The organism is Aggregatibacter kilianii (assembly GCF_003129965.1).
Classification (GTDB): domain Bacteria; phylum Pseudomonadota; class Gammaproteobacteria; order Enterobacterales; family Pasteurellaceae; genus Aggregatibacter; species Aggregatibacter kilianii_A.
Genome location: NZ_NRCJ01000016.1, coordinates 1 through 50,897 on the forward strand (window position 1 = coordinate 1; position 50,897 = coordinate 50,897).

45 protein-coding genes, 1 pseudogene and 1 CRISPR repeat array are annotated in these 50,897 nt (G+C 46.1%); of the genes and pseudogenes, 9 read left to right on the top strand and 37 right to left on the bottom strand.

Annotation, left to right across the window (positions count from 1 at the left end):
• Nucleotides 1-189: 189 nt before the first annotated feature.
• Complete coding sequence (locus DK430_RS13230) at nucleotides 190-438, top strand: pirin family protein (protein WP_162616843.1); 249 nt, start codon at nucleotides 190-192, stop codon at nucleotides 436-438.
• 37 nt (nucleotides 439-475) lie between these two features.
• Here the strand turns inward: DK430_RS13230 and DK430_RS11190 are convergent, their stop codons facing one another.
• The gene (locus DK430_RS11190; protein WP_109079143.1) at nucleotides 476-1,198 is read right to left on the bottom strand and encodes a tetratricopeptide repeat protein; all 723 of its coding nucleotides are present in this window, start codon (nucleotides 1,196-1,198) and stop codon (nucleotides 476-478) included.
• Entirely contained in the window at nucleotides 1,195-1,911 is a 717-nt protein-coding gene (locus DK430_RS11195; RefSeq protein ID WP_109079144.1) for a YwiC-like family protein, read from the bottom strand. The genes DK430_RS11190 and DK430_RS11195 overlap by 4 nt, the downstream gene beginning before the upstream one ends.
• Before the next feature lie 100 nt (nucleotides 1,912-2,011).
• Here DK430_RS11195 and DK430_RS11200 point away from each other — a divergent pair, with 100 nt between their 5' ends.
• Entirely contained in the window at nucleotides 2,012-2,365 is a 354-nt protein-coding gene (locus DK430_RS11200) for a RidA family protein (RefSeq protein WP_109079145.1), read from the top strand.
• On the opposite strand, the gene DK430_RS11205 is transcribed toward DK430_RS11200, so the two are convergent.
• From DK430_RS11205 to seqA, 10 genes and pseudogenes are all read right to left on the bottom strand, one after another.
• Complete coding sequence (locus DK430_RS11205) at nucleotides 2,362-3,246, bottom strand: endonuclease/exonuclease/phosphatase family protein (RefSeq protein WP_109079146.1); 885 nt, start codon at nucleotides 3,244-3,246, stop codon at nucleotides 2,362-2,364. The two genes, DK430_RS11200 and DK430_RS11205, sit on opposite strands and share 4 nt — an antisense overlap.
• Before the next feature lie 2 nt (nucleotides 3,247-3,248).
• Nucleotides 3,249-5,299: pseudogene (gene dnaX, locus DK430_RS11215) on the bottom strand (DNA polymerase III subunit gamma/tau).
• 29 nt (nucleotides 5,300-5,328) lie between these two features.
• Complete coding sequence (gene apt, locus DK430_RS11220) at nucleotides 5,329-5,871, bottom strand: adenine phosphoribosyltransferase (RefSeq protein WP_109079148.1); 543 nt, start codon at nucleotides 5,869-5,871, stop codon at nucleotides 5,329-5,331.
• A gap of 89 nt (nucleotides 5,872-5,960) precedes the next feature.
• On the bottom strand, nucleotides 5,961-6,917 hold the full coding sequence (gene lpxM / locus DK430_RS11225) for a lauroyl-Kdo(2)-lipid IV(A) myristoyltransferase (RefSeq protein ID WP_109079149.1): 957 nt from the start codon (nucleotides 6,915-6,917) through the stop codon (nucleotides 5,961-5,963).
• A 123-nt stretch (nucleotides 6,918-7,040) separates the two neighbouring features.
• Nucleotides 7,041-7,808 carry a TSUP family transporter gene (locus DK430_RS11230; RefSeq protein WP_109079150.1) on the bottom strand — a complete coding sequence of 256 codons (768 nt, stop codon included), beginning with the start codon at nucleotides 7,806-7,808 and terminating at the stop codon, nucleotides 7,041-7,043.
• A 3-nt stretch (nucleotides 7,809-7,811) separates the two neighbouring features.
• The gene (gene mepA, locus DK430_RS11235) at nucleotides 7,812-8,684 is read right to left on the bottom strand and encodes a penicillin-insensitive murein endopeptidase (protein ID WP_109079151.1); all 873 of its coding nucleotides are present in this window, start codon (nucleotides 8,682-8,684) and stop codon (nucleotides 7,812-7,814) included.
• 134 nt (nucleotides 8,685-8,818) lie between these two features.
• Complete coding sequence (gene aroC / locus DK430_RS11240) at nucleotides 8,819-9,892, bottom strand: chorismate synthase (protein ID WP_109079152.1); 1,074 nt, start codon at nucleotides 9,890-9,892, stop codon at nucleotides 8,819-8,821.
• A gap of 11 nt (nucleotides 9,893-9,903) precedes the next feature.
• Nucleotides 9,904-13,281, bottom strand: coding sequence for a mechanosensitive channel MscK (gene mscK / locus DK430_RS11245; RefSeq protein ID WP_109079153.1), 3,378 nt, complete (start codon nucleotides 13,279-13,281; stop codon nucleotides 9,904-9,906).
• Nucleotides 13,282-13,283: 2 nt separating this feature from the next.
• On the bottom strand, nucleotides 13,284-14,717 hold the full coding sequence (gene menE / locus DK430_RS11250) for an o-succinylbenzoate--CoA ligase (protein ID WP_109079154.1): 1,434 nt from the start codon (nucleotides 14,715-14,717) through the stop codon (nucleotides 13,284-13,286).
• Between the two features lie 5 nt (nucleotides 14,718-14,722).
• Nucleotides 14,723-15,340, bottom strand: coding sequence for a replication initiation negative regulator SeqA (seqA, locus tag DK430_RS11255; RefSeq protein WP_109079155.1), 618 nt, complete (start codon nucleotides 15,338-15,340; stop codon nucleotides 14,723-14,725).
• Between the two features lie 86 nt (nucleotides 15,341-15,426).
• On the opposite strand from seqA, the gene DK430_RS11260 reads away from it, so the two are divergent.
• From DK430_RS11260 to fur, 4 genes are all read left to right on the top strand, one after another.
• Nucleotides 15,427-16,212, top strand: a complete 786-nt coding sequence (locus tag DK430_RS11260) for an alpha/beta fold hydrolase (protein ID WP_109079156.1) — start codon at nucleotides 15,427-15,429, stop codon at nucleotides 16,210-16,212.
• A gap of 137 nt (nucleotides 16,213-16,349) precedes the next feature.
• Nucleotides 16,350-16,628, top strand: coding sequence for a LexA regulated protein (gene ybfE / locus DK430_RS11265; RefSeq protein WP_109079157.1), 279 nt, complete (start codon nucleotides 16,350-16,352; stop codon nucleotides 16,626-16,628).
• A gap of 8 nt (nucleotides 16,629-16,636) precedes the next feature.
• A complete protein-coding gene (gene fldA, locus DK430_RS11270) occupies nucleotides 16,637-17,161 on the top strand; it encodes a flavodoxin FldA (protein WP_109079158.1) in 525 nt (174 codons plus the stop codon).
• 18 nt (nucleotides 17,162-17,179) lie between these two features.
• Nucleotides 17,180-17,620, top strand: coding sequence for a ferric iron uptake transcriptional regulator (gene fur / locus DK430_RS11275; RefSeq protein WP_109079159.1), 441 nt, complete (start codon nucleotides 17,180-17,182; stop codon nucleotides 17,618-17,620).
• A 69-nt stretch (nucleotides 17,621-17,689) separates the two neighbouring features.
• Here fur and ubiG read toward each other — a convergent pair whose 3' ends face one another.
• Nucleotides 17,690-18,421, bottom strand: coding sequence for a bifunctional 2-polyprenyl-6-hydroxyphenol methylase/3-demethylubiquinol 3-O-methyltransferase UbiG (gene ubiG, locus DK430_RS11280; RefSeq protein WP_109079160.1), 732 nt, complete (start codon nucleotides 18,419-18,421; stop codon nucleotides 17,690-17,692).
• 174 nt (nucleotides 18,422-18,595) lie between these two features.
• On the opposite strand from ubiG, the gene gyrA reads away from it, so the two are divergent.
• Entirely contained in the window at nucleotides 18,596-21,265 is a 2,670-nt protein-coding gene (gyrA, locus tag DK430_RS11285) for a DNA topoisomerase (ATP-hydrolyzing) subunit A (RefSeq protein WP_109079161.1), read from the top strand.
• 68 nt (nucleotides 21,266-21,333) lie between these two features.
• Nucleotides 21,334-21,684, top strand: a complete 351-nt coding sequence (locus DK430_RS11290) for a SirB2 family protein (protein ID WP_109079162.1) — start codon at nucleotides 21,334-21,336, stop codon at nucleotides 21,682-21,684.
• Between the two features lie 37 nt (nucleotides 21,685-21,721).
• Here the strand turns inward: DK430_RS11290 and yciH are convergent, their stop codons facing one another.
• The 11 genes from yciH to DK430_RS11345 all read right to left on the bottom strand — a co-directional run bounded on the left by yciH (nucleotide 21,722) and on the right by DK430_RS11345 (nucleotide 30,152).
• On the bottom strand, nucleotides 21,722-22,039 hold the full coding sequence (gene yciH / locus DK430_RS11295; protein ID WP_109079163.1) for a stress response translation initiation inhibitor YciH: 318 nt from the start codon (nucleotides 22,037-22,039) through the stop codon (nucleotides 21,722-21,724).
• 6 nt (nucleotides 22,040-22,045) lie between these two features.
• On the bottom strand, nucleotides 22,046-22,738 hold the full coding sequence (pyrF, locus tag DK430_RS11300; RefSeq protein WP_109079164.1) for an orotidine-5'-phosphate decarboxylase: 693 nt from the start codon (nucleotides 22,736-22,738) through the stop codon (nucleotides 22,046-22,048).
• A gap of 30 nt (nucleotides 22,739-22,768) precedes the next feature.
• A complete protein-coding gene (lapB, locus tag DK430_RS11305; RefSeq protein ID WP_109079165.1) occupies nucleotides 22,769-23,959 on the bottom strand; it encodes a lipopolysaccharide assembly protein LapB in 1,191 nt (396 codons plus the stop codon).
• Complete coding sequence (locus DK430_RS11310) at nucleotides 23,959-24,255, bottom strand: LapA family protein (protein WP_109079166.1); 297 nt, start codon at nucleotides 24,253-24,255, stop codon at nucleotides 23,959-23,961. Before DK430_RS11310 ends, lapB begins: the two co-directional genes overlap by 1 nt.
• Before the next feature lie 96 nt (nucleotides 24,256-24,351).
• On the bottom strand, nucleotides 24,352-24,639 hold the full coding sequence (locus DK430_RS11315) for an integration host factor subunit beta (protein ID WP_005556517.1): 288 nt from the start codon (nucleotides 24,637-24,639) through the stop codon (nucleotides 24,352-24,354).
• Nucleotides 24,640-24,699: 60 nt separating this feature from the next.
• Nucleotides 24,700-26,346 carry a 30S ribosomal protein S1 gene (gene rpsA / locus DK430_RS11320; RefSeq protein ID WP_109079167.1) on the bottom strand — a complete coding sequence of 549 codons (1,647 nt, stop codon included), beginning with the start codon at nucleotides 26,344-26,346 and terminating at the stop codon, nucleotides 24,700-24,702.
• Nucleotides 26,347-26,445: 99 nt separating this feature from the next.
• On the bottom strand, nucleotides 26,446-27,123 hold the full coding sequence (cmk, locus tag DK430_RS11325; RefSeq protein WP_109079168.1) for a (d)CMP kinase: 678 nt from the start codon (nucleotides 27,121-27,123) through the stop codon (nucleotides 26,446-26,448).
• On the bottom strand, nucleotides 27,116-28,000 hold the full coding sequence (locus DK430_RS11330; protein WP_204352543.1) for a VirK/YbjX family protein: 885 nt from the start codon (nucleotides 27,998-28,000) through the stop codon (nucleotides 27,116-27,118). Before DK430_RS11330 ends, cmk begins: the two co-directional genes overlap by 8 nt.
• Nucleotides 28,001-28,153: 153 nt before the next feature.
• A complete protein-coding gene (locus DK430_RS11335; RefSeq protein WP_109079169.1) occupies nucleotides 28,154-28,486 on the bottom strand; it encodes a branched-chain amino acid transporter permease in 333 nt (110 codons plus the stop codon).
• Entirely contained in the window at nucleotides 28,487-29,215 is a 729-nt protein-coding gene (locus DK430_RS11340; protein ID WP_109079170.1) for an AzlC family ABC transporter permease, read from the bottom strand. It abuts the gene before it with no gap.
• A gap of 4 nt (nucleotides 29,216-29,219) precedes the next feature.
• Complete coding sequence (locus DK430_RS11345; RefSeq protein WP_109079171.1) at nucleotides 29,220-30,152, bottom strand: LysR family transcriptional regulator; 933 nt, start codon at nucleotides 30,150-30,152, stop codon at nucleotides 29,220-29,222.
• A gap of 269 nt (nucleotides 30,153-30,421) precedes the next feature.
• On the opposite strand from DK430_RS11345, the gene metE reads away from it, so the two are divergent.
• Nucleotides 30,422-32,695 (top strand): 5-methyltetrahydropteroyltriglutamate--homocysteine S-methyltransferase, encoded by a 2,274-nt coding sequence (gene metE / locus DK430_RS11350; protein ID WP_109079172.1) that lies wholly within the window; start codon nucleotides 30,422-30,424, stop codon nucleotides 32,693-32,695.
• A gap of 75 nt (nucleotides 32,696-32,770) precedes the next feature.
• Here metE and DK430_RS11355 read toward each other — a convergent pair whose 3' ends face one another.
• The 13 genes from DK430_RS11355 to DK430_RS11415 all read right to left on the bottom strand — a co-directional run bounded on the left by DK430_RS11355 (nucleotide 32,771) and on the right by DK430_RS11415 (nucleotide 50,801).
• Nucleotides 32,771-32,983 (bottom strand): hypothetical protein, encoded by a 213-nt coding sequence (locus DK430_RS11355; protein ID WP_109079173.1) that lies wholly within the window; start codon nucleotides 32,981-32,983, stop codon nucleotides 32,771-32,773.
• A gap of 553 nt (nucleotides 32,984-33,536) precedes the next feature.
• Nucleotides 33,537-33,902: direct repeats of the CRISPR family, unit length 32 nt; unit sequence GTTTCAACACACAGCCGCCCGAAGGCGGCTGC.
• 189 nt (nucleotides 33,903-34,091) lie between these two features.
• Complete coding sequence (cas2, locus tag DK430_RS11360) at nucleotides 34,092-34,385, bottom strand: CRISPR-associated endonuclease Cas2 (protein WP_109079174.1); 294 nt, start codon at nucleotides 34,383-34,385, stop codon at nucleotides 34,092-34,094.
• 3 nt (nucleotides 34,386-34,388) lie between these two features.
• The gene (gene cas1c, locus DK430_RS11365; RefSeq protein WP_109079175.1) at nucleotides 34,389-35,402 is read right to left on the bottom strand and encodes a type I-C CRISPR-associated endonuclease Cas1c; all 1,014 of its coding nucleotides are present in this window, start codon (nucleotides 35,400-35,402) and stop codon (nucleotides 34,389-34,391) included.
• A 166-nt stretch (nucleotides 35,403-35,568) separates the two neighbouring features.
• A complete protein-coding gene (locus DK430_RS11370; RefSeq protein ID WP_109079176.1) occupies nucleotides 35,569-36,303 on the bottom strand; it encodes a class I SAM-dependent methyltransferase in 735 nt (244 codons plus the stop codon).
• A 30-nt stretch (nucleotides 36,304-36,333) separates the two neighbouring features.
• Nucleotides 36,334-36,996 (bottom strand): CRISPR-associated protein Cas4, encoded by a 663-nt coding sequence (gene cas4, locus DK430_RS11375; protein WP_109079177.1) that lies wholly within the window; start codon nucleotides 36,994-36,996, stop codon nucleotides 36,334-36,336.
• Nucleotides 36,997-37,112: 116 nt separating this feature from the next.
• Nucleotides 37,113-37,979 carry a type I-C CRISPR-associated protein Cas7/Csd2 gene (cas7c, locus tag DK430_RS11380; protein ID WP_109079178.1) on the bottom strand — a complete coding sequence of 289 codons (867 nt, stop codon included), beginning with the start codon at nucleotides 37,977-37,979 and terminating at the stop codon, nucleotides 37,113-37,115.
• Between the two features lie 11 nt (nucleotides 37,980-37,990).
• Complete coding sequence (cas8c, locus tag DK430_RS11385) at nucleotides 37,991-39,781, bottom strand: type I-C CRISPR-associated protein Cas8c/Csd1 (RefSeq protein ID WP_109079179.1); 1,791 nt, start codon at nucleotides 39,779-39,781, stop codon at nucleotides 37,991-37,993.
• Complete coding sequence (cas5c, locus tag DK430_RS11390) at nucleotides 39,778-40,452, bottom strand: type I-C CRISPR-associated protein Cas5c (protein WP_109079180.1); 675 nt, start codon at nucleotides 40,450-40,452, stop codon at nucleotides 39,778-39,780. Before cas5c ends, cas8c begins: the two co-directional genes overlap by 4 nt.
• Nucleotides 40,453-40,589: 137 nt before the next feature.
• The gene (locus DK430_RS11395; protein WP_109079181.1) at nucleotides 40,590-43,301 is read right to left on the bottom strand and encodes a DEAD/DEAH box helicase; all 2,712 of its coding nucleotides are present in this window, start codon (nucleotides 43,299-43,301) and stop codon (nucleotides 40,590-40,592) included.
• Nucleotides 43,302-43,331: 30 nt separating this feature from the next.
• Nucleotides 43,332-44,369, bottom strand: coding sequence for a PDDEXK nuclease domain-containing protein (locus tag DK430_RS11400; protein WP_109079182.1), 1,038 nt, complete (start codon nucleotides 44,367-44,369; stop codon nucleotides 43,332-43,334).
• On the bottom strand, nucleotides 44,369-46,099 hold the full coding sequence (locus tag DK430_RS11405) for a site-specific DNA-methyltransferase (RefSeq protein WP_109079183.1): 1,731 nt from the start codon (nucleotides 46,097-46,099) through the stop codon (nucleotides 44,369-44,371). The genes DK430_RS11400 and DK430_RS11405 overlap by 1 nt, the downstream gene beginning before the upstream one ends.
• Nucleotides 46,096-47,925: an AIPR family protein gene (locus DK430_RS11410; protein WP_109079184.1), complete on the bottom strand. Its 1,830-nt coding sequence runs from the start codon at nucleotides 47,923-47,925 to the stop codon at nucleotides 46,096-46,098. Before DK430_RS11410 ends, DK430_RS11405 begins: the two co-directional genes overlap by 4 nt.
• Nucleotides 47,925-50,801 carry an SNF2-related protein gene (locus DK430_RS11415; protein ID WP_109079185.1) on the bottom strand — a complete coding sequence of 959 codons (2,877 nt, stop codon included), beginning with the start codon at nucleotides 50,799-50,801 and terminating at the stop codon, nucleotides 47,925-47,927. The genes DK430_RS11410 and DK430_RS11415 overlap by 1 nt, the downstream gene beginning before the upstream one ends.
• Nucleotides 50,802-50,897: the final 96 nt, after the last annotated feature.

Consider the following 50,897-nt stretch of genomic DNA (forward strand, 5'->3'; position numbering starts at 1 on the left):
ACCATCCGCTGCTTTCACCAACGAATCCGGATTAAGAGTCTTCGCCATTTAAACGCCCTCACTATCTAAGATTAAATATTTCTAAAAGGAGCATAAGTTTATCAATATTAATAAAAAAATGCGAGGATTCATCAGTGTTTTCATTTTATAAATATAAGATAAGTTTTTTCTAAAAGTACGGTACCTTTGATGGCGTTTGGACTCATCAGGACGCGTGGTTCTCCCTCGGCAAATTCACGGAGAAAACCGACCGCACTTTATGCCTTGCATAGCACCGATAATGGCGTGTATGTCTTCATGATCAAAGGTTCGACAAAAATCGCTGGAATAGAACTGAACAAACACGACGGGCTGGGCGTTTGGGATATTGATAAAATTGAAATTGAAGTCAATGCGGAAAGTGAAATTTTATTAATGGAAGCGCCGATGTTTAGTTGAAAATAAAAATCCACCTGAAAAGATGGATTTTTTACGTTTAGCGATAATAATTTAAGATTTCCAGCCGCTCCCGTGCCGCATCGGAAAAATAGCTTTGTTGTGCGATAAGATCTTTATAAATGGAAATCGCAAGCGGGCGATTGCGTCGGGTACCTTCGCCGTGTTCGTACATCAACGCCAGACGGAAAATGGCTTCTTCATTACCTTGTCGGGCGCTTTTCTCCAACCACTGAAACGCTTTGTGAAAATTTTTAATTTTATTTTCGTTGTAATACAGCATGCCTAAAATCAACATGGCTTGCGAATCGCTGACGTCGGCGGCTTGTTCCAATAAATTGATGCCGTATTCCAGATTTTTCTTCACGCCGTAGCCGCCGGCATAAAGAATGCCTAGATTCGTCAGCGCTTTCACACTGCCCTTCTCCGCCGCTTCGCTAAACCACCAATAGGCTTTCTCGTAATTTTTCTCAACCCCGTTACCGCCAAAATAAAAACGCCCTAAATCCAACTGTGCATTGCGGTCATCCCGTAATGCCAGAATCCGCATCACGTTAAATGCGGAGCGGGCATCGTCATAATGGTAAAAACGTCTTGCCAGGTTTCTTAATTCATCGTTATTCAGTTTATTCTGCACAAACGCCGACATTTCCTGTGCGTTTTCTGCCACCGAAAAGGCAATATTTTCTGTCGCCTGTACGGAAAAACTAAATAATCCTAATAATATCGCGAAATGTTTTAACGGTTTTTTCATGATCTTCATAAAGTTGCATAGAGCAAATTGGCAAAAAATAACAGGGAAACTGCCATTTCGGTGAGTCCAACCTGTTTTACCGACATTTTTTTACGCGGTAACCAAATTGCACGAATTAACGGCGGGATGAACGCCAACGCCATAAAATATTGTTGTAACAGGATAAATCCAAGCGCACAAAGCACGTGAAAACCGATAGACAATTTCAGGTATAACGGATTTTTGCGCTCGCGCATCACAGATTTCACATATAAGGTGGTACCGATAAAAAATAAGCTCGGATACAACGCCACCAGCCAGATGTTGCTATCGAAAGTGCGGTCGGGAAAATAATAAGATCCCATGCCCGCGATGGCAAAAATAATGATGCCCACCAAATCATTCAAAAAGGCGCGCTCGTCTTTTTTCTTTACATAATAAATACTGACCAGCACTAACGGCGTCATAGCCGCCACAAAAAATACCGTTCGCCAATTATGTAATAGCACCGGAATGGCGAAAATCAGCGTGGCAAAAAAGTAGATCCACGACCATTTAATGTACAACGCCAGATTTCTGCCTTTAAATAAATTCAGAAACGGGTAAGTCATTAAATATAATGAAAACCAAGCCAGTAAAAAGAAAAAATGTTGCCAAATAGGATGGTTAAGCAACATACCATACAGAAACGGCATGAGCGCCATGACGATTGCGCCGTGTTGATTAGAAATCAATAGCTTCATAATTGAGACTAGTTATCAGTTGAAAAGTTTAAGAATTTTAGAGCTTTTTCGTGAAGATTGGTATAATCCTTGCGAATTATTTTTATTTCGGAGAAGAAAGATGACACAGATTCAACGTATTGACACCAACTCCCGCCTTGCCGAAATGGTGATTTACAACGGCGTCGCCTATTTGGCAGGGCAAGTGCCGGAAACCACTTTAGAGCAAGACGCTTACGCCCAAACTCAAGAAGTGTTAAAGCTCATCAATAAATTACTAGAAAAAGCCGGCTCCCATAAAAGCCGTATTTTGAACACACAAATCTTTCTTGCGGATATGCAAGATTACGCATTAATGAATGCGGCATGGGATGAATGGGTTGACCCACAAAGCCCACCGGCACGCGCCACCGTAGAAGCCAAACTGGCGGATCTGCGCTGGAAGGTAGAAATTGTGGTGACGGCGGCGGTTTAATCCGCTAACGCCACCTCCAACAACAACGGCGCATGATCGGAGCTTGCCGTCGGCTCCGTTGTTGCACTTAATACGTTCAATCCGCGCACGAAAACATGATCCAGCGGATTGCCTAAAAAGCGCAGACGATGATCTTGCTGAAAACGCACTTCCTGTAAACCATATTCGGCAATTAATGCCTGAATACGCGACATACGATAACCGCTCCAAGAATTAAAATCGCCGGCAAAAATAATCGGCCCTTGATGTTGAGAAATGAGCTGCATAAGCGTGCGTAATTGCTCGCCGTAATTCGTCGGGTTCATTTCAAAATTGATTAAATGTACGTTGATCAATAACAGACTTTTTCCATCCGCCAAAGGCAAACTCATGGCGGCGCCCACTTTCGGAATGCGAATCCAAGGTTCGGATTTCGCGCCTGCACAATAAAAGTGCGGTGTAAATTTAGAGAGAATTTCAATCCCTGATTGTTGCTGTAAATAAGCGAAGGCGGTGGCGTAAAGTGCGGTAGGAAATTGTGCCGAATATTGCTCTGCCAACTGCTGCGTGTTTAACACTTCCTGCAATAACAAAAAGTCTTTTCCATCAGCCAAACGGGCGAGCGCCTGTTGCCAACCGGCATCCTGCCCTTTATGCAGGTTCCAAATTAATAAACTGAATTTATGCTGTGTAACCTTCTGTGGATTTTGCGTGGTTTGATAACAAGTTAAATCATCATGTTTTTTGAGCGGCTGATACGCCGGATTTGAGGTATCGGTAAATTGAATTTTAACAGGCGAAAAAATATCTATGCTGTAGAAAAGATAGGCGCTAACGACTGCCACGACGAAAACAAGAAAAGCGCCGAACTTACGGATAAATTTTGTTTTTTGACTTGCCATCATTACACCGGACGAATACTTTTCACATCCACGCTGCAATCAAATTCGCGTTCCAATAATTGCAGTTTTTGATCTTGCAATAAATCCTGTTTTGCCTGTTCGCGCAACTGCGCATAAATTTTGCGGCGATAATCCGTCGGCGTGAAATATTGCTCATCATCATTCGCTTCAACGGTCAAGTTTATTTCTTTCTCCAACACTCGGGAAAGCGCCTGCTGTAACAGCGTGCGATGCTTATCCTGATTCAAATGCCCATGGCTGGAACGCACGCCGAGTTTAAAGGAATCCTCGGTTTCCGCCCAAATAAAGGTATTCAAAGCGAATTCTTTGGTGAGATTTTCTACACCGCTTTGTTCAATCAGCTTCGCCCAACGATCTTGTTCTTGGGTCAAATGCACGATTTTTTGCTGTAACTCGGGGGTGATGTCCTGCAAAATGGCGGCTTTGATCTCGGAAGGTTTCGGGCCTTGCTCCACATTCGCCAGTTCCGGATTGCTCCACTCCCAACGATAATCTTCGCCCGGCAGCACGTCCGAATCATTTTCTTCAGTATCGGATTCATTCTGATTTTCCACCGCACTTTTGTCTCCCAAAGGCTCGACGGCGTGTGAAAGTGCGGTCAGTTTTTCCGATGAATGTTGCGCTAGGCGCTCAGACTTTTTTTTTTTTATTGAGACGGGCTGCTCGGCATGGCATCCAGCTGCTCCAACCCGTTTAACGCATCCAATACGGGAGAATGGGCTAACGCCTCCGTGGATTGCGTCATTTGAGGTTGCGCGGTTTTTACCGGCGTTTCATCCGTAGCCGATTTTTTATGACGTTGATAATGGGCTTTGATGGCTTGAGACACCACCGGCATTTCAATCGCCGGTGAAGCGGTTTGCGTCATCCCTTGAGCGGAAGATTTAACGGTATTTTGCACCGCACTTTGTGCGCTTAAGGACGTGTTCGTCTCGACATCGGCAAGGTTACCAATCCATTTCGGGTGGAACGCCAATGCACGCAATAACACCATTTCCGCGCCCATACGCGCTGTCGGTGCTGCGCTCAATTCTTTTCGACCGCTCACCATGACTTGATAGAAAAATTGCACGTCCTGCGGCGCGATATGTTTCGCCAAAAAGCCGATGTGATCCGCTTCCGTTAAAGAGGCTTGCGGCAATAATTGCTGCATGGCGATCTTATGCAGATTCTCCGCAACATCACGCAACAATTCATCCCAATCGCCCGCTTTATCCGCCACGCCGTTGACGACCTGCATAAGTTTCTCACCATTGCCTTGTTGCAAAGCATAAATGATTTCAATGGCTTGGCTTTCGTCCAATAAACCAAGCATATCATTGACGATATTGAGCGTGACATTGCCGTTACTCATGGCAATCGCCTGATCGGTCAAACTTAGACTGTCACGAATACTGCCCTGCGCTGCGTCGGCAAGTTTATCTAACGCCAAAGGTTCAAAAGGAATCTGTTCCTGATTCAGAATGTATGTCAAATGCCCGGCAATTTGTGACGGCTCCAAGGCTTTCAAATGAAACTGCATGCAACGGGATAAAATCGTCACCGGCAGTTTATGAGGATCCGTAGTGGCAAGTAGGAATTTTACGTATTCCGGCGGTTCTTCCAAGGTTTTCAGCAACGCATTGAAAGAGTGACGGGAAAGCATGTGCACTTCGTCGATAAGATACACTTTATAGCGCCCTAACACCGGTTTATATTGCACGTTATCCAGCAACTCGCGGGTGTCTTCCACTTTGGTGCGGGACGCCGCGTCGATTTCGATTAAATCGATAAAATTGCCTTCTTCAATGGCTTTGCAATGTTCGCATACGCCACAAGGTTCGGCGGTCACGCCGTTGACGCAATTCAACCCTTTGGCGAATAAACGGGCGATGGAGGTTTTCCCCACGCCGCGCGTACCGGAAAATAAATAGGCGTGGTGCAGGCGATTTTCGCGCAAGCCGTTCGCAAGTGCGGTCAAAATATGTTGCTGACCGACAACGTCAGCAAAGGTTTTTGGTCGCCATTTTCTTGCTAATACCTGATAACTCATGCTTTATCCCTGCCCGTTCAATCGAAAAATTAGTGGCCGGCGAAATTAACTAAGGTGTAAGGCTCAACGCCCAAACCGCGTAGGCGTTGTTCGCCGCCCAATTCCGGTAAATTAATCACGAAAGCGGCGTGTTTTACTTCACCGCCAAGACGTTGCACCAATTTAACGGTGGCTTCAACAGTCCCGCCGGTTGCCAATAAATCGTCAATAATCAATACGTTATCATTTTTTTGAATAGCGTCCGTATGAATTTCCAAGGTGTCTTGCCCATATTCCAATTCGTAAGATTGCGCGATGGTTTCACGGGGTAATTTGCCCGGTTTACGTACCAGCACGAAAGGCACGTTTAACGCCAACGCCACCGGCGCACCGAAAATAAAACCACGGGATTCGGTGCCGATAACTTTATTAATGCCTTTGTCTTTGCAGTGCCGGACAATGAGGTCAATGGCGGCATGAAACGCCGCCGGGTTTTCTACCAGGCTGGTAATATCACGAAAAATGATTCCCGGTTTCGGATAATCCGGAATGGATTTAATTGAAGAAGCGATAAGTGCAAGTTGTTTTTCCATTTTTTTACCTAAAGTGCGGTTGATTTTTGGCTCGGATTAAAATTATAAATCGGCGCGCATATTACCATAAATCGGAAGTTTGCCGAAGATTAATCATAAAGATCTTCGCCATTTTTTCGGGTGCGCAGCAGCTGTAAAATCCAGACATATTGTTCCGGCGTTGCCGTCACGAAACTTTCAATTTCCACATTCATGGCGCGAGCGGATTGTAACGGATCGTCGCTAAGTTCCATGGCGGGATGAATTTCCATTTGATATTTCCCAACCTCGGCGTTATAACGCGGAAACATTGGAATCACAACGGCTTTCGCCAATTTCGCCATTTTATTAATGCCCGGCAACGTCGCTTTATAAGTCGCGAAAAAATCCACATACACGCTCTGCTCTTCGCCAAAATCTTCGTCCGGCAAATAATAGCCCATTTGCCCTTGTTTAATATGACTCAGAAACGGCTTGATCCCATTTTGGCGGGCGTGCATTTTGCCGCCGAAACGCTGACGCGCCAAAGTCCACAGCCAATCCACCAGCGGATTACGGTGCGGATTATACATCGACGTCATAGGAATACCGTGGGTGTGCAAAATAATGCCCGACGCGTCAATCGCCCAACCGTGCGGCACCAGCAAAATCACGTTTTTGCCCTGTTCTTTCGCCTGTTTGATGTATTCAATGCCGATAAATTCGCTACGTTGTTGCAAATGTTTTTTCGAGCGCACGGCAATTTCGCCAATCCCTAACATCACCTGCGCCACCACGGCAAACATCTTATCAATCACCAGCTCGCGCTGTGCTTCCGTCCACTGCGGAAAGCAATATTGCAAATTGATTTGCGCACGCTTGCGCTGTTTTTTCGCTTTATGCCCGATAAATACACCGATCTTGGCGGCCAGTTTATCGCGCCACCGAAAAGGCATAAACGCCAATAATAACAATGCCAGAATACCGCACCAAATGCCCCAGTATTTCGGTTTTAAATACGACCATGAGAAATGCGGCTCATAGCCGACGCGCGCCGTTAAACGGATATTTTGTTGAGAATCTGTCATTTATGGTTTTTCGTTCAATGTTAAGAATTAGGACACACGTTAGAAACGCGCGCCATCAAATATCGGCATAAAAACTTTTTCGTGTGATAAAAACACCCAATTTTATGACCGCACTTTATGCCGTTAAAAATTAAACCAGCCTTGATCAAATGCCATTTTTATCGTCATGATAAAAGACATGACAACGACCATCGGGCGAATCAGCGTTTTGCCTTTGGTCATCACCATTTTGGCGCCCAGATTGGCACCGATAAATTGCCCCGCCAACATAATCAAACCCACCGTCCACAAAATTTGTCCGCCGATAAGAAAGAAAATCAAGGACGCCAGGTTGGAGGTAAAATTCATCACTTTGGCATGCGCCGTGGCTTTCGCTAAATTAAAACCAAGTAACGTGACACAAGCCAAGCTCATAATAGAGCCGGTGCCGGGGCCGAAAAAGCCGTCGTAAAAGCCCATAAAAGTGCCGATGCAAAACGCAAAAACCGGATAAGAAAGGCGTTGTTTACGATCTTCGTCGCCAAGTTTAGGTGTGACCAAAAAATAAATGCCGATGGCTAAAATCAAAAACGGTAAGATTTTTTTAATTAAAGATGCATCAATCAACTGAATCAAAATCGTCCCGGCAACGGAGCCAAGAAAAATCATCAGTAAAATTAACCAAACTTCCGAAAATTTGACCGCTCTTTTGCGCAAAAAATACAGGCTGGCAGAAAAAGAACCGCCGCAGGCTTGTAGCTTGTTTGTGCCAAGCGCCACCGCCGGCGGAAGCCCCGTCATCAGCAGTGCGGGAATGGTGATTAAACCGCCGCCTCCGGCGATAGCGTCAATAAAACCGGCGACAAAGGCAACGGCAAATAAAATGGCTAAAATATCAATCCCGAATTCCATAGGTTACTCCAGCCATTCGCTTCGATTTGGCGAACTTAACACTTGTTGGCATAAAAACGGCTCCGGCGGTGTCACTTTTGGCTTAGTTGGCGTAGCACCCGGTTTTGCCGGTTCAAACCAAGAATAAAGCTCGCTGTCACAACCGTCACCGGCAGGAACCGGCAATTGATTCTCACAATATTGCGCCCCTTGCGGACAAGCCAAGCGCACATGGAAATGGGAGTCATGCCCGAACCAAGGACGAATTTTATGCAACCATGCGCGATCCGCACCCGCCGTTTCGCAGAGTTTCAATTTAATCGCGGGATTCACGAAAATACGGGTGACTTTGGGATCCTCCGCCGCCAATTTGATCAGCTTCGCGTGGTTGGCGTTCCAAATGCTGTCATCCACTCGCTGCGCCTTACGATTCACCACCAACAAGCCTTTGCCGTCGGAATTCAGCGCGTCGCTGTCAGACATACTGCCCATGCGCAACCAAATATCCGCATCCAACCCCATTTGGTGGCTGGCGTGCCCCGTTAAAAAACGTCCGCCGCCGGGCATGGCAATGTCGCCCACCAACATGGTCGGCAACCCCGCCGCTTTGGCACGTTGCCCCAAACGTTGCAAATAGCTGATCATGTCGGGATGTCCGTAATAGCGGTTTTTATTCATACGAATCACTTGGTAGCCATCGCCTTTATAAGGCAGCGGTTGCGCGCCGATAATACAGCCGTTGGAATAACTACCGATAGGATCGGCTTTACCGTTTTCCGCCGGAATCGGTCGTTTTATTTGCTGCCAGTCTTGCGGTGCGGCAAAAGGTTGAGCGGCGTAAAAAACACTGCTAAAAATGACCGCACTTGAAAGTAATTTTGTTAAAGACTTATACATAATATGCCCTAAATTATTTGGCTCCCTCCGTTTACGGGGGGAGCTGCCGAAGGCTGAGGGGGGATACCCCCTTCCGTCCTGCGGACATCTTCCCCCGCAAGCAGGGGAAGGCAAGCTATTGTGATTTTAAATCGCTATTTACATTGCGCTTTAAACCGTAGCAAATGATCCAACAGCACAATTGCCATCATCGCCTCGGCGATCGGTACGGCTCGAATGCCGACGCAAGGATCGTGGCGACCTTTCGTCACAACGTCCACCGGCTCATTGTTCACATTCACCGAGCGGCCCGGAATGGTAATGCTGGAAGTGGGTTTTAACGCAATGGTGGCAATAACCGGTTGCCCCGAACTGATCCCGCCAAGAATACCGCCGGCATGGTTGGAAAGGAAACCTTCGGGTGTCATTTCGTCACGATGTTGACTCCCTTTTTGTTCCACCACGGCGAAACCGTCGCCGATTTCCACGCCTTTTACGGCGTTAATGCTCATTAAAGCGTGGGCTAAATCGGCATCCAGACGATCAAAGACCGGCTCGCCCAAGCCGACGGGCACGTTTTCCGCCACCACGGTGAGTTTCGCACCGATGGAATCCCCTTGTTTTTTAAGATCACGAATCAATTCATCGAATTTTTCCACCGCACTTTCGTCAGGGCAGAAGAAAGGATTGCTATTGACTTTGTCCCAATCAATTTTGCCCACAATTTGTGGCGCAATTTTCACATTGCCGATTTGGCTTAAAAAACCACGGACTTCGATGCCGAATTGTTCGCGTAAATATTTTTTCGCAATGGCGCCGGCAGCCACGCGCATGGCGGTTTCGCGGGCGGAAGAACGACCGCCGCCGCGATAATCGCGAATGCCGTATTTTTGCTGATAAGTAAAATCGGCGTGCCCTGGGCGGAAACGGTCTTTGATGTCGCCGTAATCTTGCGAGCGTTGATCGGCGTTTTTGATGATCATGCCGATGCTGGTGCCGGTGGTTTTTCCTTCAAAGACACCGGATAAAATCTGTACTTCGTCATCTTCGCGACGAGGTGTGGTGTAGCGGGACGTGCCCGGTTTGCGACGATCCAAATCCGGTTGAATGTCCGCTTCCGATAGTTCCATGTTCGGCGGTACGCCATCGACGATACAACCTAAAGCAATGCCGTGGGATTCACCGAAAGTGGTGACGCGAAATAATTGTCCGATGGTATTTCCTGCCATGCTATTCTCTCTTAATTAGCCGAAATTGCGGCTTTCTGACTTGTTGATTTAGTTGATGTTTTGCCTAATTTTGTTAGGTCGATAAACGGGATTTCTTCGCCCGTATCATTATTTTTGATGAAAATATCCAACTGATTGAAAGCGATATCCACGTTATTTTCCGCAAACAATTCATTAATGCGACGGTTTAATGCATCAATAGTGTTGGTACGTTCGGATAATTGAGACACATAAACACGCAATTCATGATCCAAGGTGCTGGCACCGAAACTCAGGAATAAGGCGCGCGGTTCAGGATCTTTCATCACATTATCCTGCTCGCTTGCCGCTTGTAACAGCAAACGTTTCACCAATTCCAAATCAGAACCGTACGCCACACCGATAGAAATAACCAAACGGGTTACGGTATTGGAAAGCGCCCAGTTAATCACCTGCCCTGTCACAAAGGATTTGTTTGGTACAATCACTTCTTTACGATCAGCGTCAATCAGTGTGATAGCACGAATTCGAATCTTCGCCACCGTACCGGTAACACCGTTAATTGTGACGGTATCGCCGACCCGAATCGGGCGTTCAAACAAGAGAATAATGCCGGACACGAAGTTCGCAAAGATTTCCTGCATACCGAAACCCAGACCAACGGAAAGTGCGGCGAATAACCATTGTAATTTTGACCACGACATGCCCAGTGTTGCAAACGCCCAGGCACCGCCGATGGCAACCAGAATATAGGTCAGTAAGGTGTTAATGGTATAAGGTGTGCCTTGCGACAGTTTGACCCGAGAGAAAAACAGCACCTCTAAAATCCCCGGGATATTGCGCACCAGAATGTAGGTAATGCTGATAATCACCAGCGCCACAATCAGGTTAAATAACGAGATACTCTCGGTGACAACGCCTGCTTCCGTGGTGGAAATCTGTTGCCAAAGGGTAATGTCGCGTAAGTAACTCGCCACCGTGACTAAATCCGACCACACATAATAGAGCATGGCAAACAATGCCGTCCAGATGAATAAATCGGCGAAACTTAATAATTGACTGCGCACCTGATTCAGCGCCAAGCCTTCTTCCTGTTCGGTAATCATCACCACGTCATCGGAAGGTGAGCCGTCGTTGGAATCCGCTTGTTTTTGCTGGCGTTTTTCCTGCAAACGACGATACGCCAGACGACGGGATGCCACGGTAATAGCACGATAAACCGTATGTCGTGCAAGGGACCAAACCACCCAAGCAATATAGGTATTAATAATATGCGAAATCAGATTTAACGCAGTGTAATAATACCCCAACACAACCAGTACGATTAATCCGACCGGTGCCAAACGCAACAGAATCCGTATGATTTTCAGAATGATTTTATCGCGATTATCCTGAGTACCGTTACCAAAAGTATTCACCGCCCGGTTAAAGCGCGGCGCAATAATGGCAATACAGAAGCCGAGAGCAACAATGGTATTAATTTCACCTAAAATATCATTGGCAAGCCCGCTGTCCATAACATTGCTGAAAACGGAGGTGTTCAGCAATAAAACCACAGCAACAATAATTCGTTTGGTAATGGATTGGAATTTCTCTGCCGATTCTTGTGAAAAACCGAAATGGCGGACCAAAATACCGTTCGGTCGCAATACCGCCAGCAGAAAGCTAAAGAACCACCAATAACCCGCCATGCTTAAGGACCACTGCCAAAACTCAGCCGGATTGCGGAAGAAGAAAAAGCCGAGCAGCTGGCAAATTGCCAGAAACCATAGAGTACCGGATAAAGACAAAATCGCCGTGTAAAACAGCGCAATCGGCGTATGCCACTGGCTGTCGGAACGTAACGTATTGATTTCCCCGTTAATCAAGGCAAGGCGATGTTTGATCGCCGGTTTGAATTTAAAAATAATCCCGCCAATTACCACCAAAATAAACACATAGGTCAACAAATACGGCAGATTGTCGAAATTTGTCGGAAAGCCGAGCTTTTTAGCAATGCCGTCAAATTGCGCACCTAAGGACATCGGTAAGGTTTTGAACCAGTCCAGATTAATCGGGTTATTACTTTTTACCCAGAAGCTTTGCTGATCCAGTTTTGCCTGAATCTGATCACTGATTTGGGTAATTTGCTGCTGTGTCAGCTCTAAAGAGATAGCTAAATTTAACTGATTGTTTAACGACTTAATCACATCAGAAGCAATCTTTCGGCGCTCTGTCAGCAAATTGGTTAATTGCGTTTTTTCCGTATCGGTGAAGGTTTGATTTTCATCCGCCTGAACCTTAGTCACATAAGCGTCTAAATCATATAGCTCGTTACGGCGCTGGGTAATATCAAAAATCTGCACCCGCAAATCGGCGATTTGTTTCGATAACCCTTGGATATTTAAGTTTGTCGGCAGCTTTTGTTTTTGTAACTGAATAATGCGCGATAACACCAAGGTGCCCTGTAACGCACTGATTTGTTCGTCGATGGTGCGTTGGGTTTGCGTTAAATTTTCCAGCACATTACGCATACGCAATTCATCTTGCGTCAACGTATTGGTTTTTTCCGTTTGCTCCAACAAAAATTGGCTCAACTGCGCATTACGATCCAGTTCTTTCTGAATAAAATTATTTTTAACCGCACTTTGCTGTTGCTGCTGTGCCTGCTCTACCTGATTTTGTGACTGTGCCAGATTCTTTTGGTTAATCACCTCCTGAATCACCGCCAGCTGTTGTTGTTGCACCTGCACACGAACACTCAGCAAATCATAACGACTTTGATACAACACCGTGAGCTGGTCGCTATTTCTCAATAAGAATTGATTGTAGGCATTGCGCAGATCGATCAGTTGTAATTCCAACTGATATTGTTGCTTCAACGTCGCACCGGTGGCGGCTTCAGCAAGTTTTTGATTGAGTTCCTGCGTGCGTTTTAAGTTATTCGCCAAGGTGGTTTGCGCCCGCTCGGACACAGAACTTTGCCCCGCCAATAGACCATTCACCACATTCAGTGCAGATTGCGTATCCTGCTGCTGATTGTTCAGTTTTTCAAAAGAAGATTGCAACGACGTCAGGCTGGCTGATTTATAATCATCGGCGCTTGCCGTATTCAGTTGTTTTTTGAGATTTTGTAAATCCGTAGTGTCTTTTTGGATTTCCGCGTCTGCGCCGTTAATGGTTGCCTGTAAATCATCATTGGCTTTTTGTTGCGCCTGAATTTGTTGCAATAAATCCAAGGATCCTTGCAAGTTGGCGACTAATGTTTTTTTATCGTCGCCGTCAGGCAATTTTTGTGCGGCGGCAAGATCCGCCTTAAGGCTTTTTTCCGTCGGCAGGGAATTATTCTGATCGGCAAATGCACTTTGCGAAACGGCAATATTCAACAATAATACGGCGCAAAGTGCGGTCAAAAAAGAACTTATTTTCATACTTATCCTAATTGCTTCGCCAGCCAATCCGCCAGCGTTTTGCGTGAAACTTTAATGGCGCCGTCGGTTAAATTTGACGGCAATTCATAATAGGCAACAGGTTGTTTAAATCGTTCCAACCGCCCTTGTAAAAATTCGCGCAGATTTTCCACCGCACTTTTTGAGGTTTCGCGCCATTCAATCAGCGCAACCGGGCGCTGACCAAATTCTGTGTCGGCGACAGGCAACACAAAAACCTGTTTGACAACATCGGACTGCAAAATTAGCTTTTCAATCTCCTCCGGCTGAATATTTTCCCCGCCGGAAATAAACATATTATCAATTCGCCCTGAAATCACAAGCTCGCCATCCAGCCATCGCCCTTTATCTTTAGTAGCGAACCAACCTTGTTCATTGAGCAGTGAAATCACTTTTCCCTGTTGCCAATAGCCCATTGCCAATCCGGCTCCACGCAACCAAATTTCTTCATTATGCAGGCAATATTCACGCCCAGCTAAAGGCTGCCCCACGCCGATTTTTTCATCGCTTTCTTTCGCGAACACCGTGGACGCCATTTCCGTCATGCCGTAACCGGAATAACTTTTGATACCAAGACGCTGCAAAGCTTGCGTGAGTGCTAACGGAATATACGCACCGCCAAGCAACACCGCCTGCGTTCTTACTTCCGCCGGAGCTTCCTGCAAATATTGTAACCAGCGCTGTACTTGGGTCGGCACTAAAGAAGCATGAGTAACCAGATTCACGGCGGCATAAAAATCTTCACCGGGTAGCACTAAGGTCGCGCCGCTTGTGAGCCAACGCCACACAATCCCTTGCCCCGATACATGGTATAACGGCAGGGAAAGCAACCACGAATTCTCCGCGCCGAAATGCATCAATTCACACACACCAAGAGCATTATCCCAATGCGCCTGCACATTATGCACCACGGCTTTGGGTAAGCCTGTGGAACCGGAAGTGAGGGTCATGGTTGCCGGCTGTAAAAAATCAGGCATAACATCGTCAACATGTTTAAGTTGATTCGCCTGTGCCATGGCATCGGAGAAGGTTAAAAAGCACTTGAAAAAACGTTGTTTTTTGTGACCGCACTTTTGTTGCTCGGCGATAAATTTGTCTTGTTCTGCAGTAAAGAAAAAATCAATATGATTGGCTTGGCAAAGTTCAATACGCTTTTCCATCGGGAACATGGGATTGAGCATTAGCACCCGCGCGCCTACTTGAATTGCCGCCAAATAAAATAGCACCAGCTCAAGACTGTTTTTTCCGCACAATGCGACGCCACTTTGCTGCTCAATGCCTAATTGTTGTAAATAAGCGGAAATTTGCTGCGTTTTTTCGGTAAGTTGGCGCCATGTAAAAGCGTCGCCTTGCAAAACTTGCAAGGCGATTCGTTCGGAAAAGAAGGGAGATTGTGCAAATTTGCTGCCAAGCGCCATAAGAATTAATTTGCCGTAAAAAATGACCGCACTTGATCAATTAACTGCGTCGGCAAATGCATGGACTGCATAGCCCCTTCCAACATGAGCATTTTACGACCGCTGTTGGTATTGGTAATCACCCAATATGGCGTGTCGGGGATTTGTTTCGGTTTGGTGTGATTACCCGCCATCAGCAATGTGCCTTCATCACGGGCGAAATAGACACGGGTGCGCCCCTGCAAAGATTCCGTAGCAAGCGCGAAACCTTCCGGATTGGTGCGGTATAAAATTGTCAAAATAGCCAAGAAACGAATCACCGCTTTGTTTTCCTGCTTAAATTCTTCGGAATTCAATAAGGCTTCCAGTTTTGTAATGGTTTTTTGCATGACTTCGTCAGACTGTTTTCTGGCCACCGGTTTATGAATTTCTTCTTCAAACATCGCCGTTTGTTCGGTTGTTTCGTCTTTCGCGTCTGACGCGGCTGTGGCGGGAAGCGGCGCATTTTCCGGTAAACTGAAATAGGCATTGCGCGGGGAAAGGTTTAATAAGCGACGTAAAATATCCGATGCACTTTCGCCAATAGATTGCGTGTTGCCGGCAATATATTGATAAAGTTCTTCGTCCACTTCGATAATTTTCATTTTCTCTCTCCACTTGCTTGATCTATTTACGCTTTTGGCACATTATAGCGGGCTATTAATAAATTCTCTAGCTCAAAATTAAGCCGATGCAAAAATTACTTAACTTCCAATTTAACGAATTAAAACAAGCAATTAACAAACCCGTTCTGGTTTTTATTCATGGTTTATTCGGCGATATGAATAACTTAGGCGTGATTGCCCGTGCATTTAGCGACGATTATTCCATTTTGCGGATAGATTTGCGCAATCACGGCTTGAGTTTTCACAGCGAAGAAATGAACTACGATCTAATGGCGGAAGATGTGTTTGAGGTCATTCAATCGCTAGATATTCGTGAAGTGATTTTAATGGGGCATTCCATGGGCGGTAAAACAGTGATGGTATTGGCGGCGAATTTTCCTGACTTGGTGAAAGGTTTGGTGGTGATCGATATTGCGCCCATTGCTTACGGCGAACACAGACATGATGACGTATTCAGCGGCTTGTTTGCAGTAAAAAACGCCCAACCTCATAGCCGACAGGAGGCAAAACCGATTCTCGCCCAATATCTTCAAGACGAAAGCGTGCAACAATTTATGTTGAAATCCTTTGAGCCCGCAAGCACCGAACGTTTTCGCTTTAATTTAACCGCACTTAAACGCAATTACCTTAACCTGATGGGCTGGCAAACCCGTCATATACCTCAACCTTGTTTGTTCATCAAAGGCGGTAATTCGTCCTATATTTTGCCTGAATATACCGACCGCATTTTAGCCCAATGTCCGCAAGCAACCTCCTTTACCATTAACGGTAGCGATCACTGGGTTCATGCCGAAAAACCGCAGTTCGTGATTCGCGCGATCACAAACTTTCTAAATAAAATTAATAGCTAATACGAATCCAAATAGAATTTCATTTAGTAAGGAAATTATGGTATAGTTCATCACAAATTTCGTTGTGGCTTATCATTATCACTTCTCGAATAATTCTCTTTATTCAAGAGTGAATTAACGCGCCAGTGGTTCAAAAAATGGCAAAACAAGATTCTGACTGCATTACTTTAGATTTATTTAGCGAGATTCGTAAAGTTGGGCGTCCAAAAACCAATCCACTGAGTCGGGAACAACAAATTCGGATTAACAAACGCAATCAGTTAAAACGCGACAAATCCAGCGGATTAAAGCGCGTCGAATTGAAGTTGCATACGGATTTGGTTCAACAATTAGAAGATTTAGCATCAACGCAAAACCTGAATCGTTCCGAATTAATCGTAACAATTTTACAAAATTATTTTAACGTTAAGAAATAGGTAACAAGATGGCTGTTGTCGGCTTATTTTATGGTAGTGACACGGGCAATACGGAAAATATTGCCAAAATGATTCAAAAACAATTAGGTAGCGAATTAGTTGATATTCGTGACATCGCAAAAAGCAGTAAAGAAGACATTGAGGCTTATGATTTCCTGCTGTTTGGTATTCCCACTTGGTATTACGGTGAAGCGCAGTGCGATTGGGACGATTTCTTCCCGACATTGGAACAAATTGATTTTACGGACAAACTTGTGGCGATTTTCGGTTGCGGCGATCAGGAAGATTACGCGGACTATTTCTGCGACGCCATGGGCACCGTGCGTAATATTATCGAACCGCACGGCGCGATTATCGTTGGAAACTGGCCGACCGAAGGCTACAGTTTTGAATCTTCGCAAGCCTTAATCGATGAAAATACCTTTGTCGGCTTATGCATCGATGAAGATCGCCAACCTGAATTAACATCCGAACGTGTAAATAAATGGGTTAAACAAGTCTATGAAGAGATGTGTTTAGCCGAGTTAGCTTAATAGCAAAAAGGAGCTGTTATGTCTGAAGAAAATATCAAATTATTGAAAAAAGTGGGATTAAAAATTACGGAACCCCGTTTAACCATTCTCGCTTTAATGCAAAAACACAGAGAGCACCATTTTTCTGCTGAAGACGTTTACAAAATGTTATTGGAAAACGGTGAAGACATTGGTTTGGCTACGGTGTATCGCGTATTAAACCAATTCGATGAAGCAAAAATTTTGATTCGTCACAATTTTGAAGGCAATAAATCGGTTTTTGAATTGGCACCGACCCAACACCACGATCACATCATCTGTACCGATTGCGGAAAGGTGTTTGAATTCAATGATGAATTAATTGAAAGTCGCCAAAAAGAAATCAGTAAGCAACACGGCATTGAGCTTTCCAGCCACAGCCTGTATCTTTACGGCAAATGTAGTGACATTCATCACTGCGCAGAAAATAATAAAAAATAATCACAAGAAAGGCGGTTTCAAAACCGCCTTATTTTTATTTCTAAAAACACATCAAAAAACGACCGCACTTTACTTCACCAAACGAAACGCCGCCATGTAATTGGCGCTCACATCTTTGTTTAACCAAAAATGACCGCTTAACGGATTGTAGTGATATCCCGCCATATCGACACATTCTAACTTCGCTTTATCGCTCCATGCTAATAATTCTGCCGGTTTGATGAACTTATCATAATCATGTGTCCCTTTCGGTAACATTTTCAACACATATTCCGCCCCTAATACCACCAATGCCCAAGCTTTCAAGGTGCGATTAATCGTGGAAAGAAACAGTACGCCGTTCGGCTTTAATAATTTTGCACAGCTTTCGATAATAGATTCCGGTGAGGGTACATGTTCCAGCATTTCCATGCAGGTAATCACATCAAATCCATACTGAGACGCATCACCCGCCGCCAAAAGTGCGGCGTTTTTTTTCACTAAATCTTCAATGGTGATCTGCTGATAATCAATATTTACCCCCTGCTCCGCCGCATGGGATTTCGCAACGGCTAACGGCGCTTGCGACATATCGATTCCTGTAACAACCGCCCCCTGCTTTGCCATAGCTTCCGATAAAATCCCGCCGCCACAGCCGACATCCAGCACTTTTTTACCGAACAATCCGTCGGCTTGTTGCATAATATAATGTAAACGTAGCGGATTGAGTTGATGAATCGGCTTAAAATCGCCGTTGGGATCCCACCAGCTTGTCGCCATTTTTTCAAATTTATCAAGTTCTTGCTGATCAATATTCATGATGATGCTCTATGTTGAATTAAACGCGCCTAGTTTAGCAAAAAACGGAAAAAATATCCCCAAAAACCACCGCACTTTTATTGCATAAACCGAGATTTTCCTTAGGGGAAAATGCCTTTCTATGCTATAATCACGCCAATTTTTTTACTATTAAATTCAATCATTAGGAAGTTCTAAATGTCTGATTTAGCCCAAGATATTACGCCGGTAAGTATTGAAGAAGAATTGAAATCTTCATACCTCGATTACGCCATGTCCGTTATTGTGGGACGCGCCTTGCCAGATGTGCGCGACGGCTTGAAACCGGTGCACCGCCGCGTGCTGTTTGCGATGCACGAAGGGGGCAATGCCTACAACAAACCGTACCGCAAATCCGCCCGTATTGTTGGTGATGTAATCGGTAAATATCACCCACACGGCGATAGCGCGGTGTATGACACCTTGGTGCGTATGGCACAGCCGTTCTCCCTGCGTTATATGTTGGTGGACGGGCAAGGTAACTTCGGTTCCGTGGACGGCGACGCACCGGCGGCAATGCGTTATACAGAAGCCCGTATGACCAAAATCGCCCATGAATTATTGGCTGATTTAGACAAAGAAACCGTCAATTTTGTGCCGAACTATGACGGCTCGGAAATGATTCCTGAAGTGCTACCGACCAAGGTTCCGGCGTTGCTGGTGAACGGTTCTTCCGGGATTGCCGTGGGGATGGCGACTAACATTCCACCGCACAATTTGGGCGAAGTGTTAGACGGTTGCTTGGCTTATATCGAAAATAACGACATCACCATTGATGAATTAATAAGCCACATTCCCGGCCCGGACTTCCCGACTGCGGCTTTAATTAACGGTCGTAAAGGCATTGAAGAAGCCTATAAAACCGGTCGCGGCAAAATTTATGTACGCGCCCGCGCGGAAATCGAAACCGATGAAAAAGGCCGTGAAAGCATCATCGTGAACGAAATTCCCTACCAAGTTAACAAAGCGAAACTCATCGAAAAAATCGCCGAATTCGTCAAAGACAAAAAAATCGAAGGTATCAGCGGATTACGTGATGAATCAGACAAAGACGGTATGCGTATCGTCATCGAAATTAAACGTGATGCCGTTGGTGAGGTGGTGTTAAATAACCTGTACGCGCTAACTCAAATGCAGGTGACGTTCGGGATTAACATTGTGGCGTTGGATCACGGTCAACCGAAATTGTTGAATTTAAAACAGCTTATTGAAGCCTTCGTGTTACACCGCCGTGAAGTAGTAACCCGTCGTACGATTTTTGAATTACGTAAAGCCCGTGAACGTACGCATATTTTGGAAGGCTTGGCGATTGCCCTGGCAAATGTGGATCCGATTATCGAATTGATCCGCCAAGCGCCGAATCCGGAAAGTGCCAAACGTGAATTACTTGCCCGTCCGTGGCAGCTTGGTCATGTTGCCGAGATGCTGGCGGCAAGCGGTGTCGATGCCGCCCGTCCGGAAGATTTGGAAGAACAATATGGCATTCGTGACGGTTTATATTATTTAACGGAAGTGCAGGCGCAAGCGATTTTAGACTTACGTTTGCAAAAACTGACCAACTTGGGTCACGATGAAATTCTGGACGAATACAAAAAATTATTAGACGCCATCGGTGAATTATTATACATCCTGCGCAGTCCTGAACGTTTAATGGAAGTGATTCGTGAAGAATTGGAACAAATCCGCGAACAATTTAACGATCCGCGCAGAACGGAAATTACCGCTGCTTCCGGTGACATTAATTTGGAAGATTTAATTGCACAGGAAGATGTGGTTGTCACCCTTTCCCACGAAGGTTATGTGAAATATCAACCGATTACCGACTACGAAGCGCAACGTCGCGGCGGTAAAGGCAAGTCGGCAACCAAGATGAAAGAAGAAGATTTCATCGAAAAATTATTGGTTGCCAACACCCATGACACCATTCTCTGTTTCTCCAGCCGTGGGCGTTTATATTGGTTAAAAGTATATCAATTGCCGCAAGCCAGCCGTGGTTCACGCGGGCGTCCAATCGTGAATATTTTGCCGCTCAATGAAAACGAGCGAATTACCGCTATCTTACCGGTCGGCGCCTATGAAGAAGACAAATTTGTGATCATGGCAACGGCCGGCGGTATTGTGAAGAAAATTGCCTTAACGGAATTCAGCCGTCCGCGTTCCAGCGGTATTATCGCGTTAAACCTACGCGATGAAGACGAATTAATCGGCGTAGATATTACCGACGGCAGCAACGAAATCATGTTGTTCTCTTCTCAAGGTCGCGTGGTGCGCTTCAGCGAATCCGCCGTGCGTGCTATGGGACGTTTGGCAACGGGCGTACGCGGTATCAAGCTTGCCTTAACCAACGACCTGAACGAGGACGAAAGTGCGGTAGAAATTGAAGACGTTTCTGATGATAACGCGGAAGAAACCTTAGATTTGAATATCGACAAAGTGGTTTCTTTGGTGGTGCCGAAAAATAACGGCGAAATCCTCACCGCGACGCAAAATGGTTATGGCAAACGGACGAAATTGGAAGAATATCCGACCAAATCCCGTAACACCAAAGGGGTGATTTCCATTAAAGTGAGCGAGCGTAACGGCAAAGTTGTTGCGGCAACACAAGTGGAAGAAAACGACCAAATCATGTTGATTACCGATGCGGGAACCCTTGTGCGTACACGCGTCAGCGAAGTCAGCATTGTTGGACGCAACACCCAAGGTGTTCGCTTAATTCGCACCGGCGAAACCGAGCACGTTGTGAGTTTAGAGCGTATCTGTGACGTCGATGACGACGAAACCGAAGGCGAAAATTCGGGAGAAAGTGCGGTAGAAAATAGCGAAGAATAACAACATTAGGTTATTTCTATTTTAAGGCAGTAGTGTTTTACTACTGCCTTTAGTATTTGGAGTGAAAAATGGGAATTTATCTGGTTTATTTGCACATCGTTTGTGCTTTTTTAAGCTTAGGGTTGTTAATTGTGCGTGGGGCAATGCAATTAACGCAGCGGGACTGGCGCGCGGTAAAACTCTTGAAAATTCTACCGCACTTAACGGACACCTTGCTTATTCTCAGCGGCGGCGTCATGTTATTTATGTTCAACTACGGCTTGCCGGTTTGGATTGTGGCGAAGATTTTATTGCTGGCAGGCTATATCGTCTTCTCGGCAAAATTTTTCAGTAAAAAACAATCGCAAAATCGACCGCACTTTTTCTTCCTCGCCCTCGCGGCGCTTATTGCCACCATTTTATTAGGTTATTTTCACTAGACACAAAAAAGTGGGCACCAAAACCCACTTTTTCTTTTTAACCACCGGCTAATTTCACCTTAAAGCCTTTTTGTTCCAACAGCTGTTTCAGTAAATCACGCTTTTCGCCCTGAATTTCGATGGTATGATTTTTCACCGCACCACCGCATCCACAACGTTTTTTCAATTCTGCCGCCAAGGTTTTCAATTCTGCTTCCGCCAATCCCAGCCCGCTGATAATACTCACGCCACTGCCTTTACGACCGCTTTTTTGCAGCTGAATACGAACAATGCCGTCACTTTGCGGAATCTGATCCTGCGGTTTATCGGCTTTAATACGCCCCACTTCGGTGGAATAAACTAACTGGTCCGTCATTGTTAATTACGCGATAGAGGCATTAATGGATTTCAACACGTCCGCCGGATTTTCCGCTTGGGTAATCGGACGACCAATGACTAAGTAATCGGAACCGGAACGAATTGCCGCCGCCGGCGTCATTACGCGGCGTTGATCGCCAAAATCGGCACCAATCGGGCGAATCCCCGGCGTGACCAATAAAAAGTTCTCACCACAGTTGCGGCGCAAAATTTCCACTTCCTGCGGTGAACAAACCACACCATCCAAGCCCGCGCGCTGGGTGAGATGCGCCAAACGAATAACTTGTTCCATCGGCGAGGCGTTAATGCCGATTTGTAGCAAATCCAAATCTTCCATACTGGTCAGCACGGTAACGCCGATTAATAACGGCGCATCTTTGCCGTAGGGCTCAAGAATTTTTTTCGCTTCTTCCATCATGCGTAAGCCGCCGCTGGCGTGCAAATCCACCATCCAAACACCTAAATCGGCGGCAGAACGCACCGCTCTTGCCACCGTATTCGGAATATCATGAAATTTCAAATCAAGGAAAACATCAAAATTACGCGCATGCAATTGCTTCACAAAATTGGTACCGAGCGTAGTAAACATTTCTTTACCCACTTTTAATCGGCATGAATTCGGATCCAGTTGGTCCACTAACGCCAAAGCTTCGGATTCTTTTTCATAATCCAATGCAATAATGACTTTGTTCATCATATTTTTCTCCTTAATAAAGCAAAGTCGCGATTAATTATGCTCAATCGCATTAACCGGTTTAATGGTTTCCCATTGACGACAGGAAGGGCAACACCACATTAATTTATGGGTTTGAAACCCACAATTGCTACAACGATAATCAAAGGTTTGTTTAATACGTTCGCCAACCATTTTATGCAATAAGATCAAACTGTCTTTTCCTCTTCCTTTCTCGGCATCATCGATTTGATATTGAATAAAACGGTGGAAAATCGGTGTACTCGGATTTTGTTGCAATTGTTGGTATAACTTCAGTTGAGCGGCAGACATACCGTCTTTTTCTTCAATCACATCGGCCAGCATTAACGCCACTGCGCTGTTGTTATTTTGACGGCTGGCTTTAATTAAAAATAATTCAAAATTATCTAGCTGGTTCAACTTTTGATAACAAAGCTTCAACGCCGGCAAGGCTTCGCTGATGTATGCCGGATTTTGATTTAAAATTTCTTCTAAAAAATCGACCGCACTTTTATAGTCTTCTTGCCGAATCGCTAAATCTGCCAACATCATTGAGGCTCTGACACAATTTGGTGAGACTTTCAGCGCTTGTAATAAAATTTGCTGCGGATTCTCTTTGCTCTCTGCCGGCAAATGCTCTACAAACTCACAGTAATACTGCGCCAATTCAACATCGTGAGTTTTCGGTGCAATTTTTGCCAGCTTCTCCGCCACATTAATAGCTTTTTTCCATTCTTTGGTTTTCTGATAAATGATCGCCAGTTGTTGCAATGCTCCTTCGGCAAATTCCGGCTCGTCTACCATTAAAATATACAGATTTTCCGCACGGTCAAAAAAACCGACTGTCATGAAATCTTTGGCAAGTTGCTGCTTGGCTAACAGTTTTTGTTCAAAAGAATAATTTGGGCTGTTATCTAAGGCTTGGTGAATGCGTAGTGCCCTATCCACCTCGCCGCGGGAACGGAACAAATTACCTAACGTTAATTCCGCTTCAAATTGAGACGTGCTGTCAATTTCATTTTCGGTCTCTTGCTTTTGTAACATATCCAAAAACAAATCGACGGCTTTTTCCGTTTGATTGGCAAGTAAAAAATTCACCCCGGTTACATAATCACGGGAAAGCTTATTACTGACATCGTCCTGATCTTTTTTCGCACTGCGATGCCCCATATACCAACCATAAGCGGCTGCAATGGGCAAAAGAAGGAACAAGAGTTCAAGCATTATTGAGAAACCTTATCTCTGCTGGTCGTTAATTCGTTGATTTGCTGGGTTTGACGTTTAATTTGACGGTTAAGCGCAAGATTTTTAAATTTTAATTTTAGGTAAAAAAATCCGGTAATAAACCAACCTAAAACTAAGCCTAAACCGAATAAAATAGCAACTAAGGTAGAAAGCTGGAACTGGCTTTGCGCCACAATATAATTAAAGGTGATAACTTGATCGTTGTTGGCACCGATAGTCACGGCGACTAACACAATGGCTAAAATAATGATCAATCCCAAAATATATTTAATCATTTGTTTCTCCTTTAGATAAATTTGTGTGCATTATGCCAAAAATACGCATAAAAAACGACACTTAAAAGTGCCGTTATGAAAAGTTAGTAAAATAAATTATGCTGCATAAACGTCAACACGTTCTCTTAATTCTTTGCCTGCCTTAAAGTATGGCACGCACTTGGCATCCAATTTTACTTGTTCGCCGGTTTTAGGATTACGTCCTATGCGCGGTTGGCGACAATGCAAAGAAAAACTGCCGAAGCCACGCACTTCAATGCGTTCGCCATTTTCTAATACATATGACATTTGCTCTAAAATTGCTTTGACCGCTTCTTCAACATGCTTAACAGGAATGTTGCTGTTTTTTTGCACCAGAAGTTCAATAAGTTCTGACTTTGTCATATATTCTCCTAACTCTTTATGACCGGCATATTGCTATGCCGGCTTATTAATAAAAGTGAATTATTCACCTTTAGCGGCTTTGAAAGCTTCCGCCATTGCGTTTGGAATAGCAACTTCTTCTTGCTTATTCACGCTTGCAACTGCAGCCGCTTCTTCAGCCTGATCTTTCGCACGAACAGATAAGTGAACGATACGGGCTTTACGATCTACACCGGTGTATTTCGCTTCAACGACATCACCAACAGCAACTTCGTGAGTTAAATCAGCTGCGCGGATATAACCTTCAACACCGCCGTCTAATTCAACTTTTGCACCTTTTGCATCAGCTTCAACAACTTTAGCGTTTAACACAGCGCCTTTTTTGTTGATTGCTACGAAGTTGTTGAACGGATCTTCTTCAAGTTGTTTGATACCTAAAGAAATACGTTCTTTCACTGCATCCACTTGCAATACGACTGCGGCGACTTCGTCACCTTTCTTGTAGTTGCGCACGGCTTCTTCGCCTTGAACGTTCCAAGAAATGTCTGATAAGTGAACTAAACCGTCGATACCGCCTTCTAAGCCAATGAAGATACCGAAGTCAGTGATAGATTTGATTTTACCGACAACTTTATCACCTTTGTTGTGAGTTTCGGCGAATTGAGTCCATGGGTTAGGTTTGCATTGTTTTAAACCTAAAGAAATGCGACGACGTTCTTCATCGATTTCCAATACCATCACTTCAACAACATCACCTAAGCTAACCACTTTAGATGGGTGGATGTTTTTGTTAGTCCAGTCCATTTCGGAAACATGAACCAAACCTTCAACGCCGTCTAAAATCTCAACGAAACAGCCGTAGTCGGTTAAGTTAGTTACTTTACCGGTCAATTTGCTGTTTACAGGGTGGTTTTCAGCGATTGCCGCCCAAGGATCTTGACCTAATTGTTTTAAGCCTAAAGATACACGGGTACGATCTTTGTCGAATTTCAATACTTTAACAGTAATTTCATCACCGACGTTAACGATTTCACTTGGATGTTTAACACGTTTCCAAGCCATATCGGTAATGTGTAATAAACCGTCAACACCGCCTAAATCAACGAACGCACCATAGTCGGTTAAGTTTTTAACCGTACCTTTAACTTCAGCGCCTTCAGACAAGTTCGCTAATACTTCTTCACGATCTTGGCTACTTTCGGATTCGATTACTGCACGGCGGGAAACAACAACGTTGTTACGTTTTTGATCAAGTTTGATTACTTTGAATTCTAATTCTTTGCCAAGTAAGTGATCTGCATCACGAACAGGGCGGGTATCAACTAATGAACCCGGTAAGAATGCGCGAACACCGTTTAACTCAACTGTGAAGCCACCTTTAACTTTACCGTTAACCAAACCAAGTACAGTCGCTTGTTCGTCGTATGCTTTTTCCAATACAATCCAAGCTTCGTTGCGTTTTGCGTCGGCACGGGAAGCAACAGTTTCACCGAAACCGTCATCCACAGCTTTAAGCACAACATCAACAACATCACCGACTTGAACTTCCAATTCACCTTGTGCATTAAAAAATTCTTCGGCAGGAATAGCGGATTCGGATTTAGAACCGGTATCTACAAGTACGAAGCCTTTTTGGATAGCAACGATGGTACCTTTAACGACCGCGCCTTGGCGGGTTTCAAGGTCTTTCAATGATTCTTCAAAGAGTTGAGCAAAAGATTCTGTCATAATTAATCTTCAATTTTAAGTAAATAACGTCCACTTCTAATCCATAAAAAGTGGGGCTGATAATAAAGTCTATTCATCCGTGAATAAACCGTAAAAATTTTAAGCTTTAATATCAATACGTTGCTGAATATAACTTAATGCCTGACGAATCACTTCATCAATATTTAATGTTGTGCTATCAAGCAAAAACGCATCATCAGCAGGTTTTAAAGGGGCGACGGCACGATTTCTGTCGCGCAAATCACGCTCTTTTATCTCGGCTAAAATCTGTGCAAAGTTACCACTAATCCCTTTATTTTGCAACTGGTTATAACGTCTTTTTGCGCGTTCTTCCGCACTCGCATCCAAAAAGAGTTTAACTTGTGCTTCGGGAAATACGACCGTGCCCATATCCCGGCCGTCCGCAATCAAACCCTTTTCCGTGGCAAAATCGCGCTGACGTTGCAACAACGCGGCACGCACTTGCGGGAAAACCGCAACTTTTGATGCGGCGTCGGCAACTTCCTGAGTACGAATCTGACGACTGACATTTTCGCCGTTAAGCAAAATTTGTACCTCGCCGTCCTGCGGCACAAATTCAATTTGCAAATGCTGCGCCAGGTTAGCTAACGCAGATTCGTCCGTCAAATCCACCGCACTTTTTAGCGCCGACAACGCCGTTACCCGATAAATCGCCCCGGAATCCAGTAAGGCGAAACCTAATTTTTCCGCCAGCGCATAACATAGCGTGCCTTTTCCTGCGCCGCTCGGCCCGTCCACCGTAATAATTTTATTCATGGTTTTTCTCTGTCAAAAGGGATTGAATCTCTGCCGTCATTTTGTCAAACATTTCATAACGTTTACGATACATGGAACGTTTTTTACTCTGAATTTCGTCCAACGGACGACGCTCAAGTGCGGTGGAAATTTGCCAATAATTTTCCGCCGATTTGCCCTCGTTTTCCTGCCAGAACTCATCATAGTTAAACAATAATTTTGCCGAATCGTTCCAACGATATTTTGCCTGACATTTATGCGGAATGCCTTCCAAACGGCAATTTAATGTGTCAGTCAGCACTTTAAAGGCGTCTACCAACATAAACATCGGGCGCACGCCGTGTAACGCTTTTGTCGTGTGACGTACCAACTCCTGCGCATCATTGCCTTTCGGTCCTTGAATAGACGCAATCAACAGACGATTATCCGCTAAAAAGGTAAAGCCGGCGGAATAAATGGTACGTTGGTTCGCATCTGTTAAACCGATGGCAAAAAAACCTTCGTAAGGATCGATATAATTTAGCGTTAAATTCAGTGCCAATTCATCGGTTAACTGTGACAATAACACTGATTGCAGTGCAATTAACTTTTCGCATAACGCCGCGCCGAATTGTTTTTCCGCCACCGTAAAATGCGTTTTAATCGCCTGCAAACGCTGTGTTGCACTAAAACGTTTATCACAATATCGGCTGAGTAACGTATTCACACGATAGGGGTGTTGAGTAAAAATCGGCTGCCATAACGGGTTATTATTCATAAAAGTCACGAATGCCTTACATTGCCCGGCAAAAACCAAGCCGCGCACCCGATAGCGCAACCATTCCCGTAGCCGTTTTAATTTTCGTTTTTCGACGGGAAACATTTCGTGAAAGGTCGGAAAATGGAAATCCATAACCATAAACCTCAAAAATTGATTCAATAAATTAGGCGCGGAATTATAACAAAAAGCCGCTTTCTTTTAAATGCGCCGATACACTATAGAAAACACACAAAAAAAGAACTGCACTTTCCTGTTCCATAGGCAAAAGTGCGGTCCTTTTTCAATGCGTTTTTACGCGGTGAACACCTGCTGCACCAAGAGCATATATAAGATTGTGCCGGCGGCGATAGAAAGGAACATATTGCGTTTCCAAAAATGCAGCGCCAACACCACCGCGCCGGCGATAAACTCCGGCAAGCCGTGAAAACCGCTCAACAGATCGATATTTTTATAGCAATACACGACCAACATACCGAACATGGCGGCGGGCAGCACTTTGCCTAAATAACGAATATATTCGGGAATCGGACGGTTGGCGGGGAAAATCCAAAACGGCAACCAGCGGGTGAATTGCACCGCCAACACGGCGATAGCGATGGTTAAAATCTGTTCGGTCAAGCTCATTTATTCCACCCTTTCCAATTTTGACGCCAATTTCGGGCGACGCAAGGTCAGCACCGACCAAATGCCGATAAGGGTCGGCAACAAGAAATATTCACTGCCGAAAATCAGCAACGCAATCAAGGCAATAGCAAGCCCCAACACAGAGCTTTCGTGGGATTTTTCCTGCGCCCAGTTTTCCGCAAAAATCACCAGAAACAATGCCGTCATGGCAAATTCGATGCCTTTTAAATCAAAGGGAATGACGTTGCCGAACAGGTTGCCTAATGCCGCGCCCGTCGCCCAGTACAGTTGTAAATATAGGCTGACGAAAAACATATACCAACCGCGATCCAAGTGCGGTGGAATTTTCGCCATATAATTGAGCGAAAAGGATTCGTCAACCAGCGTAGCAATGAGATACGGACGTTTTTTGCCCAAATATTTGCCGTATTTTTCCAACATGGAAATGCTGTAAAAAAGCTGCCGCCCGCTGACCATCAACGTAATCAGCAGTGCGTTAAGCGGCGCAAAAGGCAAAGTGAGCGCGCCGGCAATAATAAATTCCACGGAGCCGCCGTAAATCAGCAATGCCATTAAAAACGGGTACCAGGCGCTGAAACCAAGGGCTTTCATGTAAATGCCGTACGCCATGCCGAGGAATAAAAAACCGGCAATCATCGGCGCACTGTAAGGCAATGCCGCTTTAGCGGCGGCAAAAACGGGATGAGAATGTGTCTTCACATCAGACATACAACTAACTCTCTTCTAATACGGATAATTCGGGTAAGGTTGAAAAACTTTGGGCTTTGACGGTTTCATAGAAATCATCGACAAAAGCAATGTGTGCGTCAGCTTCACGAAAAGCGGCATATAAATTGCTGTGCAAGCCCTGGTGCGTGATTTTGCGCGCCACAATATAGCCGCGATCCAAATATGGTTTCGCCGCCCAAAACGGCAACGCCGCCACGCCGCGCTTACTTGCCACCAGCTGAATAATGGCAATAGTGAGTTCACTGGTGCGACGGGTCGGATTAATCCCTTTCGGCTGCAACACTTTACGCAGCAAATCCAACATATCGTCGGGCACGGGGTAAGTAATCAAGGTTTGATCCACAAAATCTTCCGCCTGCCAAACTTCTTTGGACGCAAGAGGATGATCTTTCGCACACAACCCCACCATTTCGTAGGAAAACAACGGCTTATACACGATACCGGGATTTTCCTCCACCTCCTGCACCACCGCCCAATCGGCACGATGGCTGAGCAACAAACCAACGGCATCGGTATGGAAGCCAGACACAATATCCAACTCCACCAACGGCCAATGCTTACGGAACGAATCCATCGCCGGCATCAGCCAATCGAAGCAGGTGTGACATTCCACTGCAATGCGCAATTCACCGGCATCGCCTTGCTTCACCCGCGCCAGATCGCGTTCCGCCTCAATCACTTTCGGCAAGATTTCATTGGCAAGCTGAATCAAACGCTCCCCTGCCGCCGTAAAATGCAACGGTTGCGTTTTGCGCTCAAATAAAGGCAAACCGTATTGATCTTCCAATAATTTGATTTGGTGAGACAGTGCCGACTGGGTGAGATAAACCCGTTTCGCCGCCAAGGAAACACTGCCGGTTTCTTTCAGGGCAAGCAAGGTTTTTAAATGTCTGAGTTCAAGGAAGATCGGTTTCATGAGAACAATTCATAGTAATTCGGAAAATAATGAAGCGATATCATACACGAAAACGCACCGCACTTTAACGTTACATGAGACGAAAGTGCGGTTCATTTTCAGAATGTTTTTCATGGCAGGCTGTCGCAACCCAAGAAACCACAAGAACATTAAAATTTTTCATAAACTTTCAGAAAATTATTAATTTGCATAATATTCCCCTTTCCGTCATGCTACCTCCCGTACAGACGTTTAGCCGTCTAAATCATTTAACACATTGAGGAATTAACATGACAACATTTCATTTATCCGGCTTCCCGCGCGTGGGCGCAAAACGTGAACTTAAGTTTGCACAAGAACGTTATTGGCGAGGCGAAATCGCCGAGCAAGATTTATTAGATATCGCCAAAGCCTTGCGCGAAATCAACTGGAAACACCAGGCAGCCGCGAATGCGGATTATGTGGCGGTGGCAGATTTCACGTTCTACGATCACATTTTAGATTTACAAGTGGCTACAGGCGCGATTCCTGCCCGTTTCGGGTTTGATAGCCAAAACTTAACGCTCGATCAATATTTCCAACTGGCGCGCGGCAACAAAGAACAATTTGCCATTGAAATGACCAAATGGTTCGACACCAACTATCACTATCTCGTGCCGGAATTCCACGCAGACACCCAATTTAAAGCCAATCCGGCGCACTATGTACAACAAATCCGTGAAGCCAAAGCGCTCGGCTTGAACGTGAAACCGACCATCGTCGGCCCGCTTACTTTCTTATGGTTAGGCAAAGAAAAAGGTGCAGCATTTAACCGTTTTGATTTGTTAAACAACCTCGTACCGGTTTATGTGGAAATCTTAAATGCGCTCGCTGCAGAAGGCGTGGATTACATTCAAATTGACGAACCAGCCTTAACCTTAGATTTACCGGCGGAATGGGTTGAAGCCTATAAAGCGGTTTACGCCACTTTCGCTGCGCAAGTGAAGACTAAACTTTTGCTTGCCACTTATTTTGGTTCTGTCGCAGAACATGCTGATTTATTGAAAGCCTTACCGGTAGCAGGTTTACATATTGACTTGGTGCGTGCGCCGGAGCAACTTTCGGCTTTTGAAAATTATGACAAAATCCTGTCTGTAGGCGTGATTGACGGTCGTAACATTTGGCGTGCGAACTTAAACCAAGTGTTAGATGTAGTAGAACCGTTAAAGGCAAAATTAGGCGAGCGTTTATGGATCGCGCCAAGCTGTTCCCTGCTCCACACGCCTTATGATTTAGCGGTGGAAACTCAATTACAAGCGAACAAACCGGAACTTTATAACTGGTTGGCGTTCTGCTTACAAAAAATTCAAGAATTGCGCGTCATTAAGACCGCACTTGAACAAGGTCGCGGCGCAGTGCAAGCGGAACTGAATGCGAGCCAAGCAGCGGCAGATGCCCGTGCGACATCAAAAGACATTCACCGCCCTGAAGTAGCCGATCGTTTGGCAAATCTTCCAAAAGGCGCGGATCAACGTAAATCGCCATTTGCTGAACGTATCAAATTACAAAATGCGTGGTTAAATTTACCACTGTTACCAACAACAAATATCGGTTCCTTCCCGCAAACCAAAGAAATTCGTTTAGCGCGTGCCGCCTTCAAAAAAGGCGATTTAAGCCTCGCGGATTATGAAGCGGCAATGAAGAAAGAAATCGAATTAGTCGTGCGTGAGCAAGAAAAATTAGATTTGGACGTGTTAGTGCACGGCGAAGCGGAACGTAACGACATGGTGGAATATTTCGGCGAATTGCTGGACGGTTTTGCTTTCACCAAATTCGGCTGGGTACAAAGCTATGGTTCACGTTGCGTAAAACCACCGGTGATTTACGGTGATGTGGTGCGCCCGGAACCAATGACCGTACGTTGGTCGCAATATGCCCAAAGCCTTACCAACAAAGTGATGAAAGGCATGTTGACCGGCCCGGTTACCATCTTGCAATGGTCTTTCGTGCGTAACGACATTCTGCGCTCAACCGTATGTAAACAAATCGCTGTGGCGTTGTCTGACGAAGTGTTAGATTTAGAAAAAGCAGGCATTAAAGTCATCCAAATCGATGAGCCGGCAATCCGCGAAGGCTTACCGCTCAAACGCGCAGACTGGGATGCCTACTTACAATGGGCGGGCGAATCATTCCGTTTAAGCTCAATGGGTTGTCAAGATGACACGCAAATTCACACGCATATGTGTTATTCCGAATTTAACGACATTTTACCGGCAATCGCAGGCTTGGATGCGGACGTCATCACCATTGAAACTTCCCGTTCCGACATGGAATTGCTCACCGCATTCGGCGATTTCAAATACCCGAACGACATCGGCCCGGGCGTGTACGATATCCACAGCCCACGCGTGCCAACAGCGGAAGAAATCGAACACTTGCTTCGCAAAGCCTTACAAGTGGTGCCAAAAGAACGTTTATGGGTCAACCCGGACTGCGGCTTAAAAACCCGCGGCTGGCCGGAAACCATCGCCGCATTGAAAGTGATGGTGGACGTGACGAAGAAATTGCGTGCAGAATTGGCGTAATTTATAGATAAAAGAAAAGCTGAATCTTGAAAGGTTCAGCTTTTTGTTTTATAGCGGAAAAGTGCGGTTGATTTTTTAGAGGTTTGAACCGATGATAATGGCGAGTAAAGTGATAAGTGGTGAACGGAAGAAAGAGACAATAACAAACACAACTGCGTAAAACGCAGTACCAAGAAATAACACTTGACCGAAGGTTGCAGATCCAAACAGCATAAACAGCAAACCAATCTCGTATGGCAATAACACAATCACCCAACCCAACCAACTAATATCGACATCTTTATCCATTTTAGGTTACCTCATAGCAGATAATTAAACCCTCGTAGTCAAAATTAAAGCCGACTTTGAGAACGCGTTAACGAATTTTAAGGCGTTTAAAGTGAACTGCAACGCAATAAAATGGCGTAAGGAATTAAGAAATCTGCAAAACGGACATTGCCGATATTGACGCTCTTAGCGTTTCAACACATAGAGGCTGCAAGCTCGATGTTGACTGCGGTCATATTTTGTTCTACATTAATTTCAACGCATCAGGTGGGCAGTCCCCGCCAGGACCTCAAATCCCACACCCGGCGAGACTCATCTGTGGCGGCGGGTGAGTTTTTTGATCCTCACTATCCCGGTAATACAACATCACACCGGTGCTAGCCTGCTCTAAATAACATTCAGCCAGCGCTCTGTGCGCGTCCAGATTTCGTCGGGATGTTGCAACGCTGACACCAAAATCTTCAAATACTTTTCCTAGACCGTGTTTTTTTAACTGCTATACGAGGTAAAGTTTCAACACAGTCGCCCGAAGGCGGCTGCAAAATCCGTTAATAAATTACCTAGCCGAGCTGTCGTTTCAACACACAGCCGCCCGAAGGCGGCTGCGGGTGGACTGAACGTGGTTCGTTCATTCTGGGTAGTTTCAACACACAGCCGCCCGAAGGCGGCTGCGGTCTAATCTGCAATGTAATCACAGACATTCGCAAAGTTTCAACACACAGCCGCCCGAAGGCGGCTGCATAACCAAAACTTTTAACTGGATTATCCGTTACAGTTTCAACACACAGCCGCCCGAAGGCGGCTGCTTCTTTACAAATAGCATTTTCACGCTCTTTGCCGCGTTTCAACACACAGCCGCCCGAAGGCGGCTGCAAGCATAAACAGGCGATGAAGTGATAACGTCCCTAGTTTCAACACACAGCCGCCCGAAGGCGGCTGCTCCCTATTCAAAAAAGCAAGCAATATCAGTAAATTATGTACTGTATTTCGCTAACTGATTTCGAAATGAGGAGTGAGGTAAGTATAACGAGCCTGTTGTCGTTATACAAATAAATTAATTCATCCAAATTGTTAAAGAAAATCAGGATCGCTATCCTAAGCGGGTTTTGATGAGAACTACGGGTTAGCGCTAGACAACAAGTACATCTTTAAAGACATCAACGGCAGGTTTCGCCCCGTGATGTTCCACCTTATGTCGCCATTTGCTACCCAGATGATAAAAACGCAAACTATCACAATCAGGATCATAAGTCGCCAACAATTTTGCTTTTAATTTTACCCATTGATCCGGCGTGACGTCGCATTCAAACACCGAATACTGCGCCCGAATGCCATAATCCAAACAATGTTTAGCAATACGGCGCAATCTTGCTTGCCCGTTCGGGTCTTCCAAAGAAATATCATAAGTAATGAGCATTAACATGGTTTACCTCATCAAAAACGGGGGATATGCCGCCAAATCTCCGCGCAAGTGGCGTGCCAAAAGCATGGCTTGAATGTAAGGCAACAAACCGATTTCCACCTCTTCCTGCAAAAACGGATGGATAATCTTTTCTTGTTTTTTCGCCTGCAATGTTTGGAACAATAACTTCCGCGCTTCAGGTTTGAGCGCAACAGCACCGCCGGCTTCCGCCACAAAATCATCCGGTTTAATTTGTAACCGATTGATCATGCTCAACACCAAGCGATCAACCCACCAGGCGCGAAACTCTTCCAAAAGATCTTGTGCAAGGCTATCCCGACCCGGGCGATCTGCATGTAAAAAACCGACCTGCGGATCAAGCCCTACGCCTTGCAATGCTCCGCTAATATCTTTCCCCAAAATACTGTATAGAAAAGAAAGTAGCGCATTGACGCCATCTCTTGGTGGACGGCGATTTCTCCCGTCGAAATTGAAGCCCGTATTTTCACGAATAAGCAAATTAAATACGCCGAAATAGCGCGCCGCCGCATCGCCCTCAATGCCGCGCACTTCATCCAGATTTTCCGCCCCCACCAATTGGCGCAAAGAAACGTTCAAAGAATTGACCGCACTTTGGAGCGCGGCATTTTCTCCATAATTGCGAATCTGCCGTTGAAGTACCCGTTTGCTTGCCTGAATCTTCGCCGCGATGATATTGCGGGCAATCGGCACGGGTTTTTGCTCGGACACCCGATACTGTGCCCTGCGCAGCAGCACATTGCCGCTTTGCCTACCTTGCAGCCGCCCCAAGAAACGTCCGTTTTCGGTAAAAAACGCCAGATTCACATTATTTTCACCGCAAAACCCCAGCAAAAACGGCGATACCAGCACATTGCCGAAACAGAAAATATGCCCGATGGAATGCACCGGCAACTGCGCCACCTTCCTACGCTCCTGCTCCACCACCAACGTTTCGCGCTCCTTATGCAGATAGCTGCCTTGGGTGGTGATGTACAGCGTGTTTTGCAGTTTGCGCATGGGGAAACTCCTTGGGTTTTGACCGCACTTTTGGGGTGGTGGTTGGGCTACCTGAAAATGATAGATTAGATTCTCTAATTCAACATTTTCAATGTTACAGTAACGATTCTAAATTACATCAATTCAAACAACTGTCGGATACAAGAATCCTACCAATCCTAGTTAGTTATTTTTTAACTCTTTTAGCTAATATAGAAATAATTTTAGGACTTGATTCTCCACCAATAAAATTTGGATTATCCGCAACAATATAGTTAAAATCACTGTTCACTCGCTCCCAATCTAATATATCTATAGACTCTATTTGAAAACCATTTGGATTAAATACATGAATTGAATAATCTTCATTAATTCCTTCAACCACGTCTTTATAAGAAATGCTATCAGCTATATTCCCTCTGCTAGCTAAATGAATCCACTCTACGTTGCCAGTAAAGATTTCATCATTAAGTAATATATCTTCTATATTTTCTCTATATTTCTTAAATTTTTGATTAAAATCAATACTCTCTGAAACATGGGTGTACACATCCTCAGGACAGGAACCTATAAACCACGCCACAATCACTTTAGGTAAAAATGCATGTATTAATTCAATATTTGCTTTTGATAAATTTAATATATCAGAATAAATTATTTCAGGAATATTCTGATTACTTTGTTCAAAATAGCACTTCATAAAATCAATACAACTATTATTATTTTCTATTACGAGTACATTTCTAGATTTTGCAAGATGATATGTTGAATATCCTGCACCGCAACCTACTTCAATTGTATTTGCTATAGGAGTTATGTTTGATAACTTTTCATAGATCTTATTAGTTTCAAACAATAAAGATTCCTTCTGCCAATGAGCAGCATATTCTTCTCTATTCATAGGTCTTAAAGTATTTATCATAATGTCTTCCTGTTTATATAAATTCTAAGGTTAAAAATAATTCCCAATTTCAAACACCCCCTCCACATACCCCACACTCCTATCCCGTTTCCCCAACAACTCCGGCTGGCAAATCTCCACCAGTGAGCAGGCTTTGCAGCGTTTGCCGTAGTCGGGTGGTGGGTTTTTTCCACTGTTTAACAGTTCACGGACGGCGGTGATGGTGGCGAGGGTTTTGGCGCGCAGGTCGTCTGAAAACACGACGGGGACGCGGTGGCGGGTTTGCATATACCACAGCGCACCTTCGCTGACTCTTTGCCCGGTCATTTCCTCCAGACACAAGCCTTGGGCGCAAAGCTGGATTTCATCTATCGGCTCGGGTTTGGGCTTGCCGCGTTTGTATTCCACGGGTTTCAGACGACCTGTTTTCGTTTCCACTTCCACCAAATCCAGAATGCCGCTGATGCCCAGTTTTTCCGCCGAAACGTGTACCGTCCGCTCAAAACGCACGCCCTTGCGCGTTTCCGGTTCGCCCGAATCCACCCGCTCGTGCAGCGCGTTGCCTTGCGCGGTCAAATAGTTCTCCGCCCACGCCTGCTCGTTATGGATTAACGCACACTGGCGCGGGCAGAAGGCGTAGTGTTGCAGGGCAGAAAGGGGAATCAAGCGTTTATCCTGATTTTCCCCTTGGTTTTCGGTTGAAAGTGCGGTCATTATTTCGAGTGTTTTTGTAGGATGGACTTTATCCCATCAATTCTTTATATCCGTTGAAACGGTGGGCTGAAGCCCACCCTACCCGACTAAAAGTGCGGTCATTTTTTCAGGCGTTTTTACAGCAACTCTTCCACGCTCACGCCTTTGAGGTCGTCTGAAACCACGCTGATTTTGTAATCGCCGAAACCGCTTGCGGGCGTCCCCGATTCGCCGTTTACGCGTTCGACTTTCACGGCGTCGAACAATTTATGTGCGGGCTGGCTGCCTAAGTTGTTTTCGTGTTTGAAGACGATGAGTTTGCGCGCTGCCATTTCGCCACGGGCGGCGGAGCGGTCATGTTCAAACATCAGTTGCAGGGCTTGCCAGAGTTTGCCTAAGTCGTCGTCTGAAAAGCCGGTTTTGGCGGCAAGGTTGGCGGAAATGAAGCCGTGCACGCAGTAGAGGGCGTAAGGAACGATGTATTTGCGCCCCATGGTGCGTTCTTTTTCCAAGTCTTTTTCATTGGTTACTGCCATGCGGGTGATGGAGATTTCCAGCGGTACGACAGGGTCGATGGATTGGGCGAACGCCAGTTGCACCGGGCCGCGCACTTGTCCGCTGTTCACTTCGGTGGTCATCACCGCACCGAAGGTGCGGATGTCGAAGAAGTTTTTGCACATCCACGCGGTGATGTCGCGGGCTTTGGCTTCGTCTTTCGGCAATTTTTTGGCTTCGGATTCGATGCCGAGCGCTTCATAAGCGCGTTTGTTTTGCAGGTTCAACACGCTTTTTTCTTTAACGTAGATTTCGTAACCTGCTTCGTTTCCGCTGCTGATTTCCACAAAATTGCGGATTTTGCGTTTCAGGCAGACATCGGTTACCAAGCCTTTACTGGATTCAGGATCAAGGCGCGGCATATTGCCCGCGTCGGGGTCGCCGTTGGGGTTGCCGTTGGTTACGTCGAAGAAATAAACAAATTCATAGCGGTTTTGAATGGCAGACATTTTCTGGCTCCTTAGTTTTCAATGGTTTCAGCGGTTTCTTTTGTCGCAAAATAGCTTTGTTTTTGGTGGTAATAGCCGATGGCGAAACGGCCTTGTTCTTCAATGCTCAAATGGCGCGGGAAGGTTTCAGACAATTTGGCAATGATTTCGCCCAAATCCTTATCCAGATTCACCGCCATGCCGGCTTTGTCTTTACGCAGGCGCGACAAATGGTGTTTTGCGCCCGACAACAGACGCGGAAAAACGGAAAACGGCACGGCGGAGGCAGAGCCGTAATAACGGTCGGCAATGCCGGCATTCAATTCGCCCAACGCCTGATATTGGATACGCTCCAATACGGCAAACAGCCGCCCCAACAGATAGGCGCGGTTCGGGCTTTCGTTGTTCAAACTCATAGGAACTCCTTCTTCGATAAAACCTTTTCTAAAACGCCGCTGCAACACGGCTTTCATCATCGCCACGCGCAAGCCGTTCACATCGCCGTCGGCGCGGACGCGGGCAATCAGTTGCGACAGCAGACTCAACGGATACGGCGTGCCGCAAATCACGGCGCGGGTCATTTCGCCTGCCAACACGGGGGAAATATTTTCACTTTTGCCCAACACGGCTGTCTGCAACAGCAACCGCCAAATGGACGGCGGCGTTTTCCACGCGCGGGGTTCGAGTGCCAAATCCTGCCAGTGCTGCGCCAAGTTTTCCGCCAACTGCCCAAACGTCGTATCCAACCAAAAACGGATGGAAATCCGCGCGGCGTTGGGGGCAAGCCCTAAGATGTAAAAACGGGTGTCGGGGGCAAGTTCGGGCGCAATGTCTTGCAGCGGACGGCCTTTGCCGATTTGTTCTAACACATTGAAAATTTTGGCACTTTCCTGTTCGTCATCAGGCGGAGTGAACACTTGGGCAAAAAAGCCTTCGGCGGCTTGGGCGGCGACATTGTCAGCCGCTTCCGCCCAAAAGACCGTGCTGGCGTCGCCGATGGTCAGGCAATGGTTCTCAGCGTCCTGATTACGTTGGCGTAACAGATAATTCAGCGCGGTGGTGTAGGCGAAGGCGGATTGTTCGGAAACGGGAGCGTTTGCGCCTTGTTCTTTGCCAAAAGAGGCAAAGGCTTCTTTGTTGAACGAAATAATCGAGCCGCCGGAACTCTGCCCGCCGAATACGCCTTTAATCGCCGGATGCAGGCGGGCAATCGGGGCGGTGTCGCCGCTGATTAAACACAAGCCTTCCACCGCCTCGTCGCTTTTCAGACGACCTGCCCACAGGCTTTGCGCGGCTTCGCGTTTATGGAGAAGTGCGGTCGGTTTTTCAAGGGAAAATGCGATGTTGGCATCCAGCATTTCAGAAGGGAGATTTTCGGCAGCGAAATTTTCAGGCTGCCAGCGTTGCAAAAAACGGCACAAGGCTTGCAGGCCTTCGTCTCCGCTGTTTTGCAGCAAGTCGAGATGATATTGTTTGAAGGCTTCAAAGTTTTTTTCAGACGACGTAAACGGTTTTTCTTTCGCTTCGGCTTTATTTTTATTGGCTTCCACACCGAGCGCGTAGGCGGTTTTGTCCCACAGGAAATTCGGTTTGATACCCGATGTGCGTTTTTCAGGACGCGGCACGCTCATCAGCTTCGGCTGCGGCTTTTTATCGGCGGTCAGATTCGGCACAACTGTTTTCAGACGACCTTCCTTATCCAACACCAAAATCCAGCCGATTTTCTCCTCGCTGAAACCATAAGGCGGCACTTTCGGGTTGCCCATTTCATCATTTTCCGCCGCCAAACGGCGGTAATAGCGGGCAAGGGACGCAAGAATCATGCTTTCACCTCCTCGGCGTAAAACGGCGGCACGTCAATCACGCCCGCTTTCATTTGTACACGGAAAAAATGCGGCGTGTTGCCGTGATCGAAATCAATATCGTGCAACATCCAACCCAAATCGCGGCTTGCCTCGCTTGTCGATAACGTCGACAGCGGCAACGGTTCGCCTTCGTCAATCAAAGCGAAATCGGCGGGAAACTCGCGCACGCCCAAACAAGGCTGCTGGAAACACTGCCCCTTGCGCGCACGGCGTTTGAACATCTCGATATGCTTGGTAACGGTCTCATCCGCGCCCGCTTTCGCCGTCAGCACCGCATGGGCTTCAATCACATACGCCACGTCTTTCAGCACCGTCGCCGCGCGTTGCTGGCGGTCGTCTTCAATCAGCGTGTATAAATCGGCAACACTCTTGCGCTTCATCGCCCCGCTGACCTTGCCCGCCGAAATCTTGCCGCCCAATTCATTGCGCCGCACCGACTCAAACCGAATCGGCTTCAGCACATAAATGCGGTCAATCACCCAGCGGATCGCCGGCTTCCAATGCACCGCCGCCAAAATCCCGCGCGCCGCCGACGGCGTGATGACATCATAAGACACCCGCTCCACCTTCATCTCCGGACGGGTAAAACAGGCATAATCGCCCCAAACGTGTAGGCGGATTTGGTTCATTTGGTTCTCCTTTTGGTTGTACACACGCCCCTTCATATAGAAGAGACGGATTGGTTTACTGATAACCTATCAATTTTAGTTTCAACCCACGCACTTTACGGGTGCGAACCGTTTTGGCGAAACTTGTTTTCCCGTTTTCAGACGACCTTTTTCTCAAACCGCAAAAAATCCGCCAATTTTTTCGCTTCGCCCACTTCGTCATGCGGAATCAGTACATAACGCCAAGGCTTGCCGTCATGCTGCAAAGCATAATCCGTAGCGTGTTTGCACCATTCGACCGCCGCATCGGCTTTTGCCAAAACATCCGGATCTTGTAAATCCTTGCCGGCTTTGGTTTCGGCAAGCCAGATGGAGTCTTTGGTTTCCACCACAAAATCGGGAATATATTCTTTGGAATCCAAACCTGATTTCCAGTAAATCTGGAATTGCCCTTGTGCAGGTTTAAACCATTTTTGCGCGTCGCGTTCCAGAATGACGGCAAAACGGCGTTCGGTATCGGAATCGAATTTTTGCAGGGGGTACAGACATTTGGAAAAGCCGCCGAACAGCATTTGCTTGATACGGCTGACATCATTGGGCGTTTGGCGTACGGAATGCACCGGCTCATCGGCAGAAACCGTGTAGTTGCAGGGTTTGAGCGTGCTGAATCCTTGGCTGACGCGCGCTTCATAGCTTGCCGCCTTTTCCCAAAAATGCGCCATCATTTGCGCATGGATTTCGCGGGCAATCAGACGACGCTCCTTATCCAATACGCTCAACACCTTTTCTTCGGACAAATAGCTGCGAAGGTGCGCCACCATTTGCCCTGCCAAATCGTAAAGCAGGTCGGCTTGGGTAAAATAGTCGATGTCGTCGAAATCCATCAGGGAAAACACAATATAGTCTTCCGGGCGTTTTTCCTTCACGCCTAATTCAGCAGACAGGCTGCTTTGCTCGTTGGTATGCAAATTATGGATGGTGATTTCGCGTACGCCCGGTTGCAGGTTCAGATTGCCGACATCCAGTTTGAACGGATGAAACCCCGTGCTGACTTCGCCGCTCGGCACAACGGTTATTCTTGGAATATCAATGGTTTGATTGACTATTGTTTCAGTGGTTTTGGCGACAATATCGGCTATATCCGGCTCATTCGTCAGCAGTTCGCCTTGAAGCGGCTGCAAGGTCGTCTGAACTTCTGTAGTGATTTTTTCGCGGATTTCCGCTGTCAATAATGCCTGTGAAGTCGGGGCTTCGCTTGGACGGGCGGCGTATTTGGCAGCAGCCTCCATAACCGTGCGGGCAATGCGTTTTTCGTTTTCGGTTTTAAAAACAGGCTGATAATCGACTGAAGAATCGGCTTCCGAAATACCTTGCTTCGCGTTTTCAGACGACGTTTCCGTCAATCCCAATTTCGTTTCCACGCCGCTGACCACTTGCACGCTGACTTTTTTATCGTCTGCACCCGGCGCATCCAAAATCACCTGTTTCATTTTCAGCACCGAATCGCCTTTATTGGCTTCATCGACGATTTCCTGAAAACGGTCGTGGGCGACAATGTTCAATCTGTCCACCACTTCCACGCCCGTGCGTTTGCCGTAAGGCAGGCGCAAACCGCGTCCGATGGATTGTTCAATCAAGGTTCTGGCATTGGCGGCACGCAGCGGCACGATGGTATAAAGATTGGTAACATCCCAGCCTTCTTTAAGCATATTCACATGAATCACAATTTCCGTCGGCTCATCCACGCTTTCCACCGCCAAAAGCCGCTCAATCATTTCCTCTTCGTCTTTGCCTGATTTGCTCGAATCCACCTGAATCACTTTGCCTTGATAACGCCCGTTATAAAAATCGTCCGATTCCAGCAAAGACAACAATTGCGCCGCGTGCGTGGTATCGCGGGCAATCACCAGCATAAACGGTTTCACCACGGCAACATCATTTTCCCGCGCATAAGTCAGCAATTCGACTTTGGTATTTTCGTGAACGCGCACACCGTCTTCCAGCTTGATTTTCTCGATTTCTTCGGGCGTGTAATTTTTCGCATCAAAATTGCGCTGCGTAACCACGGCGGGCATTTTGACAAAACCGTCTTCCATCGCCCGCGCTAAGGGATAATCCACAATCACGTTTTTAAACGGAATCGGGGCTTTGGTCGATTCCACAAACGGCGTGGCGGTCAGCTCCAAACCGAAAAGCGGATTCAATTCGTTAATCGCCCGCATTCCCGCCTGTGCCCGATAGCGGTGCGATTCGTCCATCAGCAGCACCAAATCGGGCAGGTTTGCCAGATAATTGAAATAGCTGTCGCCCAACACCTCGCGCATCCGCTTGATTTTCGGCTCTTTGCCACCGCGTACTTCGCTGTTGATTTTGGAAATATTGAATACATTGATGGTAATCTCATCAAAAAGATTACCCATCCCCATACTCAAGTTCTGCTGTTCATAGTTGTCGCCGCTAATCAGCTTGGGCGGATTCACCGCAAATTCGCTGATGCCTTTAAACACATATTTTTTCGTATTCGGCGTAAAGTCGGCAATCAGCTTGTTGTAAATCGTCAAATTCGGCGCCAGCACGAAGAAATTATTGATACCGTGCGCCAAATGCAGATAGGCGACAAATGCGCCCATCAGGCGGGTTTTACCCACGCCCGTTGCCAACGCAAAACACAAAGACGGAAATTCCCGCTCAAAATCTTGCAAGGTCGGAAATTCGGCTTTTAAGGTATTCAACACCGCCGTTACATCACGGTCTTTTTGCGCCATTTCCGGCGCGGCATCCAATGCCTGCTTCAGCTTCGCCAGGCTTTCTGCCTGTGGCATACGCAAAGACAGGCGGCCGTTGATATAGTTTTGAGTTCTGATGCTCATGGTTTTATCTCTTTTCTATTATTTTTTTAGCTATTTGTTTTCCTGCCAATCCGACAGCTCATTTTCCAACTGCTCGACTGTCGGCAGATTCGTTACCAAAGGTTCCGGCAGGGCGCGCACCAATTCATATTCAGCAATACCTATCGGCTTATCAATCCCCGACAAGGCATATTCCGCCACCAAGTGGTTTTGCGTTTTGCAAAGCAGCAAGCCTATGGTCGGATGATCGTCAGGAGCTTTCACTTGTGCATCGACTGCCGCCAAATAGAAATTCAATTGCCCCGCATGTTCGGGCTTAAATGCCGTGGCTTTTAATTCCACCACCACATAGCATTTCAAACGCGTGTGATAAAACAGCAAATCAATAAAAAACTCATCGCCGTTCACTTCCAAGCGGTATTGTCGTCCGACAAAAGCAAAGCCGTTGCCCAATTCCAACAAAAAACGGGTGATATGCTGCATTAAGGCGTTTTCGATTTCCCGTTCTTGCGCGTCCTCGCCCAAGCTCAAAAAGTCGAACAAATAAGGATCTTTTAAGGTTTCTTGCGCCAGCGCGGAAGTGGGCGCGGGTAATCGGGCGGAGAAATTGGTAACGGCTTTTCCTTGCCGCTCGTGCAGGCGGTTTTTAATGTGGATTTCTAATGTCGTACGCGACCAATTTTCCGCTATCGCTTTCTGTACATAAAACAAACGTGCTTCTTGTTCTTTAATACGGTTAAGCAAAAGTACATTATGACCCCACGGCAATTGTGCAACAGCTTGTTGCACAATTTCAAAATCAGTCCACGCTTCGGCAAACGCACGCATATATATTAGGTTACGGGAGGAAAATCCTTTCATTTCAGGAAACGCCTCGCGCAAATCCCGTCCCAAGCGGTCAATCACTTTGCTGCCCCAGCCTTGCGCCGCCTGCCGCTGCAAAATATCCCGCCCGATATGCCAGTAAAGCGATATCAGCTCGGCATTCACCGCCAAAGCCGCTTTCTGACGCGCAGACAATACCCGGTTTTTAATCTCTGCCAGCCATTGCACATAGTCGGCGGGCATTATCGCCGTTTCCTTAACCATCACTCATCCTCCCCATCAAACAATCCGCCCTGATTTTCGACCGCACTTTTGCGCTTGGCGGGTTTGGTTTTGGCGGGTTGGTTTTCAGACGACCTTTGTTCGGTCTCTTCTTCTGCCATCGGCAGGTTGGCGACGTTCAGGCTGTAATCGTCGTGTCCCCATTCGCAGCGTTTTAAAATCATTTTCGGGATTTTTTTCAAGCTCAAATTCGGGAAACGCTCTGCCGCCTGATCTGCCGTAATCCCGCGCCATGCGGAACAGCAAATCAGCAGGCTGCGGTTTGCACCCACGTCGTCTGAAATCGCCTGCAACTGCTCGACAGACAGGCTTTGCGTGGTTACATAGATAAAATCGTTTTCACTGGAATAGCCGTGCTGCCACCACAAATCTTCAGACGGCATATAGGTAAAGCCTTCCAGCTTCGCCAAGGCTTCCGCCAGCATTTCGGGGTTGTAGTCGGGGTTGATGATTTGATTGCCCCATTTGTCGTTCACAATCAGCGTTGGTGCAAGGCGGAAATAACGGAAACCGCCGCCGCCCTGCCAGTTCACCGCTTTGGAAATACCGCCCTGGTCTTCGCCGTCGATGACTTTTTGCAGGCGCGGGATAATGTGCGTATGGCAATGCTCGCCCAGCTCCACCATAATCCAACGCCGCCCCATTTTATGGGCAACCGCACCGGTCGTGCCGCTACCGGCGAAGGAGTCTAAGACGAGATCGCCGGGGTTGGTGGCGATATGTAAAACGCGTTCAATTAGACGTTCTGGTTTTGGCGTAGAAAATATACTAACTGAATTAAAGTCTGTAACTTCTTTCTTTGCTTCTTGAGTATGTCCCACTTCTTCATAAGGCCAAAAGGTTTGTGGAACTCTACCATTTTTAGTTTCATTCAAAAATCTTTTTAATGAAGGTGCATTATTTCCATCTTTCCCCCACCAAATACGATTATCAGCATCAAGTTCTAAAAATTTTTCTTTAGAAACTCGCCAACTTGTTCCTGATTTTGGAGAAAATTTCTTCCCTGTTGGGCCATAAACATCATAAATATCTTTTGAAAAACCGGTTTTTGCAAATTGAGCCCCTCTCTGCCCACCAGTAAGACTTGCTAGTAAATTATCAGATCTCCATAACCCTCTTGGATCATCATCAACATTCTTGTAATTGCTATTTTGTTTTTCTGTTCTAGGCATAGGATTAGGGATCCAAGCCTCAGCATTTTTAGCAAAAACCAATAAATGATCATGATCTACAGAAAAGTATCTCGCTGCATTCTTAGGTGCGTAAACTTTCTGCCAAATACAATTCGCAACAAAATTCCCCCGCCCAAACACTTCATCACACAACACTTTCAAATAATGCGCCTCGTTGTCGTCAATGGTGATCCACAGCGAACCGTCGTCTGAAAGCAGGCGTTTGATAAGCTCCAAACGGTCGCGCATCAGCCCCAGCCAAATGGAATGCTCCAGCCCGTCGTCGTAATGGGCAAACGCACTACCCGTGTTGTAAGGTGGGTCGATAAACACACACTTCACCTTACCTGCAAATTCCTGTTCCAAAGCTTTAAGTGCAAGCAGGTTGTCGCCGAAAATCAACCGGTTGTCAAACGCCGCCGATTCCGACCGCACTTTGGCATGATACGACTTCTCCGCATCCTCCAACAAAATCCGCGCCTCCAATTTCGGGCGCTTGTGTTTGCCTATCCAGGTGAGTTCTAGTTTTTGTTTGGTCATTTACTACTCTCTTTAATTTGTGGAGCTTTACTTGATAAATATTCAAATAATTTCTCTCGTGGGTAACTTTCTTGCTGTGTATCCATTCGCACATTTTTCAAATGAATCACTGCCGGATCTTGCGATAAATTGAAATTAACCTCCATTAGTTCGCTCAAATAAGCTACTACATTGCCTTGATTGCGAAAGTATGCCAATGCTCCCTCGTGAATCAAACTTTTTTCTCCTAGTTCAAAAGCTTTTTGTCTTAATTCATCTAGCGGGTAACTAATCGCAGACCGAATTTTATCTATATCAATGACAGAAACTGATTTTATATATTCCCGCAATCTCTTCATGATAACAGCCGAAATAGCATAAATACCATGTCTGTATATCATTCTTTCCAAACTTCTTGATGGGGCTTGTCTGTCAGCCTGAATCAATAATTTCCTGATTTCTTGGTAACATAAAACTGCATTGATAACATAAACACCACTTAGTTCATTGTGAAAGATTTTTTTATAAAATTTAGAATCAGGATTGCTTAATTTAGAATAATCCGCTTTTAAATGGACAACAAATCTAGGATCATTTTCCAAGATTGACAATGCATGTATGGCGTCTTGCAAACCAAAAGAATTTCCACTAAAAGCAATATTTGCTTCAGGACGATAATAATAACCGTAGCCAAGACATGATATTTCCTGTCTTAATCTTTCTTGGTTTTCATCTAAAGAGGCGAAATTTGCAATTTGAACCGGATTTTGATGGTTTCTTGCCTTAGTTATTTCATTACCAAAATGATATTGTGAGGGTGCATGAATCAAAGTAAACATAACCTTTGCTTCATCAATATTACAATCTGGGTTTTCTGCTACGAATTCTGCTGATGATGCTACTGTTTGTGCGCCGTTAATGATAGAAATATTCCTGACTTTCAGTTTTTTTGCGTTGTTTTGCTCTCTCTTTTTTGCCTTTGGCTCAACTAAATCACAGATTGCTGTTACACCATTATTTAAATAAAAGAAATTTTCAGGGCGTCTCTCTAAAGTGTCTTTTATTGAACTATTAACTGATGATTTTCCGCCTAAAAAATAACGGATATTTCTTTCATATAATCCTTTACCATGTTGCTTATGAAGTTTGATCAAATCAGATAGAGATATAATTCCATAGTATGTTTTCTTTGGAGATTCGATATATTGGCATTTCTGCAAATAAATATCGGCATTTACTTTTTCAAAAGCCTGTTCTGCCAATAGATCGCGTTTTATATCATCTGATGTGTAATAACGGATTTCTTTGATTAATCGTTCCTCATCTAAATTTTCATCATTGAGTAATGAATTTAAGGTGGATTCAGCACTTACAGAAATTCTATTTCCTGTATAGGGAATAACAAGTTGAATATGGCTGCATCTATCTAAAGCATTCTCAATTTCTGCCTTTCTATTTTTTATAAAATTGTTGAATTGATCAAATTCTTGATTAATCAATAAACGCACACCTTCACAAAATGCTTGAGCATCATCTTGCTTGAATTCTTCTGATGCTTTTAATTTTGTTTGTAATAAATAAAGGGTTTCTGTCGATTCATGATAATAAACTGCATCGATCCCTTTATCATTAAAATCATCAACAACTGCTCTTGCGGCTTCTTTAATAGAAAGATCGCATAATTTTTGCAGAACAAATGCACTAAATGCCCTAGACAAGTTCTTTTTATGCAAGTCTTCTGGTCTTTTCGTATTATCTTGCAGGTTCGGTAAAAATTTGGATTTGACAAATCTTTCTTCCAAAACTCTTTTGAGCATTTCCATATATTCAGGCTTCAAGGCTGTCATTATAGTATCTCCCACTCAATAAAAAACAATTCTTCCTCTTCAACCTTCTGCTTGAGGCTTTCTTCCAATTCTTCAATCAGCAGGTTGCGCTGTGCTTCGATTTCGTCCTGTTTGTCAAAGAGTTCACGCCGTTGTTTGCTGCGTTTGTTTTCCAATTCACGCTGTTTTTTCTGCCAGCCAAGTTTTTCTTCCAAGGTGAGGGAGGTGGCGGCTGTGCGGCGGGCTTCTTTGATTTCGCGGTCGGTTTCTTTGATGTCCTGTTCCAAGCCTTGTTTGAGGTCGTCCGCCCAGTCGTCCAGTTTTTGCACTTCCTGCTCGAAATAGCCGAGATTGCGTTCGGTGGTTTGGTTTAGCAGGATTTGGCGGCGTGCGGCGATATTGTCGGTCAAGGTCGTCTGAAAATCGGCATGGACGGCGGTGTCGGCAATTCGGGCGGGCAGGCGCAGGAGTTTTTCGGGGTCGTTGTCTTGCAGGGCTTCGCCGTTTTCGGTTACAGCGGCGATGAGCAGGTGTTGTTCCGTGCCGCCCAGTGCGCTGATGCTGATGAGTTTGGCGGCAAGCTGCCCGCTTTGTCCGCGATAGGGCTCAAGCGTACTGATTCTGCCGTTGTGCCCTTGGTAGTCGAAAATCAGACGGGCGGGCGGGCAATCGCGCTGTTGTGCTCGCTCGATAATGGCTTGTGCCAAGGGATGGGTCATGCGGTAGAGATAGGCTTCGCCGCTTTTGCGCGGCAGTTCGTAACGGCCGGTCGGGATGTTGAGGTCGTCTGAAAGGTTTTCAGGTAGCCTGTTGAGCGTAAAGCCGCCGTCGTGGAAGTCGGCATTGCCGCCAAGTTCGCCGCGGGTCAAATCCATAAGGATTTTTTCGTATTTGTTGAGTGCGTCGCGGCTTTCTTCGGCGCGGATGCGCAGCCGTTCGCGGACTTCTTCGTCAAAGTTTTCCAGTAGGGTTTGCCGGGCCTTCATCATGTTTTGGTTGATTTCGTCGGACAATTCGCTTTGCAGGCTGTCGAAGGCAGTTTTGACGTCTTCGGACTGGCGGCAATGGCGGTAGATGTCGGCAATGCGCCGTTCGATGTCCACGCCGCTGCCAATTGCACCCAATACTTCGTCGCTTGCGCCGAATACGCCGTTAAAAAGCTGGAATTTTTGTTCCAGAAGTTCATAAACGCGGGTGTCGGCTTCGTTGGTTTCATCGACAAAATTGACGACGACTACATCGTGTTTTTGTCCGTAGCGGTGGCAGCGTCCGATGCGCTGTTCGACGCGCTGCGGATTCCACGGCAAATCGTAGTTGATGATGAGCGAGCAGAATTGCAGGTTGATGCCTTCTGCGCCTGCTTCGGTGGCAATCATGATGGTGCCGCGTTCTTTGAAATGCTCGACCAGGGCGGCGCGGGTGTCGGCGGTTTTGGAACCGGTGATTTTGTCGCTGCCTTCGTGGCGTTTGAGCCAGTCTTTGTAGATTTTTTGGGCTTGCGGGTCGCTGTTGGTGCCGTTGAATAAGACGATGCCTTCGCCGTTTTCGCCTGCGTAATCGGTTTGGGCAAGGCATTCTAAAAGATAGTCTTGGGTACGTTTGGATTCGGTGAAGATGATGGCTTTTTGTGCTGCACCGAGTTCTTTTAATTTGGCGAAGGCAGTGGAAAGTGCGGTCAATAATGCGCGGCTTTTTGCGTCTTCGCGGATGTTTTCGGCAAGCTGTTTGAAATGTTTGAGTTCGTCGATTTCGTCGGCAATGGCTTGATATTCGTCGGCAGTCAGGATGTTCGGTTCGTTTTCTTCTTCCCATTCTTCGGCAGTTTCATCCAGACTTTCGTAGTCTTCGTCCAGCGTTTCAACCAAGTCTTGCGTGGTGGATTCCTCCAATACACCTTGCAGGCGTTTGGTCATGGTGTCTAGCGCGCCGGCAATGGCGCGGCTGCTGGAAGCTAGAAGTTTCCATAAGACCAAGGAAATAAGCTGCCGTTGCCCTTCCGGCATGGCTTGCAGGTTCGGACGGCGCAGGTATTCGGCAACCAATCCGGAAAATTCCCGTTCTTGGTCAGACGGGGTGAATTTCTGCACGATGGCAAGGCGTTTGGTGTAGGGGACGTATGCCTGAACTTGGCGGCGCAAGGTGCGCTGACAAACCGGATTGAGCCGTTGACGCAGATGGAACAAGGTCTTTTCGGTGGCTTTTGCGCCGAATTGGGCGCGGAAGCTGTCCAAGTCGCCAAAAATGCGCTCATCAATCATACTGACCAGGCCGTAAAGCTCGAGCAGGGAATTTTGCAAAGGGGTGGCAGTGAGCAAAACTTTGCTCGATACGTTTGCCAAAGCTTCTTTTAGGGTTTTGCCGATGACGTTATTTTTCTTGTAAACATTGCGCAGACGGTGGGCTTCATCCAATACGGTCAAGTCCCAGCCGATTTGCTTGATGTCGTCTGCTTTGGATTTGGCAAATTGGTAGGAGCAGATAATGGGGCTTTCTTGGCGGAAAGGGTTTTTGCCTGCTTTTTTGGCGGCGTTGTAGCTTTTGGCCTCCAAAATTACGCCCTGCAAGCCGAATTTTTCCTGCAATTCCTGATGCCATTGTTTGCGCAGGTTGGCAGGCGTGATAATCAGGATTTTACGTTTGCGTTCTGCCCAATGCTGCAAGATTACCAGCCCGGCTTCGATGGTTTTTCCCAAACCTACCTCATCCGCCAAAATCACGCCTTTTGACAAAGGATTTTTGCAGGCAAACAGGGCTGCATCGACCTGATGCGGGTTTAAATCCACTTGGGCATCAACCAATGTTCCTGCCAGCGACTCCATACTTCCGCCCGCCGCACGACGGGTAAGCAGGTGGGCATAGTAGCGGGATTGGTGGGGAGTAAAGGGGAATTGGTGCATGATACTGATTCTCTTTGAGTTTATCCAACGTGCCGTAAAACTCCGTCCTTCAGGGCGGAGATATAAGGCACAAACGGCGTAAGCCGTTTCAAACCT

What these genes read in the sequence shown, in the direction of transcription:
- cas8c (WP_109079179.1), bottom strand. Translation starts at nt 39,781, where the DNA reads ATGATTCTTGCGTCCCTTGCCCGCTATTACCGCCGTTTGGCGGCGGAA.
- DK430_RS11370 (WP_109079176.1), bottom strand. Translation starts at nt 36,303, where the DNA reads ATGATAAATACTTTAAGACCTATGAATAGAGAAGAATATGCTGCTCAT.
- DK430_RS11195 (WP_109079144.1), bottom strand. Translation starts at nt 1,911, where the DNA reads ATGAAGCTATTGATTTCTAATCAACACGGCGCAATCGTCATGGCGCTC.
- cas7c (WP_109079178.1), bottom strand. Translation starts at nt 37,979, where the DNA reads ATGTCTGCCATTCAAAACCGCTATGAATTTGTTTATTTCTTCGACGTA.
- pyrF (WP_109079164.1), bottom strand. Translation starts at nt 22,738, where the DNA reads ATGATGAACAAAGTCATTATTGCATTGGATTATGAAAAAGAATCCGAA.
- DK430_RS11400 (WP_109079182.1), bottom strand. Translation starts at nt 44,369, where the DNA reads ATGGTTAAGGAAACGGCGATAATGCCCGCCGACTATGTGCAATGGCTG.
- cas5c (WP_109079180.1), bottom strand. Translation starts at nt 40,452, where the DNA reads ATGAACCAAATCCGCCTACACGTTTGGGGCGATTATGCCTGTTTTACC.
- DK430_RS11200 (WP_109079145.1), top strand. Translation starts at nt 2,012, where the DNA reads ATGACACAGATTCAACGTATTGACACCAACTCCCGCCTTGCCGAAATG.
- DK430_RS13230 (WP_162616843.1), top strand. Translation starts at nt 190, where the DNA reads ATGGCGTTTGGACTCATCAGGACGCGTGGTTCTCCCTCGGCAAATTCA.
- DK430_RS11355 (WP_109079173.1), bottom strand. Translation starts at nt 32,983, where the DNA reads ATGGATAAAGATGTCGATATTAGTTGGTTGGGTTGGGTGATTGTGTTA.
- DK430_RS11335 (WP_109079169.1), bottom strand. Translation starts at nt 28,486, where the DNA reads ATGAGCTTGACCGAACAGATTTTAACCATCGCTATCGCCGTGTTGGCG.
- DK430_RS11205 (WP_109079146.1), bottom strand. Translation starts at nt 3,246, where the DNA reads ATGGCAAGTCAAAAAACAAAATTTATCCGTAAGTTCGGCGCTTTTCTT.
- gyrA (WP_109079161.1), top strand. Translation starts at nt 18,596, where the DNA reads ATGTCTGATTTAGCCCAAGATATTACGCCGGTAAGTATTGAAGAAGAA.
- DK430_RS11190 (WP_109079143.1), bottom strand. Translation starts at nt 1,198, where the DNA reads ATGAAGATCATGAAAAAACCGTTAAAACATTTCGCGATATTATTAGGA.
- DK430_RS11315 (WP_005556517.1), bottom strand. Translation starts at nt 24,639, where the DNA reads ATGACAAAGTCAGAACTTATTGAACTTCTGGTGCAAAAAAACAGCAAC.
- yciH (WP_109079163.1), bottom strand. Translation starts at nt 22,039, where the DNA reads ATGACGGACCAGTTAGTTTATTCCACCGAAGTGGGGCGTATTAAAGCC.
- DK430_RS11345 (WP_109079171.1), bottom strand. Translation starts at nt 30,152, where the DNA reads ATGAAACCGATCTTCCTTGAACTCAGACATTTAAAAACCTTGCTTGCC.
- lapB (WP_109079165.1), bottom strand. Translation starts at nt 23,959, where the DNA reads ATGCTTGAACTCTTGTTCCTTCTTTTGCCCATTGCAGCCGCTTATGGT.
- DK430_RS11260 (WP_109079156.1), top strand. Translation starts at nt 15,427, where the DNA reads ATGCAAAAATTACTTAACTTCCAATTTAACGAATTAAAACAAGCAATT.
- DK430_RS11395 (WP_109079181.1), bottom strand. Translation starts at nt 43,301, where the DNA reads ATGAGCATCAGAACTCAAAACTATATCAACGGCCGCCTGTCTTTGCGT.
- mscK (WP_109079153.1), bottom strand. Translation starts at nt 13,281, where the DNA reads ATGAAAATAAGTTCTTTTTTGACCGCACTTTGCGCCGTATTATTGTTG.
- DK430_RS11405 (WP_109079183.1), bottom strand. Translation starts at nt 46,099, where the DNA reads ATGACCAAACAAAAACTAGAACTCACCTGGATAGGCAAACACAAGCGC.
- DK430_RS11340 (WP_109079170.1), bottom strand. Translation starts at nt 29,215, where the DNA reads ATGTCTGATGTGAAGACACATTCTCATCCCGTTTTTGCCGCCGCTAAA.
- mepA (WP_109079151.1), bottom strand. Translation starts at nt 8,684, where the DNA reads ATGTATAAGTCTTTAACAAAATTACTTTCAAGTGCGGTCATTTTTAGC.
- DK430_RS11230 (WP_109079150.1), bottom strand. Translation starts at nt 7,808, where the DNA reads ATGGAATTCGGGATTGATATTTTAGCCATTTTATTTGCCGTTGCCTTT.
- metE (WP_109079172.1), top strand. Translation starts at nt 30,422, where the DNA reads ATGACAACATTTCATTTATCCGGCTTCCCGCGCGTGGGCGCAAAACGT.
- cas1c (WP_109079175.1), bottom strand. Translation starts at nt 35,402, where the DNA reads ATGCGCAAACTGCAAAACACGCTGTACATCACCACCCAAGGCAGCTAT.
- cas2 (WP_109079174.1), bottom strand. Translation starts at nt 34,385, where the DNA reads ATGTTAATGCTCATTACTTATGATATTTCTTTGGAAGACCCGAACGGG.
- rpsA (WP_109079167.1), bottom strand. Translation starts at nt 26,346, where the DNA reads ATGACAGAATCTTTTGCTCAACTCTTTGAAGAATCATTGAAAGACCTT.
- cas4 (WP_109079177.1), bottom strand. Translation starts at nt 36,996, where the DNA reads ATGACCGCACTTTCAACCGAAAACCAAGGGGAAAATCAGGATAAACGC.
- DK430_RS11410 (WP_109079184.1), bottom strand. Translation starts at nt 47,925, where the DNA reads ATGACAGCCTTGAAGCCTGAATATATGGAAATGCTCAAAAGAGTTTTG.
- lpxM (WP_109079149.1), bottom strand. Translation starts at nt 6,917, where the DNA reads ATGACAGATTCTCAACAAAATATCCGTTTAACGGCGCGCGTCGGCTAT.
- aroC (WP_109079152.1), bottom strand. Translation starts at nt 9,892, where the DNA reads ATGGCAGGAAATACCATCGGACAATTATTTCGCGTCACCACTTTCGGT.
- menE (WP_109079154.1), bottom strand. Translation starts at nt 14,717, where the DNA reads ATGGCGCTTGGCAGCAAATTTGCACAATCTCCCTTCTTTTCCGAACGA.
- cmk (WP_109079168.1), bottom strand. Translation starts at nt 27,123, where the DNA reads ATGAATAAAATTATTACGGTGGACGGGCCGAGCGGCGCAGGAAAAGGC.
- DK430_RS11310 (WP_109079166.1), bottom strand. Translation starts at nt 24,255, where the DNA reads ATGATTAAATATATTTTGGGATTGATCATTATTTTAGCCATTGTGTTA.
- ybfE (WP_109079157.1), top strand. Translation starts at nt 16,350, where the DNA reads ATGGCAAAACAAGATTCTGACTGCATTACTTTAGATTTATTTAGCGAG.
- apt (WP_109079148.1), bottom strand. Translation starts at nt 5,871, where the DNA reads ATGGAAAAACAACTTGCACTTATCGCTTCTTCAATTAAATCCATTCCG.
- DK430_RS11415 (WP_109079185.1), bottom strand. Translation starts at nt 50,801, where the DNA reads ATGCACCAATTCCCCTTTACTCCCCACCAATCCCGCTACTATGCCCAC.
- DK430_RS11290 (WP_109079162.1), top strand. Translation starts at nt 21,334, where the DNA reads ATGGGAATTTATCTGGTTTATTTGCACATCGTTTGTGCTTTTTTAAGC.
- seqA (WP_109079155.1), bottom strand. Translation starts at nt 15,340, where the DNA reads ATGAAAATTATCGAAGTGGACGAAGAACTTTATCAATATATTGCCGGC.
- fldA (WP_109079158.1), top strand. Translation starts at nt 16,637, where the DNA reads ATGGCTGTTGTCGGCTTATTTTATGGTAGTGACACGGGCAATACGGAA.
- fur (WP_109079159.1), top strand. Translation starts at nt 17,180, where the DNA reads ATGTCTGAAGAAAATATCAAATTATTGAAAAAAGTGGGATTAAAAATT.
- DK430_RS11330 (WP_204352543.1), bottom strand. Translation starts at nt 28,000, where the DNA reads ATGGTTATGGATTTCCATTTTCCGACCTTTCACGAAATGTTTCCCGTC.